Genomic DNA, 57,671 nt, shown 5'->3' with positions numbered 1-57,671 from the left:
TAAGAAGGTAGAATAATCCATCTTCTGCGATGACGAAGAAGAGGGGGAGTAACCCTGAAACACTGACATCAGCACAACGGCGATGACAACCCAGAGTATTAGATTTTTTGCCATGTCACTCAAATTACTAGACCTCATTAAGTCTTGCGATTATTAACGCTAGGTTACTACAACTTGTACCCAGTCGCCACAAGATAGACTTCGCGGGAACGAGCCCGTGAAGAGTCTGGTTTACGTGTTTTAACGACTTTAAACACTGCTTTTACCGCTTTCATGTATTCGTCAAAGCCCTCCCCCTGAAAGACTTTTACCGCAAAACAGCCATTAGGAGCCAATACTTGATGGCACATATCTAACGCCAATTCCACTAAATACATGGCACGGGGCTGATCAACACTATCTGAACCACTCATGTTGGGTGCCATATCAGACAACACAACGTCAACTTTAGCATCACCGACGCGAGTAAGTAATGCTTGAAGGACTTTATCTTCACGAAAATCCCCTTGCAAAAAATCGACGCCGACGATGGGATCCATAGGCAAAATGTCACAGGCGATGACTTTACCTCTATCTCCCGCTAATTTAACTGCTACTTGAGACCAACCTCCCGGAGCAGCACCGAGATCAACCACAGTCATGCCTGGGCGAATTAGTTGATCCTTTTGCTGGATCTCCTCAAGCTTAAACGCAGCGCGAGATCGCAAGCCCATTTTTTGGGCGAGTTTGACATAGTGATCATCAAAGTGTTCTAGCATCCAGCGATTAGAACTGGCCGTACGTTTTATACCTGACATTTAAAATCCGCAACAATTGAGAGTTACACAAAGGCTATATAAGGGTAGAATAGCCGTTTTTCAACAGTAACTCAGCAAAAGTTGGTAGAAATGAACTTAACAACCAAACAAAAACAGCATTTAAAAGGTCTAGCGCATCCGCTAAAGCCAGTGGTGCTGCTTGGTGCCAATGGATTGACTGAAGGTGTACTCGCTGAAATTGAAAGCGCACTCGCTTATCATGAACTGATTAAAGTGAAAGTAGCCTCTGCCGACAGAGAGCTAAAAAATGCCATCGTTGATGCCATAGTACGTGAAACTCAATCCGCAAAAGTGCAACTTATTGGTCATATTCTGGTGATTTATCGTCAATCACCAGAAATGAAAATTGCTTTGCCAAAGGCAAAATAATTTTCTTGATTTTATCGTGTTAACAAAAAGGCCATTCAATCGAGTGGCCTTTTTGTTTTCGCTGTTAATTTAAGCGATTAGCATAGCCCTAAGGTGTTTCAGAAATCACTTGTTCCTTATAATGCTCAGGCGTTAAGCCTAATAACTCAGGCAATGAGGTACCAACCGAAATCGAAGAGAATGTGCCGGTTAATATACCGATAAACATTGCAATCGAAAATCCTTCCAGCGGCCCACCGCCCATGATCCACAGCGCACCGACCGTCATTAAGGTTGTCCCTGAGGTCACCATAGTGCGAGAAAACGTCGCTACAATTGCTTGGTTGTTAATGTCTTGAATCGCAAGCTTTGGCTTAGCAATCAATAATTCACGAATACGGTCAGCGATAATGATCGAATCATTTAAGGAATAACCTAAAATCGCCAGTACAGCCGCAAGTATCGTTAAATTAAACTCCATCTGAGTCAAGGCGAAAAATGCCAGCACGAACACTACGTCATGCACTAAAGCGAATAGGGCACCCGATGCGAGTCGCCATTCGAAGCGATAACTTAAATAACCTAATATCGCCAGCATAGCGACTAACAGCGCCAAACCGCCCTGCTCTGCCAATTCTTGACCAATCTGCGGCCCGACAACACTGCTGTTAAGCACTTGCACTTCAGAGTTAAGCGGCGCTAATACCTGCTGAATATCGATATTACCTTGCTCTGTATCGGCACTCTTTATATCGGAATAGCGCAACACCCAACGTCCCGGCTCACTGGCGGAGACTACACTCACCTCTTGCTGATAAGCGGCATTAAGTAAAGGTTGCAATTCACTGCTGGTAATTTTTCTATCGATCTGCACTTCGGTGACGACACCGCCAGTAAAATCTAAGCCCCAGTTAAAACCTTTCACGCCTATTATGGTTAATGACACTAGCATCAACAAAATTGAGATAGCACTCGAAACATAACGCCATTTAGTTAGATTGATATTTTTCATAGTTATACCTTTACATGACGGCTAGCATCACGCCCATAAACTAAGTTGATCAAGGCCCTTGAAGCAAAGATACCGGTAAACATGCTGGTCAACAGACCTAGACCTAAGGTCAAGGCAAAACCTTGAATTGGACCATTACCTATGGAGTAAAGCACCACTGCAGTGATCATAGTGGTGAAGTTGGCGTCAAAAATAGTAGAAAACGCGCTATCAAACCCCGTATCAATTGCCAGCGCAAAACTGCGACCTTCCTTTAACTTGTCTTTTATTCGCTCGAAAATCAGTACGTTGGTATCAACCGCCATACCGACTGTTAACACCAAACCCGCAATACCAGGTAAGGTCAACACAGCGCCAGGGATAAGCGCCAGTAAACCAAACAGGATCACCATATTGGAGATCAGCGCTATATTCGCCACCCAACCGAGACGGCGATACCAAAGCGCCATAAACAGCAAGGTAATCCCCATCCCTAAACCAAGGGCAGCAAAACCGTTTTCAATGTTTTCAGCACCCAGCGTCGGGCCAATAGTGCGCTCTTCAACAATAGTCACTGGCGCCGTCATAGAGCCTGCTCGCAGTAACAAAGCTAATTGTTGTGCTTCTTGATAGGAGCCAGCACCCGTAATGCGAAAACGATCTCCAAGTTGGGATTGAATCGTCGCAACACTGATAATCTCTTGTGTTTGCTTTGCCTTACCTTGCTCATCACGGCTGTATTCGCTGTAAGACGTCGCCATAGGTTTGCCGATATTGGTACGGGAAAACTCAGACATTTTCTGCCCACCCACACGGTCAAGGTTAATGTTCACCTCCGCCATGCCCATCTCGCCTAAACTCGCCCTCGCATCGACAATATGATCGCCACCCAGCACTGGTGTGCGGCTCACATAAATAGGCTTACCAGACTTGTCATTGAGTACCATAGCATTAACGGAGCCAGACTCTTTAACCTCGAAAAAGGCCAAACTCGCCGTAGCACCGATAACATTCTTGGCAGCGGCAGGATCTTGGACTCCAGGCAATTCAATCCGAATTCGATGCTCCCCTTGACGCTGCACTAAAGCTTCAGTGATACCGAGTTCTTCAATACGGCTGCGCATCACTTGTAAGTTTTGCTGCACTGTCAAATTACGCAGTTTCGTTTGCTCTTCTTGGCTCAACTTAATCAGTAAACCCGCGCCATCTGCATTGGATAGCTGCCAATTAGGATAGGACTCTTTCATCATTTGACGCACGGCAGCACGGGCATCATTATCGGGCAACGTCATGTTTAACTGATGACTTTGGTCCAAATGCACGCTGGCACCACGAATTTTCTGCTCACGGATGAATTGACGTAGCGAATCAACAAGCGTCTCGGCCTGAGTTTGATAAACAGGATCAATATCAACATCGAGTAAGAACTGTACGCCACCGCGCAAGTCGAGCCCGAGTTTAATCGGCTGAAAGCCTAAGTTTTGTAACCAACTTGGCGCCGCACTGGCAAGGGATAAAGTCAATTCTTTTGGCTCTGCGACCATAGAAGAGACTAAAGTTTTGACTAAGGTTTGTTGGTTATCCGCATCGAGGACAATTAAGGTTTCACCATTTTTTTGGTCGATACGTTTTATCGTCACGCCTTCAGCTTGTAGCTTATCTCGAAGGGCAATAGGTGTGAGCGTTAACCCCGCCTTCGCGCCCACCTGCACCGCCGCATCCTCACCGTAAAATGTCGGCAAGGCACTGAATAGCATCACGATAATAGTGACGATAAGCACTAAGTATTTCCAAGCTGAATAGTGATTAAGCAGCCGTTGATTGAGTTTTCTTTCCATGGGATTAACTCGCTATTTAACGCTCAGCATTTGAATCAAATCACTAAGCGAACATATTGATATCAGTCCGAAACACGTGATTGAGTACCAGCGGCTAAGCTCGTAAGGCTCAAAACATCACTGCCTACTTAAGCAGCTATAAAAAGTTTCGGTGAGTACAAAAAGACAACAGCATGAAAAATCGATAAGAGTAGGCTCCTATCAACGTCATGCCTAAATAGGCGAGTTAAGCGGCTTGTTGGCTAAATCGATATTGAAGATTTGAGACTTTCCAACCCGAAATTCGGGCGGGGGAAGAAACAGCAGAAAGCGTCCAATCTGATGTGATATCAAGATCGGTGGGTTCAACGACATTGGATGTCGGTTCGGCAGTAAAGTCTACAGCGAGTACATATACTGGCTTGACCTCACGCACATCGTGCTGGGCAAGACTGATAAATCGCGGCGAATTTATCGGGGCAAAATCTAAGTTATCAGAATGACTTACATAGTCAGAGCTCGGACAAGGTGCTGGCTGTGATTCTGAGTCTGCACTGACGCGATTGGTATCATGACTATTCGGTGAGACGCAGCTTTCAACGGTTTGCGCATCAGACTGTGCATTGAGCTGTGCATTGTCTTGGGCGATAACATCGGCATCGGGCAAGCTTTGAGGCTCAGCGCTTAGCTTTGTATGGGGAATCGAGCTATCAAGACTCACAGTATGCATCTGAGCATAATGGCGAGTTGCATCACTGCGCTGTACTGAGGGTTTTGGCGCATAGCTAGCCGAGTGCGCAATCAACATGATCGCCACGCAAACTAACATCAATCCTGTACGCCAATGTTTGACCAAAGCGTGCCCTCTTATAAAACGTTATTAAACTAAAGATGAACCTATTCACTGTTCGCTTTTGATGCTTAACTGTGGGTCCATAAAGTGAAACTCGCGCAAAAAAACAACATACACATTTCACCAATGTTGATTTTGCTAGGATGGCAGCTTAGGTAAAAACCTACAAAGAGACAAATTAAACTTTGTCCATCTTACGCCGAATTCAACGCTGAAGCGCGATCGATATCCTTAGATAAAGCCCTAAATTCGAACCCTAAGCTCAAGCCGTAAACAAACTTAATTCGCGGATAACAAAAAACCGCCCTAGGACGGTTTTAGCGATATCGCATGAGTCACGCTCACAACACTATAAGCAAAGTAATATAAGCAGATTATAAATACTGTACTGAGATGATTTCGTAATCTGTCATACCACCTGGCGTAGTAATAGACACTTCATCACCTTCATTTTTGCCGACTAAGCCGCGGGCTATTGGTGAATTAACTGAAATCAGGTTTTCTTTAATATTCGCTTCGTCATCGCCGACTATGCGATAAGTCACTTCGACATCGGTATCAAGATTTAAAATAGTCACAGTAGCGCCAAAAATGATACGACCGTTATTCACCATCTTAGTGACGTCGATAATTTGCGCGTTAGATAACTTACCCTCAATATCACGGATACGTGCTTCACAAATACCTTGTTCCTCACGAGCCGCATGGTATTCCGCGTTTTCTTTCAAGTCGCCTAACTCTCTCGCTGAAGCAATTGCTTCAGTGATTTTAGGGCGACGGTCAAACTTGAGAATATCTAACTCTTTACGCAGCTGCTCTGCACCGACAACTGTCATAGGAACCTTAGTCATAACTTCTTTCGTCTCCTTTAAAACAAAAGCAACCCGTGCCAACGCTAAGGTCAACACAGTCAAATGAGGGTGGAATTGCGCTATTCTAATCGTTATGCGCTTTTGATGCACCAAGAACAATGCATTAACGCAGCTTACCCAACCTTAAGCAGAGTTACCAGTAATCAAATTCAAATCTGTATACCTAAGGAAATTTCGCACACGTTTTAGTACGAAATGAATACAAAAATACCCACTCGCCATTTAGACCGTGGGCATTAAGACTCAAAGCAAAAACCTCAAATAGAGGTTAACTCATTTATTCAAGCCCAGCCTCAAAGGTCAAAAAGATTTCACTAACCGTTTTATCAGCAAGGGATTTATCTGCATTAGGGCGCTCAATTGCCGCATGTAAGAGATAACGTCCTGCTGAAGGTAAGATCATTGAAACTTTACCGTCTTTATCTGAGGTAAATTCGATTTCCTCTGGTTTGTTTCGATATAAGCTACCGTCTTTCATAATGGCGACTTTAACGCCTTCAACGGGCTTACCATCGAAAACAAATTGCAGGGTAGCAGCTTCATTCTCAATAATATCTGCAGGATGAGTCACAGGCACTAGTTCTAAATATTCCCCCTTAGGCTTTAACACTTCCTCAGTTGGCTTATTACGTGTGACATAGGTTTCAACCCGCGACACATTTAAAGAACTTTCAAGTTCATAGGCTCCCTTTGGCATAGCAGCAGTTGTGGCTTTTTTATCCATACGGCTGCGTACAACCCCTTCTTTTCCTTTAACTTTATACTGAGAAAAATAACGAGGTGAAACTTCTTTTTCAAACTTATAAGTGCCATCTTGCATCAGTTGCACATCAAACACCGACTTACGTCCGCCCGTGTAACTTGAGCTTGGAGACGTTGGTTTTCCATTTGGCTGTAACACACGCACATCACTGGCACTAAAAGGTTTATCCATCATAAACACTTGATTGCTGGCAGACACATCTGAAGTAATCCACACAATTTCTTCACTTTCAGCCGAAACGTTGAAGTGGCTAGGTAAAATCCATCTGTCGTGGCTACTTGCCAATGGGCTAATGCAAAGTGTGCCAAGTAATGCAATAAGACGTAATTTCATGTCTTTTCCTTAAGTTTAACAATTAATATACGGGCTAAATATTTAATGGATTGACTCAACGAGCCATGCCGCTTAAGCGTATGTCGATAACGCCAGTTTCTGTCGTGGCGGGCAACTGCACAGAGAAATCTCCTGCAGCTAAATCGATATTTTGTCGTACAAGATCACGACCACCGTGTTCACGCACCACTTCAATAAATACAGTGTAAGTGGCAGGTTCAAGCACTTTTCCCGCCTCATCTTTTAAATCCCAATCGATTTTGTAATGACCAGCGGGACGTGTCGCAGATGCAATACCGTCAACAAAGCTCATATCTTCGCGTCCGGCTTTACGCCACCAACGACGGATATCTTTCAGCCATTTATGGCCTTCATCCCATACCCAAAGGCTTAAGGTTTTAACCGTTTGCCCCTTGGCATCCTCAACCCATACGGCCACATAAGGTCTGTGATATTGCCCTTCGGTAATTTCAGGCAAGGTTAAATCGACTGTCATTTTAGGCGTCGCAAACGCCACAGAACTGACAAACAAAGCACTCACCGCAATGGTGCGAATAAGATGACGCATACTCGGCCTATACTCCTTATGGAACAAAATAAACATACACAAGCCCGCAACTACTGCTGACGAGTACCATGTATAACAATGACTTTTTGAGGCGCTTGGTTTGAGGCAACAACAAATAAGCCCCAGTGAGCGAAAATAAAATGATAAGCACAGCGCTGAGATCGAGTATCCAAGCCCAAGCTGTGCCTGTGTTACGGCCCTTATGCAAATCATTCACTACGGCAACGACACCGTAATCTAAGGTTTCGACATAGGCTTGCCCGTCGAGTAAGTCCAATGTCATGCTGCGGTAAGTGCCGGGCCCTTTGCTGACTAAACTAATTTCATCTTCATCGATATCGGCACTCGCCATATCCATAGCCCATTCACTTTTCAACCAATGACCCGCAGCCAGACGCCATTGTGAGTCTTGGGCATTAACGGGTAACAAATAGGCAGGGATTGGCACTTGTTCCCGCTTAGGTTCCTGATCAGTTTGAGAAAACCAATTAGGATGATTTAACGTTATACCTGTCACCGCAAAAAACAGCATCAGCAACAATAAAGCCATAGACACATAAACATGAATAATGCGGGCAAAGGACAAAGACGACTTACTGACTCTTAATTTCAATGATGCACTCTCAAAAACAAACCGAAGAGAAATACCTCCAGAGTCTGCTTTCCCTATGCAGCTAAAGAGAGAAATGAGCTGCATTAAACTAATTTAATGCGCCGAGATTAAATGAGATCGATTATCAAACAGAACAAAGTTTACAAACTTTACATATTCAATACTGAAAAAGAAGTTAAAAAGTAAGAAGAAAAATAAGTGCTAAAAATAAAGCACTTAGGGGTAAATCTGTTTTTAGCACTCAAAAACCATTACCTTCGATTAAATTAGCAGCAAATAATTTATTGTATCACCTGTAAATACCTTTAAAATTCAGAAGGATAAAATCCAACATGTGGGCTAATTTTTTTGCTTAAAATTTACTTTACCACCCTCTCGTTTACCTTACGCCAATCAGCTACAATCCGCCGCCGGCGACTTGCTGGTACTTCCAAGGAAATATCATCTTGAGTACATCTCTGCTCAAAAAAATGCGCTGCCTGCATATTGTGTGGCTCGCATTAATGCTCAACGCCTGTGTTGCACCACTATTATTAATGTCACCTCAAGGCCAGCTCATGTGGGCCCTGCTTAAACCCCTTGTCGGTTTAGATCCGAACGATGTCGGATTATTTGAACAACCGCTCATCAAAAACCGTATGCAGGAATTGCTGGGTAAAAATTACGATACGACCCTGTCCCTGCTCAAAACGGCCGACAAGATCCAACAGGAAGGTCCACTCATCTACTTAGTGTCAACTTACACCCCGGTCCCCGAAATGGCCGAAAAAGCGGGTCTTGTTTGGAACTCAGACACCAACCAAATGGCAGTCATGCTGATGAAAGGCGGTGCACCCTTAGTGATTTCTGAGCAATTCAGTAATCAGGTAGAAAAACGGGTCCCAAGTTGGCCGAAGGAATTAGCCGACTATACCGATCCACAGAAGTTACAACAAAAAGCCTTAGAAGCGGGCGCAAATCAAGTACAGCAACAATTAGCAATACCTGATGCTGTCAAAGCCGTTGCAACAGGTGATGTTAAAGCGGCCCAAGGTGCCGTTATTGATAGTGCGGTCACAGAGAATGCCGTCATTAAGAATGCTGCAATGCCAATCACTATCATTGAAGCAGCTGCAAAAGTCGCCGTTCCAGCGGCTCCAGCAGAAATAAAATCGCCACCCGTTGCTCCTGAAGTCAAAAAGCAATAAAACGGATCACCACAGTGTCAGCTCAAATGGCACTGTGGATTAACTTTGAAAATAGCTGAATTGCCACAACCAACGGGAATTATAGAAACAAGGGAAAGGCTGGACGGGCTAATTGAAGGGAAACTCAAAGCAAAATAGCGCTAAGCTGAAATTAGTTAAAAGTTAAAAAGCAAAAAGCCTGTCCGAAGACAGGCTTTTTAACTTTTTGGCTGGGGTACAAGGATTCGAACCTTGGGATGCCGAGATCAAAACCCGGTGCCTTACCACTTGGCGATACCCCAATAAACTTGTTTAATCTTCTATAGAAGATTGCATTTTGATGGTACGGGAAGAGAGACTTGAACTCTCACACCTCGCGGCACCAGAACCTAAATCTGGCGTGTCTACCAATTTCACCATTCCCGCATCAAAATGTACCAAAATTGTCTATTCAACAGTTTTGGATTTTTCTCTGAAAAATCACTTTAACAGAGCTAAATATGGTAGCAATGGCGGGACTTGAACCTGCGACCCCAGCATTATGAGTGCTGTGCTCTAACCAGCTGAGCTACATTGCCAATGGCTGGGGTACAAGGATTCGAACCTTGGAATGCCGAGATCAAAACCCGGTGCCTTACCACTTGGCGATACCCCAATCAACTTGGAAACTGAGAAAAAATGGCTGGGGTACAAGGATTCGAACCTTGGAATGCCGAGATCAAAACCCGGTGCCTTACCACTTGGCGATACCCCAACTAACTCTGTTTCAAACATCCGCTATCGCCGATGTTTCTAAATTCATATATCTAAAAAATGGTACGGGAAGAGAGACTTGAACTCTCACACCTTGCGGCACCAGAACCTAAATCTGGCGTGTCTACCAATTTCACCATTCCCGCACAGCTTCATGTTTACATCGTGAAGAGATGCTAGCAATCAATGCTAGAGTAAAATCGTGATTCATTTTATATAAGAAATTTATCTTAAATAAAATGGTAGCAATGGCGGGACTTGAACCTGCGACCCCAGCATTATGAGTGCTGTGCTCTAACCAGCTGAGCTACATTGCCACATCGATATTACGCGCCTCTCTCAGCGAGGAACGGGGCGTATTATGCTTATTCGAGGTATCTAGGTCAACAGCTTTTTTTCGCTATTTCCCTTAGGTTAAGCTGTTCGGCTATTACTTCACCAAACTGAGCAACAGATGTGCTAAATAACACCTTGTTGCTCATACTTAGCTTAATTTATCGAGACTTACAGCGTGAATAAGCTTTGTTATACGTTAAACAGGAAATGCATCACATCGCCATCTTTAACGATATAGGTTTTACCTTCCACGCGTAACTTACCGGCTTCTTTCGCGCCAGCTTCACCTTTGTGGGCAATAAAGTCGTCAAATGCCATCACTTGGGCACGGATAAAACCGCGTTCAAAATCGGTATGGATAACGCCCGCCGCTTGCGGAGCACTCGCCCCCACAGGCACAGTCCAAGCACGCACTTCTTTCACGCCTGCGGTGAAATAGGTTTGCAGATTCAGTAATTCATAACCTGCGCGGATCACACGATCTAAACCTGGTTCTTCGATACCCAGATCCGCCATAAACTCATCGCGCTCCTCGATTTCCATCTCGGCCAGTTCAGATTCAATCGCCGCACATACGGCAACAACGATAGCGTTTTCTGTCGCAGCAATGGCGCGAACGGCATCTAAGTGCGGGTTATTTTCAAAACCATCTTCCGCAACGTTAGCAATATACATGGTCGGTTTTAAGGTTAAGAAGTTCAGGTAAGCCACTGCTTCCAGCTCTTCTTTCGATAAATCCATTGAACGCAACATTTTAGCTTCGTCTAAAATGGGGCGCATTTTTTCTAATACTTCCACTTCAAACTTAGCGTCTTTATCGCCACCTTTAGCACGTTTCTGCTGACGCTGAACCGCACGCTCTAAACTGTCTAAGTCAGCTAACGCTAATTCAGTGTTGATGACTTCAATATCGCCAGCTGGGTCAACCTTGTTAGCAACGTGAACAATGTTGTCATCATCAAAACAACGTACTACATGACCAATAGCATCGGTTTCACGAATGTTAGCGAGGAACTTGTTACCTAAGCCCTCGCCTTTAGATGCGCCAGCCACAAGACCCGCAATATCCACGAATTCCATGGTAGTAGGTAACACACGTTGTGGATTCACAATCGCAGCTAACGCATCCAGACGTGGATCCGGCACAGGTACAACACCAGTGTTAGGTTCAATGGTACAAAACGGGAAGTTAGCCGCTTCGATGCCAGCCTTAGTTAACGCATTAAAAAGCGTTGATTTACCTACGTTAGGAAGACCAACAATGCCGCATTTAAAACCCATATGCTTACCTTTCTCTCGATTATTGGCTGACAAGTCACACTCATCAGCGAGGTTTAGTCGTCCTGCCCTATGGCAGCACATTACTGAATAATTAAATCACTTAACACTTGAGTCTCGCCAAAGGCAAAACCTACTCCGCTTTAAAGGAGTGTAATCTGTTCATGGCTTTCACCATGTCTTGTTTAAACAAAATTTCGGTAGAACGCACAGCTTCATCTATCGCCGCCTCGATAAGTTCTTGCTCTTTAGCAGGTGCTTTTCCCAGTACGTAACCACTCACTTGGTTTTTATCACCAGGATGACCGATACCTAAGCGTAAACGGTAGAAGTTTTTATCGTTAGCCAGTTTAGCAATAATATCTTTCAGACCATTGTGGCCGCCATGACCGCCACCGAGCTTAAACTTAGCCACACCGGGCGGCAGATCGAGTTCATCGTGAGCGACCAGAATCTCTTCCGGCGTGATACGAAAAAAATTCGCCAAAGCGCCAACCGCTTTACCGCTTAAATTCATATAAGTCGTTGGGATCAATAAGCGGACATCTTTACCGTGCAATAAGGCTCTGGCAGTCAAGCCAAAATACTTACTGTCGGCCACTAAAGTCACGCCGCAAATTCTCGCTAACTCAAGAACGTACCAAGCCCCCGCATTATGGCGAGTGTGTGCATATTCAGCACCTGGATTAGCCAGACCAACTATTAATTTTATTTCGCTCATGACACTCAATATCGTTATTTCGTCGATGACAGCCGCGCAAAGCGCCGACTGAACTGACCATACCAGCTAAAAACGCGGCATTTTAGCACTCAAACCCCAAGTCAACAAATGCCACGTCATCGGACAGGAGCAGAACATAAGGTCAGAACACAGAACAACAAAGCGTTAATTAAGCCCCATAGCATATTTAAGGACAGTCTTTTTGAGCGGGGAATTGATGTTTGCTAACTTTAACGCGCCATTACGCAGCAGCTTTAGCGGCAGAATATCGTTGCTAAAACCGGCGTAAAACAAATCCATCGCCGTCATCATCAATTGATTATCGCGATAACGCTTGCGCTGATATTGGGCAAGCACCTCATTCGACCACCAGATATTATCTTGAGCTAATGCATCCTTGATGACCGCCAAAAACGCTTCGACATCCTTAAACCCAAGGTTCACCCCTTGGCCAGCGAGGGGATTAATGGTGTGGGCGGCATCGCCTAAAATCACCACGTTCTGACTATAGTAGCGCTGGGCATGCCGACGAGTGAGGCCAAAACTGCCTTTATTCTCAACGGTGAAATCGGCATCTAAGCGCGCAGGGAAATGCAAACGTATCTGCTCGGCCAACTGTTTATGATTAAGCTGCATTAACTGCTTAATTCGATTGGCATCGTCGTACCACACCAGCGAAGCGTTATTGCCTGGTAAAGGTAATAATGAACGCGGTCCTTTGGGCGTAAACTGCTGCCAAGTCACATCCTGTTGCCCCTGTGCGGTGTTGATATTAATCAACATGGCCGATTGAGCGTAATCCCAACCCGAAATGCCAATTCCCGCCCATTGACGTACCTGCGAGTGAGCACCATCGGCGCCAACCAACAACTTAGCGGTCAGTTTACTATTTGACTGTAAGTGCACGCTCACACCGTCGCTATCGCGGGTAAATGCCACCACTTTATCGGGACAATATAAGGTGATGCCTGCCAATTGTGTCATCTGTTGCCACAGGGCAAGTTGGATTAAACGGTTTTCGACTATATGGCCTAAATGGCTGGCGCCAATTTGTGAACAGTGGAATTGGGTGATGCAGCCATCGAGCTCCCAAGTTTCTAAGCCCAAATAAGGCACATTACGCATCTTGAGCAATGAGTCCAAGGCGCCAAGACGTTCAAGCAGCGTTTCAGAAGCCACACTGATGGCCGAGACTCGCACATCTAATGGCTGTTCGGCTTGATAAGCTTCTGGCGCAAAAGATTCAATCACCGCCACTTGCAAACCCTGTTGGGCTAATCCAATTGCCGTCGCCGCACCAACCATGCCGCCGCCGACAAGAATGACATCGAATCGAGTGCCTTCTGCATGAGTGACGTCAGAATGAGTCACGTTAGAATCTGTGGTGTCGGATATCATCTGTGCATGTGTCTCTTCAATCTGGCTCATCCTACTTACCACCTTAGTTACTACCTTAGTTAGCACCTTTAAGCCCTTCTGTATTTCTGCCTAAGCGACTTTTCACAAACCCGCTCGATTATGCCTTATATCAAGATACCACGGAAATGTTGAGCGCATTTCGATTCGAAATCCGTGAAGACATAGGCATTCAAGCCCGAATAGTTTGCTGGAAATAACGAAAGCTCAACCTGTTAACAATATTAATCTTGCCCAAATGCAGCCGAACAATAAAAACCTAGCATTTGTGAGGGTATCGCCCTTGGCAAAAGCCAACAGCTAAAAGTGTGGACAAAGCTGGTCAGCAGCCGTAACAGCAGGTAAAATGTCGCGCTATTTTTATTGGTCATCTTAGGGCGACACAACTGATGAGTAAGAAACTCCATATCAAGACTTGGGGCTGTCAAATGAATGAGTATGACTCATCCAAGATGGCTGATCTGTTAGGCGAATACCAAGGTTATACCTTGACTGAAGAAGCGTCTGAGGCAGACATTCTCCTGCTCAACACTTGTTCTATCCGCGAAAAAGCGCAAGAAAAAGTGTTCCATCAGCTAGGACGCTGGAAGACGCTTAAAGATAAAAATCCCAATTTGATTATTGGCGTGGGCGGCTGCGTTGCCTCACAAGAAGGCAAAGCCATTAAAGACAGAGCCCAATGTGTCGACATTATTTTCGGACCACAAACCTTGCACCGTCTGCCCGAGATGATCGAGCAAGTGCGCCGTGGCGACAAAGCGGTTATCGATATCAGCTTCCCTGAAATCGAAAAATTCGACCGTCTGCCAGAGCCACGCGCCGAAGGCCCAACCGCGTTTGTGTCTATCATGGAAGGTTGCAGCAAATACTGCTCGTTCTGTGTCGTACCTTATACTCGCGGCGAAGAAGTCAGCCGTCCATCGGACGATATTATCCTTGAAATCGCCCAATTGGCAGAGCAAGGTGTGCGCGAAGTAAACTTGCTCGGCCAAAACGTGAATGCCTATCGCGGCGCAACTCACGATGGCGCTATCTGTACCTTTGCGGAATTACTGCGTTTCGTGGCAGCCATCGACGGTATTGACCGCATCCGCTTCACGACCAGTCATCCGATTGAATTTACACAAGATATCATCGACGTTTACGAAGATACCCCTGAGCTTGTAAGCTTCTTGCACTTGCCAGTGCAATCGGGTTCTGACCGTATTCTCACGGCGATGAAACGCGGCCATATGGCGATTGAATATAAGTCAATCATCCGCCGCCTGCGTAAAGCCCGTGAAGGGATTCAAATCAGCTCGGACTTTATCATTGGCTTCCCTGGCGAAACCAAAGAAGACTTTGCCGATACCATGAAGTTGATTGAAGACATAGGTTTCGACCACAGCTTCAGCTTTATCTATAGCGCACGTCCGGGCACGCCAGCGGCGGATTTACCCGATAACGTCGATATGGAAGAGAAAAAACAACGTCTGGCGATTCTGCAAGACCGCATCACCCAGCAAGCCATGCGCTACAGCCGCCACATGATGGGCACAGTGCAACGTATTCTGGTTGAAGGGCCATCGGTGAAAAATCCTATGGAACTGCGCGGCCGTACTGAGAACAACCGAGTGGTGAACTTCGAAGGTCAACCAAAACACATTGGTACTTTCGTGGATGTCGAAATTGTCGACGTTTACACTAACTCACTGCGCGGTGTCTTTATCCGCGGCGAAGATGAAATGGATCTACGTCGTAGCCTGCGTCCTGCTGAAATTCTGGCCAAGCGCAAGCAAGATGATGAACTGGGTGTGACTCAATTTAAGCCATAAGCGCTAAATCGGCTTAACTTAAAAAATACCTATATAAAGAAGGGCGACTTAGTCGCCCTTTTGCTTTCACGCACTTTTGTTTAAGTCTACCGAGGCAATTGTTATTTTCCGTTAGCAATTATCGGCTATGGCTCGTAAACTAAAATTATCTTGCGATGGTTAACCAACCTCGTACCTTGCTTTCTTATTCGCTATTGGGAGTGCTATTTGTCCAGTAAATTAACTACCATGAATCTGTATCTCGAACCCGCAGAAACACGCCGTTTGGCTTCACTGTGCGGTCCATTCGATGACAATATCAAGCAGATAGAACGTCGCGTTGGCGTCGAAATCGTCCGTAAGAACAATCATTTCCAGATCACCGGACTGCCACGCAATTGTTTAAGCGCCAACAACTTACTCAAAGAACTCTACATCGAGACCCAAACGGTTAAAGGCAGCACGCCCGATCTTGAGCCTGAGCAAGTCCATATCGCTATTCAAGCGGCCATTGCCCTAGAGCAAGCAGACGCTAACGACGACAGCGGTATTAATATCAAAACCCGCCGCGGTGTCATTAAGCCACGCAATCCGAATCAAAGCTTATATGTGGCCAATATTACGCGTCACGATATTACCTTCGGTATTGGTCCTGCAGGAACGGGCAAAACCTACCTTGCCGTAGCAGCGGCAGTAGATGCGTTAGAGCGCCAAGAAGTGCGCCGCATTCTGCTGACTCGCCCTGCGGTGGAGGCGGGTGAAAAACTCGGTTTCTTACCTGGTGATCTCAGCCAAAAGGTCGACCCCTATTTGCGTCCGCTCTACGATGCGTTATTCGAAATGCTTGGCTTTGAAAAAGTGGAACGCCTCATCGAGAAAAATGTAATAGAAGTGGCGCCGCTTGCCTATATGCGCGGTCGTACCTTGAACGATGCCTTTATTATTCTCGATGAAAGCCAAAACACCACAATCGAGCAGATGAAGATGTTCCTTACCCGTATCGGTTTCAATTCCCGTGCGGTGATCACAGGCGACATCACTCAAACCGACTTACCTAAACATCAAAAGTCAGGACTACGTCACGCGATTGAAGTGTTAAGCCAAGTCGAAGAAATCAGCTTTAACTTTTTTGTCTCCCAAGATGTAGTCCGCCATCCTGTGGTTGCCCGTATCGTTGAAGCCTATGAAGCCTTCGAGTTAAAAGAGCAAACATTAAAAGCCAAAAAAGAAAGCCAGTACCAAAAGCAACAGCAGGAAGCCGCAACACATGAGTCTTGAGTTAGCCTTAGATATTCAACATGCCAGCACCAGTGAGTGGCTACCAACGGACGAACAATTCGCCCTTTGGGTCACTACCGCAATTGGCAATAGCATGGATGAAGCTGAATTAACCATACGTATCGTCGATAGCCGCGAGAGCCAAATGCTCAACAATACCTATCGCGGTAAAGACAAACCGACCAATGTGCTGTCATTTCCCTTTGAAGCACCACCAGAAATTGAACTTCCTTTACTCGGAGATCTTGTCATTTGCGCGGCAGTCGTTGAAAATGAAGCCCGTGAACAACAAAAACCACTAGAAGCGCACTGGGCACACATGGTTGTACATGGTTGCTTGCATCTGCTAGGGTATGATCACATCGACGATGAAGAAGCCGAAGAGATGGAGTCATTAGAGACTCAACTCATTGAAAGCTTAGGTTTTACTGACCCATATAAGGAACAATAATTAGCTAAGATAATCCCTATCAAAAGCTAATGAGAAAACTATGAGTGACGATATCCCCCCTAGTACGAACGCCCACAAGAAAGGTTGGTTTGATAGAGTAAGTCAGCTATTTCAGGGCGAACCTCAAAATCGCGAAGATCTAGTCGATGTGATTGATGGTGCCGAGCAGCGCGATTTGATCACCCAAGACACCCGCGAGATGATAAAAGGTGTATTAGACGTTTCTGATATGCGTGTTCGGGATATCATGATCCCAAGAGCTCAAATTGTCGCCCTCCAGATAGACAACTCGGTCGAAGAGTTACTTGCGACTGTGATTGGTTCAGGTCACTCGCGCTTCCCCGTTGTTAACGAAGATAAAGACCATATCGAAGGCATATTGCTTGCCAAAGATTTGATCCCTTACGGTTTCTCCAACAGTGATGAGCCCTTCTCACTGGATCGCGTGATCCGTCCCGCCGTGGTTGTGCCCGAAAGCAAACGCGTCGATGTTCTGCTAAAAGAATTCCGCTCTCAACGCTACCATATGGCGATTGTGGTTGATGAGTACGGCGGTGTATCGGGACTCGTGACTATCGAAGATATTCTTGAAGAAATTGTCGGCGAAATTGAAGACGAATTCGACCACGATAGTACTGAAGAAACCGAGATCCGCAAAGTTGGTAACACGGTTTATATGGTTAAAGCTTTGACGCCAATCGAAGATTTCAACGAAGAATTCAACACTGAATTCAGCGATGAAGAGTTTGATACCGTCGGTGGCTTAGTCTCACACGCCTTTGGCCATCTGCCAGAACGTAACGAGAGCATCATCATTGAAGGCATTGAATTTAAAGTCATCAATGCTGACACTAGGCGTTTAATCCAACTCAGAGTTAAACTCCCCGATCCTAATACTGGCGAAGACGTAGAATAATCACTCGTGCTAAAAAAAATCCGGGCATTTGCCCAACAACAGTCCCAACCTAGTGCTGTGAGACTCGTGCTGGCATTTGCCCTTGGCGCCAGTACGGCGCTTTCATTTGCGCCCTATTCCATTTGGATAATCTATCCGTTTGCCATAGCTATTGCCCTCTGGCACAGCCGAACGCTGAGCGCTAAGGCAAGCTTTTACTATTGGTTAAGCTTTGGATTTGGCTGTTTTGCCGTAGGGATCAGCTGGGTTCACGTGAGCATGGATACCTTTGGTGGTATGCCGCTCATTGCCTCCGTTGGGTTAATGGCCTTGTTAGCCTTGTATTTAGCCTTGTATCCCGCGCTAACTGGTTTGGCGCTGGTTTGGTTAACTAAAACGCTGAGCCATGATGGTGAAACTCGATTTGGTCTTTGGCGTAATCTCGCCCTATTCCCCGCGTTATGGACCTTGACCGAATGGGCTCGTGGCTGGGTAATGACAGGCTTCCCTTGGTTATGGGCGGGTTACTCGCAAACTCAAGGGCCGTTAAAACCCCTTGCCAGTATCATAGGCACACTGGGAATAAGTTTTGTATTGACCATGCTCGCTGGTGCATTAGCGCTTTGTTTTACTAAGCGTTATAAGAGTTTACTGCTTTTACTGCCGCTCAGTATTCTGGCAGTGTGGGCTGCGCCTAAACTTTGGGACATTCATCCTACGGGTGAAAATGTTAAAGTGGCACTGGTGCAAGGCAATATTCCCCAAAGCATGAAGTGGGAACCCGATGCCCTGTGGCCGACGCTGTTAAAATACATGGATTTATCCCGCGAACATCTGGATGCCGATATCATTATTTGGCCAGAAGCGGCAATTCCAGCGCCAGAATCTATGGTGCAGGACTTTTTAGATAACGCCAATAAAGTCGCCAATCTAAACCATACCTCAATTATCACTGGCATTATTAGCCATCAAAACAATGAGTTCTATAATTCATTGATTGTGCTTGGTAATCATAATCAGAAACAACAAGCAGGCCCAGACTATGAGGGCGATGGTAGCAATCAATTTAAGAAACACCATCTGTTGCCAATTGGCGAGTTTGTCCCCTTTGAAGCGCTGCTGCGCCCGATAGCACCTTTCTTTAATTTGCCCATGTCGTCCTTTACACGAGGCGAATATCAACAGCCGAACCTCAGCGCCCTAGGCCATAAAATCGCGCCAGCAATTTGTTATGAAATAGCCTTTCCTGAACAGTTGCGCGACAACGTTAATCAAGGGACAGATATACTATTAACTGTCTCTAATGATGCTTGGTTTGGTAGTTCAAACGGGCCATTACAGCATATGGAGATCGCTCAAATGCGCGCGGTTGAATTGGGTCGGCCTCTATTACGCGCAACCAATAATGGCGTGACAGCCATAGTCGATGAGCGTGGCAATATCACAGCGTCATTACCACAGTTTGAAATAGGCGTGCTAAGTGCAACTATTCCATTAGTCACAGGACAAACTTGGTTTGCAAAATTAGGCCAAATACCCCTACTGATACTCTGTGGTTTAATCGTTCTGCTCGGTCTTGCCCGACGTTTTAAAGCGCAATAGGATTTAGGCCGTGCATTACCAAGTTAATAAACAAGATGTGGCAGGTTTTACCTTAATTGAACTTGTCGTTGTGATTATTGTGCTTGGGATCTTGGCTGTGATCGCCGCGCCTAGATTTATCGGTTTAAGTAAAGAAGCGCGGGTACAAACCTTAAACCAAGTACAGGCCAGCGTTAAAACAGCCAATATGCTTGCTTACTCAAAAACCCAAATGCCTAGCCTACTAAGCCAAGCAGTAGCTGGGCGCGATGATATTATTGATATCGACTTCAATGGTGATGGCACTCCAGATACACGATTAAAATGGGGTTACCTCGATAATACTGATGTGGAAAAATGGATCACCTCAGATGATAAACTTATCATCCAATATCAAGGCATTGATATCACTTATATAGGCTACGATCTTAACAACAATTCCTTAGTGAATGATGACCAATGCTATTTCCGCTACACCCAAGCCAGCGATGCCAGCACTGCGCCGCAATATGATATCAACACCCAAGGTTGTTAGGCTGACACTCAGTTAACCTGTGTTATCCCGCAATTGTCTGCGAATACATTAGGCTGATTGCGCGTTCCACGTTAAGGTGAACGATTAGACGTGGCCTTATACCAATCACAGTGACTGTGTCTGCATAGCCAATATGATTGGTACCATTACCTCGTTCCTTACCAAGGTACACAGTCAAGGCAACTCTATGGCACAGCTTCGCGTGCGCTACCAAACCCACGAATTTGGGGATCTCGACATTCATGTCAGAACCCTAAGAAATAACCAAGAATTTGAAGACCTAGATGGCAAAGCTGAAAAGCTCGGTATTTCCTCCGCAACTTGGCCGTTATTTGGCATAGTCTGGCCATCGAGCCAAGTGCTCTCGCACCACATGGCAGACTACAAAATTGACAATAAACGCATTCTTGAGGTTGGCTGCGGTATAGGGCTGGCAAGTCTAGTGCTAAACCACAGACATGCCGACATCACAGCAACCGACTATCACCCCGAGTCGGAAAATTTCCTTAAGCAGAATGTCGATTTAAATCATGGTCGTGCGATTCCGTTTGTTCGAACAGGATGGGCAGATGCACAAACTAATTTAGGTTTATTTGATCTCATTATCGGCAGCGATCTCTTGTACGAACAAGAACATGCCGATCTCTTATCACAATTTATTGAGCAGCATGCTAAACCAATTTGTGATGTAGTCTTAGTCGATCCCGGTCGTGGTAATCATGCAAAATTCAGCAAACGTATGGTGACCTTAGGTTACGAACATACACAACATAAACCCATTCACACTGAATTTTTATTAGCGCCCTTTGGCGGTCAAATCCTCAGCTATTCTCGTACCAACAGTTGATACAACACTAATTAGTGCATGTTTTCATGCCGCGACATAATGCAGATATGAGCCATTTAGGTCTAATAGAACTCAAAAAAAAACGACGCTGAGGCGTCGTTTTAGCTGCATAACATCATCACCTTGATTAAGGCGTTAGCGGCTCGCGGGTAAATTCTTCATGATCACACTCTGGACAATCTGGGATCGGACTTGGAAACTCAATACTCATTTCATTACCACAGTTAGTGCACACCATGATGCCCTGATTCACTATGTCACCACTCTTGTAGTAGCCTTGGTGCTTAAAATCTTGCGTTAACTCATGCCATTCTACTTGGCTGCGGTCGGTAATTTCACTGAGCCAATGCCAAAGCGTATTCTCTAAAGTAATCACGGTTGGGCTATGACTCAAACTATCCGCGTTCTGCTCACGGAGAAAACTCGTAATATCACGCTTTAAGAATTGTTCGACTAAAGCGAGTTCATCTTCCCCAGCTTGTTCTTTAAGACGTAAATACTCCTTACCTTGAGTGACAGAATTGAATAAGTTCTTTACAGTCATAGTGTTATCTTCTGCAAATTGAGATTTCACTTCGGTAATTAAGGCTTGATACAGTCCTAGTAACGCGTTACTTCTATCATTCATAACCAATACTCCTTCATACGAACCTTTTTAATGCATCGCTTCTAGTTTATTCTATGCAGATCTTACTCGCGCTGATATGGCGTTAGATCCAATAATAGGCGGCACTGCCGGAAATAGAGTGATGCAAGAGCAATATAATCCCTCAGAAATTGAAGCCTTAGTGCAAAAGCACTGGCATGACAACAAAACCTTCGAAGTCACTGAAGACGCAAACAAAGAAAAGTTTTATTGCCTTTCGATGTTTCCGTACCCTTCTGGCAGACTCCACATGGGACACGTACGCAACTATACCATAGGTGACGTAGTTGCACGCTTTCAACGTCTTCAAGGCAAAAACGTGCTCCAGCCTATTGGTTGGGACTCATTTGGTTTACCCGCAGAAAATGCCGCGATTAACAACAAGACTGCGCCTGCGCCATGGACCTATGAAAACATAGAATACATGAAGAACCAGCTGAAATTGCTGGGTTTTGGTTACGATTGGAGCCGTGAAATCGCCACTTGTACCCCTGAATATTATCGCTGGGAACAATGGTTCTTCACTAAGTTGTACGAGAAGGGCCTAGTCTATAAAAAGACAGCTTCAGTCAACTGGTGTCCAAACGATGAAACCGTACTGGCGAACGAGCAAGTTCAAGACGGTTGCTGCTGGCGCTGTGATACCCCTGTGGAACAAAAAGAAATCCCACAGTGGTTTATTAAGATCACTGCCTATGCAGAAGAATTATTAAACGATATCGATACCTTAGATGGCTGGCCTGAACAGGTTAAGACCATGCAGCGCAACTGGATTGGTCGCAGCGAAGGTGTAGAAATGACCTTCGGCGTCGCAGGTCACGATAAAAGCTTCGATATCTATACCACGCGTCCAGATACCTTAATGGGCGTGACCTATGTGGCGATTGCCGCAGGTCATCCATTAGCTGAAATCGCCGCGCAAACCAATCCTGAGCTTGCCGCCTTTATCGATGAGTGCAAAAACAGCACAACATCTGAAGCCGAACTCGCGACCATGGAAAAACGCGGTGTCGCTACAGGGCTTTTCGCCATTCATCCGATCACTGGTAAGCAAGTGCCGATTTGGGCAGCTAACTTTGTGTTGATGAACTATGGCACAGGTGCCGTAATGTCAGTTCCTGGGCACGACCAACGTGACTTTGAATTTGCAAAAAAATACGGTCTAGCAATTGAGGCTGTGATCAAGCCTGTTGATGGCGAAGTGGACATTAGCGAAGCCGCTTATACCGAAAAAGGCGTACTGTTTAACTCGGGTGAGTTCGACGGTTTAGACTTTGAAGCAGGCTTTAATGCCATCGCTAATAAGTTAGTTGCCGAAGGTAAAGGCAAGCGCCAAGTCAACTATCGTCTGCGCGATTGGGGTGTTTCACGTCAGCGTTACTGGGGCGCACCTATTCCTATGGTGACCTTAGCCGACGGCACTGTGATCCCAACGCCAGCAGAACAACTGCCAGTATTGCTGCCAGAAGATGTAGTAATGGACGGTATTCAAAGCCCAATCAAGGCCGATAAAGAATGGGCGAAAACCCAAGTTAATGGCCAAGATGCGCTGCGCGAAACCGATACCTTCGATACCTTTATGGAATCCTCTTGGTATTACGCCCGTTACTGCAGCCCGCATGCAGACGAAATGTTAGATCCCGCTAAAGCCAACTACTGGCTACCTGTGGATCAATACATTGGCGGTATCGAACACGCTTGTATGCATTTGTTATATTTCCGCTTCTTCCACAAGTTGCTGCGTGATGCAGGTCTGGTTAACTCTAACGAGCCAGCCAAACAATTGCTGACCCAAGGCATGGTGTTGGCTGATGCTTTCTACTACATCAACGAAAAAGGCGCCCGTGTATGGGTTTCGCCTTTAGATGTAGCGACTACAGAAAAAGACGACAAGGGCCGTATTACTAAGGCTATCGACAAGGACGGCAACGAGCTGGTTTATACCGGCATGTGCAAGATGTCTAAGTCGAAAAACAATGGTATCGATCCTCAAGTCATGGTCGAAAAATACGGCGCCGATACGGTTCGCCTATTTATGATGTTCGCCTCACCACCAGAATTAACTCTGGAATGGCAAGAGTCTGGCGTTGAAGGCGCACACCGCTTCATTAAACGTCTGTGGAAGCTTGCAAACGAGCATATCACCCAAGACAATAGCGAAGCCTTAGATGTCAGCAAGTTAACTGCCGATCAAAAAGCGCTGCGCCGTGAGGTCCACAAGACTATCGCGAAAGTGACCGACGATATCGGCCGCCGTCAGATGTTCAACACTGCGGTTGCCGCCGTGATGGAACTGATGAACCATCTGCAAAAAGCACCACAAACGACAGGTCAAGACAACGCCATTATCGGCGAAGCCTTATCCGCCATAGTGCGTTTGCTGTACCCTATCATTCCGCATGTGAGCTTTAACCTGTGGAACGAGTTAGGTAATGCAAGCAACATCGAAGACAGCCAATGGCCAGTCGTTGATGAAGCTGCGCTAGTTGAAGACAGCAAGCTCATCGTTGTGCAAGTTAACGGTAAAGTTCGCGCAAAAATCACAGTAGCCGCCGACGCTGATAAAGAATCAGTAGAAGCCTTAGGCATGAGTGATGAACACGTGATCAAATACCTAGACGGCCTGACAGTACGTAAAGTGATCTATGTGCCGGGCAAACTGCTCAGCATAGTGGCCAATTAACGGCTGCTAATAACTCGCTATACTCAAAGCCAATGAAGTTGCAGCATAGCTGCAACTTCAAGTCAGCAGGGTATACCACGAATAGGAAACCGCGAAATCTATGCTAATCAAACGCATATGCTTCGCAATCATGGCACTGGTTATTATGACCAGCGCTGGTTGCGGTTTTAAGCTTCAACGCAGTTATCAGATCCCTGATGCCCTCAATCATTTGAGTTTGAGCAGTGTGGATGAATACAGTGAACTCACCCGTCTGGTACGTGAACGCCTGCGCTTGAACAATATCCAAGTTGTCGACGCCGCAGATAATGTTCCAGTATTAAGATTAATCACCGACTCCCTTGAACGCTCGACCTTATCTTTGTATCCCACAGGTAACGTCGCCGAGTATGAGCTGATTTATTTAGTCGAATTTGCTGTGGCACTGCCAGGTAAAGAAGCGCAGCCTTTCAAGGTTGAAATTCGCCGCGACTACTTAGACGATCCACGTACCGCATTGGCAAAGAGCCGTGAAATGGAATTGCTGACGAAGGAAATGCGTATCCAAGCTGCCGATCGTATTCTGCAAGCAATGGCCAGTACTGAGGTGAATTAATGCGGGGCTATCATTAAATGAGAGTCTATCCAGACCAACTCTCCCGCCACCTTAACCAGTTATTTCCTTGTTATCTGATTTTTGGGGATGATCCTTGGTTGATTGAAACCACCAAAGATCAGATCCGCCAATTCGCCAAGCGTCAGGGATTCGATGAAAAAGTCCAACTCATTCAAGAGACGGGCTTTAATTGGAACGATCTGACTCAGGAATGGCAGGCCATGAGTCTGTTTTCCAGTAAACGCTTGATTGAGCTAACCCTTCCCCAAGCTAAGCCCGGTGCCGAAGGCTCAAGCACATTGCAAGCGCTATTGCAGACGCCCAATCCCGATATGCTGTTGATTATCGAAGGGCCAAAGCTCGCCACAGAGCAAACCAACAGTAAATGGTTTAAGACCTTAGATGCCCATGGCATGTATCTGCCCTGCGCTACGCCAGAGGGCGAGCAGTTTATGCGCTGGCTCGATGGCCGCATCAAGCACTTTAAGCTCAATCTGCAGCCTGATGCCCGTGCTATGCTGCATTCTCTGTATGAAGGGAATTTACTGGCTGCCGATCAAGCCATGCAGTTGCTGCAACTCCTGAGCCCAACAAAACCCGTCAGTGCCGACGAACTGGGCCACTATTTTGAAGATCAGTCGCGCTTCACCGTATTCCAACTCACGGATGCATTGCTGAATAATAAACAGGATAGCGCGCAGCACATGCTAGCCCAGCTCAATGGCGAAGGCACTGCCTTACCTATCCTGCTGTGGGCCTTGTTTAAAGAACTCGGTTTGTTATTCAATTTGAAATGCGAGCAAGCCCAAGGCGTTGCGCTCAGTGCACTCTGGGGTAAACATCGAATTTGGGATAAACGTAAACCACTGTATCAAGCGGCGCTGCAACGACTCAGCCTTGAACAACTCGAACATATGCTCGCCCTCGCCTCGAAACTTGAGCTCAACTTAAAGCAACAGGGGAAAGAGGATTGGACTGGTCTGAGCCACCTGTGTCTGTTATTTGATCCTAGAGCCCATCGGCACCTAGCACATATAGCCATAGACTAATCATTGATTAACCAAAGAGTTGATATGCGTATTGGTATTTTAGGCGGCACCTTTGACCCGATACACTATGGTCATATCCGTCCTGCGATTGAAGTGAAGCAAGCATTAGCCTTGGATAAAATCCTGCTGATGCCGAACCATATTCCGCCCCATAAACAGCAGCCGAACTTAACCACAACACAGCGCCTCAAAATGGTAGCCGATGTCTGTCAGCAACTCGACGGATTTGCACTGTGCGACATCGAAGCTAAACGCGACACGCCTTCCTACACAGTTATCACGCTTGAGCAACTGAAAAGCTTACATCCTGAGGATAAGCTGTTTTTTATCATGGGGATGGACTCTTTCCTCCAATTAAAAAGCTGGTATGAGTGGCAACGCCTATTCGACTTTGCCCATCTAGTTGTCTGTCAGCGCCCGGGTTGGCAGCTCGATGCAGAGCATCCTATGCAGCAGATATTGACGGCCCGCAGTCAAGCGCCCCAAGGGACAGACGAAGGTCGTGCTAGCAGTCTCCATAAAAACTGTGGGCAGATTTTCCCTGTGACAATTACACCACAAGATATTTCCTCAACTCAAATCCGTGAACAACTGGCAAAAGGCGAAATTCCCGCCGACTTACTCATGCCAGTCACGCTAGATTACATCAAAAATCAACGACTTTACTTACCTTAGCTCGAACCGTAAGCAGATATCGCCAACTCAACTGCCAATGACAATGTATTCCCAGCAGCAACACTGGTATACTACCGCGCTATTTAAAATTAATGAGGTACGCCAGCGTGCAGAGCGCGGAATTAAAACAGTTTGTTGTCGACAAGATCGACGACTTGAAAGCCAGAGACGTTGTTGTTCTGGATGTCAGCAAGCAATCTAACATCACTGACTACATGGTCATATGTTCAGGTACATCAAAGACTCACGTTAAAGCTATCGCCGAAAACCTTGTGGTTGAAGCGAAAAAAGCCGGTATTCCACCTTTAGGTGTTGAAGGCCGCGAAAGCAGCGAATGGGTTCTTGTGGACATGGGCGATGTGATCCTGCACGTTATGCAAGATCAAACCCGTGATTTCTACCAGCTTGAAAAGCTCTGGTCAGAAAAGCAAGACTGATGAAGTTACAGCTCATCGCAGTAGGAACACGGATGCCCGATTGGGTTACCCGTGGTTTCGAAGAATACCAGCGCCGTTTTCCCCGTGATATGGCGCTGGAGCTTATCGAAATACCCGCTGGAAAGCGGGGGAAAAATGCCGACATTGTCCGGATACTTCAAAAAGAAGGCGAACAAATGTTGGCGGCCATTCCCAAAGGCAATCATATTGTTAGCTTAGATCTCCCCGGCAAAAACTGGACGACCCCCGAGCTAGCAACCGCACTGACTAAATGGCAACTCGATGGTCGCGACGTCAGTTTACTGATTGGTGGACCTGAAGGATTAGCACCAGCTTGCAAAGAAGCGGCAAACCAAAGTTGGTGTCTATCGGCATTAACCTTACCTCACCCACTCGTACGGGTGGTGGTTGCCGAAAGTTTGTACCGCGCGTGGAGCGTGAACACGAATCACCCCTACCATAGAGAATAGCGGGATCTTGATGTTAACGAGTGTCAACCACCCGTCATGGGATCAGCCGGAGATAGCATAAGTGTCGCCAAAAAAGCGGATAACAATGCATGATCACGCCGCCGAGGCGTCTCTTTTTAAGCGCAGGGCGCTTTTCACTTTTTTTTGCGTTTTCGCTCTATTTTGCGTATTAGTCACCAACCTTTATCATTTACAGGTTGAATCCTATAAAGATTATGCAACTCGCTCAAATGATAATCGCATCCGAGTTGTTCCAATTGCCCCTAGTCGTGGTCTCATTTACGATCGCAACGGCATACTTTTAGCTGAAAATTTACCCTTTTATTCCCTCGATCTCGTACCCGAAAAAATCAGTAACATGTCAGAGACCTTAGATGAACTCGGCAAGTTAATTGAGATCAGCGATGACGAGCGCGAAACCTTTACTGACGCCCTGAAATTTCATCGCCGTTTCAAACCGCTAACACTCAAAAACCAGCTCACCGAAGAACAAGTGGCCATTTTCAGTGTTAACCAACACAGATTTCCGGGTATTTCGGTCGAAGCGGGTCTTAAACGTAACTATCCCTACGGCGCGCAAATCACCCATGTGCTGGGCTATGTAGGCAAAATTAACACCCGAGATCGTGCCCAACTTGAACGCAGCGATCTGTGGAAAAACTATGCGGCAACCAAAGACATTGGTAAGCAAGGCATTGAAAAATTTTATGAATCTTTGCTGCATGGTAAACCCGGACACTTAGAAGAAGAAGTGAACAACCGCGGCCGCGCCATTCGCACCTTAAAAATTGTTCCGCCAGAGCCGGGGCAAGATATTTACCTCACCTTAGATCTCAAGCTGCAACAAAAAGCGGTGGAACTACTCACAGGTCTGCGTGGTTCTATTGTTGCCATCGATCCCCGTGACGGTGGAGTATTAGCTATGGTATCGAGCCCAAGCTATGATCCAAACCAGTTTGTACAAGGCATTAATAGCAAAGATTACAGTGCCTTACTCAATGATAAATCTCGCCCTTTGATTAACCGCGCGACTCAAGGTCAGTATGCTCCTGCGTCTACCATCAAGCCTCACCTCGCACTGTTAGGCCTTGATGAGAAAGCCATTAGCGAGAGTACCCGAGTGTGGGATCCCGGTTTTTGGCAAATACCTGGTGTTGAACGTAAATACCGCGACTGGAAACGCTGGGGACATGGCTGGGTCAACGTTTATAGCGCGATTGTAGAATCCTGCGATACCTTTTTCTATGAGTTAGCCTATAAGGTCGGTGTCGATCATATCGCCCGCTTTATGGAACAATTTGGCTTTGGCCAAAATACAGGGATTGATATCTTTGAAGAATCGGCTGGCAACATGCCATCCAAGGAATGGAAACGCTTAAAGTACAATCAAGCTTGGTATATAGGCGACACCATTTCCGTCGGTATTGGCCAAGGTTATTGGACGGCAACGCCATTACAACTCGCTAATGCCGTTGGGATTATGGCCAACAAAGGCCGCCGTCTCCCGCCACATCTGCTGAGATCAATTAAAGACAATACTGCCAAAATTGACTCACCGATTAATGAGTTACCGCCAATTGAACTTAAAAATCCCCGTAACTGGAACATCATCAACGAAGCTATGCGCCAAACTGCAAATAAGTCACGCTTTACCGATGCCACTTACACTGCCGCAATGAAAACCGGTACTGCACAGGTCATCGGCGTGGCGGAAAATACTAAATACGATGCCAGTAAAATTGCCGAACATTTCCGCGATAATGCCTTAGTTGTGGCCTATGCGCCCTTCGAGGATCCTAAAATCGTCCTCGCCGTCGTGATGGAAAACGCAGGTTGGGGCGGCGCAAATGCTGGCCCAGTCGCTCGAGCTATGCTCGATGAATATATGCTTAGAGATACTTGGAAACCCATACCATGAGTACCCATAGCCAATATCAAAACATCTGGCAACGCTTGCACATAGACTTGCCTTTATTGCTCGGACTATTAGCTGTGATGGGCTTTGGCCTGTTTGTCATCTATTCTGCCAGCGGTGCAGATTTAGAGATGATGGAACGACAACTATTCCGTATGGTGTTGTCGCTAGGCATCATGTTTACCATGGCACAAATCAATCCTGAAGCGCTTAAACGTTGGGCATTACCCATTTATCTTGCGGGGGTTGTCTTGCTGCTTGGGGTACACTTTTTCGGTGAAATCAATAAAGGCGCGCAGCGCTGGTTGAACTTAGGCTTTATGGAGTTCCAACCCTCAGAGCTTATTAAACTCGCCTTCCCCATCACAATGGCTTGGTATATCAGTAAGTTCCCTCTTCCCCCCAAGAAACGTTACCTCGCTGGCGCAGGAGTGATTTTACTCGTACCAACCCTATTGATCGCTAAACAACCCGACTTAGGCACCTCAATTTTGGTGGCTGCATCGGGGATTTTCGTGCTGTTTTTATCGGGCATGAGCTGGATTATTGTTGGCAGCTTTATCGCAGCAGTACTCGCCTTCCTGCCGATCCTTTGGTATTTCTTGATGCACGATTACCAAAGAACGCGGGTATTAACCTTGCTCGATCCAGAGCAAGATCCCCTCGGCGCGGGTTATCACATTATCCAGTCGAAAATCGCCATCGGCTCAGGTGGGCTTTGGGGCAAAGGTTGGCTCGAAGGCACTCAATCACAGCTTGAGTTTATTCCCGAGCGCCATACCGATTTTATCTTTGCGGTGATCGGTGAAGAATTTGGTTTAATTGGCAGTATCTTACTGTTAATTATGTACCTTTACATCATAGGCCGTGGGTTAGTCATCGCCTCCCGCGCACAAACCAGTTTCGCTCGTCTACTGGCTGGCAGTATCACGCTGACGTTTTTCGTTTATGTTTTTGTGAATATTGGCATGGTTTCAGGTATCCTGCCCGTGGTAGGTGTACCACTGCCCCTTGTCAGTTATGGTGGAACCTCCATGCTGACATTGATGACAGGGTTTGGCATTCTTATGAGCATTCATACCCATAGACGTTTCGTAGATAGATAATTTTAGGGACTTTTTTATGCCTACTCTCCGAGCTTATTTGGCTCCACTCGGTTTACTGTGTTTAAGTTCATGCTTAGTCGCATGCACTACGGCAAATGAACCGACACCCGCGCAGGCCCCCGCTTCAAGCACCCCAGTGGCTCCCGCAGTGGATAAAGTACTAGTACCCGCAACTCCCGCTGAGCTCAAAGAAGAGTTTATCCAAGCTCAAGTAAAACAAGGTTTTACTCGGACAGAAGTGCTCGCTTTTCTAGACAAAGCAAAATACAACCAAGGGGTTATCGATGCGATGACCCGTCCATGGGAAGCAAAACCTTGGCATGTGTATTACCCGATTTTTTTAACAGAAAAACGTCTTGATGCTGGGCTCGCTTTTTGGAAAAAACACGAGAAAACCATTGCTAAAGCGGCGGCTAAGTACCAAGTCGACCCACAGATTATCGTCGCCATTATTGGGATTGAAACCTTCTACGGTCAGTTCACAGGTAATTACCCCGTAATTGATTCCCTCTATACCTTAGGTTTTCACTATCCGCCTCGCGCCACCTTTTTTCGCAAGGAATTTGGTGAGTTGATGAAATTAGTCAAAGAAGAACACTTAGATATCAATACCCTCAAAGGCTCCTATGCGGGTGCCATGGGTTATGGGCAGTTTATTCCCTCAAGTTACCGCCATTACGCCGTCGATTTCGATAACAGTGGTAACCGCGATTTATTGCAAAGCCCAGAGGATGCGATTGGCAGTGTCGCCAATTATTTCCATGAACACGGTTGGCAAGCCAATGCACCCGTTGCTTTGCCGCTGGTCAATAGCAGCCAAACAGCGCCAAAAGCGAAAGTATGGGCAGGCGAAAAGCTCAATTATAAAGTCGCCAATATTCTAACGCCAACCTTGTCATTGGCTGATGCGAGGGACTTGGATGTCTCGCAAAAAGCCTTACTCATTAAACTGGAACAAGCCGATCACGATGATTATTGGCTTGGCTTAAACAATTTTTATGTAATCACTCGCTATAATCGCAGTCCTTTGTATTCAATGGCCGTTTATCAATTTAGCCAACAATTAAAGGAACAGCATGCCGCTAAGAAATAATCTTTTACAGCTTGTCGCTTTGGTTGCGTGCTTCACACTTGTTGCGTGTTCTTCGAGCCCAAACCAAGCTAGCTCCAGCACAAACAAAAAAAATATGGACCCCAACAAGGGGCGCTATTCGCTAAAGAATGACAAGCTGCCACTCAATCCACCCAATGTGGACCATGTGCCAAATGCCACGCCTAAGTACGAGCCCTATAGTCGCCGCGGTAACAAGCCCTATACAGTTTACGGCGAGTCTTACACTGTGATGAACACAGGCCAAGGTTTTAGTGAAACGGGCCGTGCCTCATGGTACGGTGAAAAATTTCATGGCTATGAGACATCTAATGGCGAACCCTATGACATGTATTCCATGTCAGGTGCCCATAAAACGCTACCACTGCCAAGTTATGCTCGGATCACTAACTTAGATAACAATAAGCAAGTGATCATTCGTATCAACGATCGCGGGCCATTCCACTCAGACCGTATTCTCGACGTCTCCTACGCCGCCGCCTATAAACTCGGCATGCTCGGCAAAGGAACCGCGCGGATCAAACTCGATGTGGTGTATGTCGGCAGTGTCGCGGCCACTAATTCGGCTATTGCCAGCGCGCAAGATACAGGTAATCATTACATTCAGTTAGTCGCATCGAAAGATAAAGCCAAACTCAATACCATGGCGAAAAATCTGGAGCGAAAATATCAGGTAAAGACCCGTGTACAAGCCGCAAACAATATGTTTAGACTACAGCTCGGCCCCATAGGCCAACCTGAATTAGCAGACAAACTGCTCAATAACGTCCAGCAAAATGGGTTTCCTGAGGGCTATATAGTCCATGAGTAATGACTGTTTGCTCGGACCAGAATTGATTTAAAAATAGAGATGAAGGAACCTTCACTAAAACCCACAGTCAGAAAGTGGTACACTGTTGGAGATCTTCTCGAATCCTTTCCATTTAATACAACCAAAAGACGTGCCAAGTTAATGATGAATTTTGTAAAAAGTCCCATTAAAACATTGCTGCTAATTTCCAGTGTGTCTCTCCCCGTTTATGCTGCGCAGCCTATTATTACACCTGATGCACCAGCAGTGGCCGCCAAGGCTTTCGTCTTGATGGATTATAATTCGGGCCAGATTATCGCTGAGAGTAACGCTTATGAAAGCCTTAACCCAGCCAGCCTAACTAAAATGATGACCAGCTATGTCATAGGTCAAGAAATCAAAGCGGGCAATGTCTCGGTCGATGATGATGTGACTATCAGTAAAAATGCCTGGTCTAAAAACTTCTCTGACTCCTCGAAGATGTTCATTGAAGTCGGTACTACCGTTAAAGTTGGGGATTTAAACCGCGGTATCATCATCCAATCGGGTAACGATGCGTGTGTGGCTATGGCAGAGCATATCGCTGGCACCGAAGGTGCCTTCGTTGACATGATGAACTCATGGACAAAACAGCTGGGTATGCGTGACAGTTACTTCGAAAACTCCCATGGATTAGACTCAGAAAACCACAAAACAACCGCCTATGATATGGCATTGTTAGGTGCAGCCTTAATCCGCGACGTTCCAGAAGAATACCGCATCTATAGCGAAAAATTTTATACCTTCAACGGTATCAAACAATATAACCGTAATGGTTTGTTGTGGGATAACAGCATGAGCGTGGACGGTATCAAGACAGGCCACACCTCTGGTGCAGGTTATAACTTAGTGGCATCTGCAACCAAAGATGGCATGCGTTTGATTTCTGTGGTTCTAGGTACTCAAAGTGAATCAGCCCGTAAAGCTGAAAGTAAAAAGTTACTGACCTATGGCTTCCGTTTCTTTGAAACTGTCACGCCTTACAAAGCGGGTGATAGCTTCACAACCCAACAAATATGGTACGGTGATAAGAGCACAGTTGATTTAGGCGTCGCAACTGATACACCTATTACAATCAGCCGTGGCCGCGGTAAAGACTTGAAAGCAAACTTCGAGTTGACTAAGCCATTAGATGCACCGTTGAAAAAAGGTGAAACTGTAGGCCGTCTATTCTTCCAACTTGATGGTAAAGACATTGCCCAATTCCCACTGGTGACGTTGCAAGAAGTCAACGAAGGTAGCTGGTTTAGTAAATTAGTCGATTACTTTAAGCAGATGTTTTCTGGATGGTTTAGCTAAGCTAAGTCCCATAAATAAAGCCACCTTAGGGTGGCTTTATTTTTTTGGGGAGTGCATCGCCCTTGAATCGGGTATAATCGCCACCATATATATCCCAATATAGCCGCTAAGAGTACTGAGTATGTTAGACACTAAATTTGATGAACTGATGGATTTCCCTTGCGCATTTCCTTTTAAGGTCGTCGGTGAAGCCCACGAAACGCTAACTGACAAAGTCGTGGCTGTGGTACAAAAACATGCACCGGGTGATTATTCACCTTCGACAAAAACGTCGAGCAAAGGTAGCTATCACTCCATTACTATCCGCGTGACAGTGACAAGCAAAGACCATATCGAAATTTTGTACACTGAACTTGCCGCTATCGAAGGCGTACGCCGCGTACTATAAATATTCCTCAAGGCCATGAAATGTGATCTGTCTTACATTTATGGCCAAGAGGCGTATAATAGCGCCACTCAATTCTAAGGGGAGAGGTTGCCCTTGCAAGACACGACTTTGCACATTCGGCATCTTGGAAAACAAGATTACGAATCAGTGTGGCATGCCATGCAGCACTACACTGACACGCGTAATAGTGAGAGCCCAGATGAGCTGTGGATAGTAGAACACCCACCCGTGTTTACCCAAGGCCAAGCTGGTAAAAGCGAGCATATTTTGAATGCTGGCGATATTCCTGTGATCCAAGTGGACCGTGGTGGCCAAGTCACTTACCACGGCCCTGGACAACTAGTGGTATATCCTCTTCTCGACATAAAACGTAGTAAAGTCGGCGTGCGTCAACTCGTTACTCATATAGAGCAAAGCATTGTCGATATGCTCGCCAAGTACGACATTAACGCTTATGCCAAGGCCGATGCGCCGGGCGTATATGTGGATGAACGTAAAATTGCCTCCCTCGGATTACGCATTCGTAAAGGCTGTTCATTCCATGGATTAGCCCTTAATGTCGATATGGATTTAGCACCATTTCGCCGCATCAACCCTTGTGGTTATGCCGGTCTTGAAATGGTGCAATGCAAAGCACTTGGCGGACCACAAACCGTGATTGAAGCGGGCGAGCAACTTACTATTACTTTTAGCCAATTACTGGGCTATCAACACCTAGTTCATCATCAAGGATTAGCAGCGTCATGAATAGGCCTGAACGTTTACAACCCGGAGTAAAACTAAGAGATGCCGATAAAGTGTCTCGTATTCCGGTCAAAATCGTCCCATCAGAGCGCGACACTATGTTGCGTAAACCCGATTGGTTACGGGTTAAACTGCCGGCATCGAATCAACGCATTTTAGACATCAAGCAAGCGCTGCGTAAAAATGGCCTGCACTCTGTCTGTGAAGAAGCCTCTTGCCCTAACCTCGCGGAATGCTTCAACCACGGCACAGCAACCTTTATGATTTTGGGTGCGATTTGTACTCGTCGTTGCCCATTCTGCGACGTGGCCCATGGTCGTCCGCTTAAGCCTGATGCTGAAGAGCCAGTTAAATTGGCGCAAACTATCCGCGATATGAAGCTGAAATATGTGGTGATTACCTCTGTAGATCGTGACGATTTACGTGATGGTGGCGCCCAGCATTTTGCCGATTGTATTCGTGAGATCCGCAAACTAAATCCTGACATCAAGATCGAAACCTTAGTGCCTGATTTCCGTGGTCGTATCGATGCTGCCTTAGATATTTTATCGACTGAGCCGCCTGATGTGTTTAACCACAACTTAGAAACGGCGCCCATGCATTATCGTAAAGCGCGCCCAGGTGCGAATTACCAATGGTCGCTCGATCTGCTAAAACGCTTTAAAGAACGTCATCCAAATGTGCCAACTAAATCAGGCCTGATGATGGGACTGGGTGAAACCAACGAAGAGATCGCTCAAGTGCTGCGTGATCTGCGAGAACATAAGGTTGAAATGCTGACCTTAGGCCAATACCTACAGCCATCTAAGTTCCATTTGCCGGTTGAACGTTATGTGCCACCAGCCGAGTTTGATGAGCTTAAAGCCTTAGCCGATGAGTTAGGTTTTACCCATGCAGCCTGTGGCCCATTAGTGCGCTCAAGCTACCATGCGGACCTGCAAGCCCAAGGTAAAGAAGTGAAATAACCTTCTTGCTTAGATGCGGATAACCTTGATGCAAACTTCAGATGATGCTGAGTTTTAGTGATATAGAGTTCAGGGTTATTAAAATAGAAAAACAGCGCCTTAGGCGCTGTTTTTTATTGGCTGTTTTTATGGCAGTTGTTTATGAAGAGTGGTTCGTATAGCTGTCGTTTTACGACATGAATGCTAATGCTCAGCTTATTCTTGGGTTATCGCTAAATCCATCAAGATAGCATCTTCTTTACCGCCCTCTATCGGGTAGTAACCTTTACGTCGTCCCGATTCAATAAAGCCAGCCTGTTGATATAAAGCACGGGCGGCAAGATTAGACTCTCGCACTTCTAACATAAGCACCACAGCGCCCGATACCTTGGCCGATATCATCACAGCCTTAAGTAATAACTTGCCGTAACCTTTGCCCTGCTGACTCGGTAATAGGCAAATATCCAATAAAGTCACTTCATCGATAATTTGCTGCACTATCGCAAACCCTAAGAGTCCTTCGACGTGATAAGTATCTGAATCCGAAACGACGTCAATATTTGCCTCAGTATTTACATCTACCTCTAAGTTAACACTCAGCTTTAAACCTAGGACACGGTACAAGTGACCAAAACAATCGGCAAGATTCCCCTCACTCATGGGATGGCTATGGGCCAAGGATTCAAGCTGCGCCATTTGGGGAACATCTTCAAGCGTGAGAGCCACAAGCTCAACAGGCAAACCTGCTGTCAATTGTGCTGCAAATTGTGTTGTGAATAGACTATCTACTGGTGGGATGTTCAACGCCGGTATTCCAAAGTATTGGTTATTAATGTATTTACGAGTAGAGCTTAAGACTTGCTTGGCGCTTGGCCGCTAACTTGGTCGCGCCATTGGTAAATCTGCTGCCAGAGCGCGCTTTTAGCCTGCCAACCCACCAATAAATCGGCCAACGGCTCAGACACTAACCATGCGGTACGTGGCCTGACTTTGTGACGTCGCAGATCCCAAACGATCTGTTTACCCGTATGGGGCTCACAGTCAAAATCACATTCGTCACGCTTTATGTCGATAAGCGTTAGCACAGCGTCAATAAGCGGCTCTGCTTCTGGTAACTCACCGTTTTCATCCCAAATCACTAAATAAGGTTTCACCTTAGTGTCGCGCACTCGCCAAGTTGTCACATTCATGGCGGTTAAATAGGCTGATTTATTCATTAGGGTCAGTTTTATTCAATTAAAGTATCGACTCACAATATGCCGCTAGGATAGCAGTTCTGCCATGGCATTGTTACTGCGGCACGGCGAAAGGAGATGATATCTGGCTTTATCGCTTACGAGATTTAACACTCGAAAGTTCAATCGGATTTATAGATTTACAAAATCTAATTTACTCATTTTACATTTAATATCAGAAGATTAGACTAAACACACTCAGTAAGACAATAGAAGGAAAACGCCATGATTAACATAGGTATCAATCAAGCTCACAGAGAAGAAATCGCCGCAGGGCTAAACCAACTATTGGCTGACAGCTACAGTCTTTACCTTAAGACCCATAGCTTTCACTGGAACGTTACTGGCCCAATGTTCACTAGCTTACACTTGCTATTTGAACAGCAGTATACCGAACTTGCCCTTGCGGTCGACCTTATCGCAGAGCGTGTACGTGCATTAGGCGCCAGAGCACTCGGTTCATATTCAGCTTATGCTGCGCTGACCGAGATAAAAGAAGATCAAGGTGTCACTCAAGCCGAAACCATGATCCGCGAACTATTAAGCGATCAGGAGCTAGTGATCCGCAATGCCAGAGCCTTGTATCCGCTGGTGAATCAAGCGAATGATGAAGCGACTGCGGACTTGCTCACCCAGCGCATCCAACTGCATGAAAAAAATGCCTGGATGCTACGCAGCTTACTCGCAGAATAATCGCTAAATAGATTATTGCTCTGACCAAAGCAAAAAAGTCGCCAAGTAAACACTTGGCGACTTTTGCCTTTAAAGCTTGATCAAACAGAATAGATTAGAGGTACTTAATCCAAGCCTGAGTGCTGTGCTTTTTATATTCGCTAAATCGCTTAACGGGATAATACAATGCGATGGCTAACACGCCCGCGATAAACCAAACCCATCCTATATTGCTCACGCCAAAGTACTCACCATGGTTTGCGCCAAAGATGAATTTCGCTAAAGTATAAAGCAGTAACAGCACGTACAAATGTAAGATATAGAAGAACATAGGGACTGAGCCAAACACAGACAACCCATGGCCCACTCGCGCCAATCCCCCTCCCACTTTCCCACTTGATGCAAAATACCGCTCAAAGGCCACTAAGCAAAAGAACATGCCGCCTAAGGTCACCAGTAAAAAGCTTAATGATGGCGGGTATTTCGTTAAATTGAATACCGACATCAAGGTTTCACCTAAATGTGCCCCCGACTGCCAAGGCAAGGTTTCGCCATAAAGGTTAAACCCACGTAGCACCGCAAAAAGTACCCAACAGCTGATCCCTAAAAACAACAGCTTTTGCTGGCGAGCCGATGCATCAAGATGGCTTCCGTTCGGCTTATTACTAAAAAGTGGCCCTGCAACATAACCCAGTAAGATCACCCCAATCCAAGGCAGCACGGGATAACTCACCTTAACCCTAAGCGCACCTTCGCTGACGAGATAACCGCGGTCGTGCAATATAGTCCACAGACCGTAAGCCCCCTCATTGGGCTGAAAACCAATTGGCGTCAACAGATTATGGCCAAAAACAATCGCAAATCCTAAAAGGGCCATCCAAGGTCTAGGTAGGTTTATCAGCGCAGCGAGCGCTAACATACTCAGACCAATCACCCAAATCACCTGTAACCAAAGGGTGTAATAGCTGACCATCCAAGAGAGGTTAGAGAAGTTAATCACTAAAATTTCCAGTGCGATTAAAAACAGCCCGCGTTTAATCAAAAACATACGTGCTGAACGTGGCTCGCCATGGCTACGATTGGCATAAAGCCATGCAGAAACCCCGGTTAAGAACACAAAGACCGGCGCACAAAAATGGGCGGCAAAGCGACTCACAAAAAGCCCCCAAGAGGTCGAACTCAAATCCATAGGATCGCTCACCTGCATGTGAAAGAAAAACCGCTCCCGCACATGGTCGAGTAACATGATAAGCATCACGGCGCCGCGCATCATATCGATACTATTAATCCGGGTGCGGCCAACAGAACGACCCAGTTCTTGCTCGGCAAAACCTGAAGATAACGCTGGGTTAGCACTGATATTAGAACTCATAGCTGACACTCACTTTAATGCTACGTGGCTCACCCGGCACGGCCCAAAGAGCGGAATAGCTACTTGCGATGTAATGTTCATCCAGTAAGTTATCCAGATTCACTCCAAGGCTTAAGTTGTCGCTTAAGTGGGTGCTCATAAACAACCCAAGTAACTGATAAGAAGGCAATTGAAAACTCGGATCGGCAGAATCACCGAGGCGCGAATCCACATAACGCCAGCTAAGCCCTAGATGACCATCAATAGAAAGCCTATTCAAATCCTGTTTCAGAATCACACTCGCGGTATACTTTGGCACATTCACCAGTGGACTGCCTGCAGGAATGAGCACGCCCCAATCAGGATTCAAGCTGTCATTGGCGGTACGGGTATTAAGATAGGCATAGGATAATTTTGCTTGTAAATCCTCCGTCAGTTCGGCGGCTAAATCGAGTTCAACCCCGCTACTTTTAGCTTTACCTAAGGTGGCAGAAAAACCAACATTGATAGGATCTGAGGTCAAGATATTGCTCTTTTGAGCATCGAACACGGCTAAACTACCGTTTATAGGAAGATCGTTTAACCAAGTACCATTAAACTTCATCCCCAGTTCAACCGACTGACTCTCTTCCGCTTCGAAGGGCTGACCCGCAAAGTCAGTTCCAGAAAGCGGTAAAAAGCCTTCAGAATAAGAGCTATAGAAACTTAAGACATCGGACCATAAATACACCAGACCCACCTTGGGGCTGACTCGACTATCGGTTTGTTCTGACAGAGTATCTTTCGCGACTTCACTGATATCTTGCTGATAACTATCGAACCTTAGCCCAAGGTGCAACTTCCACTTTTCAGTTAAATCCATTTGATCTTGCAGATAGGTCCCCCACGCCTTTTGAGTCTCGTTATTCTCATACAACAAACTCACCTCTGGCTGAGGCCCACCGTATTGAGGGGTATAGATATCGATGGCGTATTCACCTTTTTTGCCCCGATAACGATACAGTCCCGTCTTCAAATTGTAGTGATAGGCATCGGCACCAAGCAGCAAATTATGACGAATAAAACCCGTATCCACATGACCACTTAACTCTAGACGCAGTGAATTATCCTCAGAGGCGTAGTCACGATATCTGTGCTGCCTAGTCAGCGTGCGACCATCATCAAATAGCGATTGTCGCCCCTTTGCTAACTCGGCATCAGACGAATACCCCTTCAAGCTAGAGTCTCGGTAGTTATAGCCAGCAGTTAATGACCAATCATCATTTAATTCATAGTCATAGGTCAGCTGATGCCCTGTGGCATTCACCTCCGTTGCGCCATCATTAGGTTCACCTAAATAACGCGAGCGGGGTACGGTATTAATATCGTTATTGAGCACAATAATGCCGCGATCGAATAGCTGTTCCTGCTTGAGATATTCCATTTCATACAGCAAGGAAGCTTTTTCGGAAATCTGCCAACGCACAGACGGCGTAACGATTTTTTTATCGCTAAACACATAATCACGAAAACTATCGTGTTCCTGCCAAGCGCCATTAATCCGAAATGCCAAGTTATCGGTTAAACCTGAGGTCACATCACCTTCTAACCGATATTGGTCGAAACTCCCAGCCGATGCTTTTAAATAACCACTGGTTTCATATTGGGGTTTCTTAGTGACGATATTAACTGTGCCACCGGGTTCCGAGCGGCCATAAAGTGCCGAACCTGGGCCTTTTAAAATCTCGACATAGGCAACGTTTGATAAATCTCTATGACCACTAAAACCTCGGCCACCATTAAAGCCATTGATTAAATACCCCGATGGCATGTTTTCGTTGCCCGGAAAGCCGCGTAGGGAAAAACTATCCCATAAACCACCGCCATTGTTTTGCCGCGCCACACTCGCGGAATAGTCCAGTACATCTTGAAACCGCGTCAGCCCCGCGTCTTTTATCAATTGCTCGTCTAACACACTGATCGCTTGGGGAAGTTCAGTTGAGGACACATTGCCACGATAGGCTTGGCGATAGTGGATACTTAAACGTTCAATATCAGTGTCAAGCACTGCGTCACTCACAGTATCAATAGCTTGTGAACTCGATTGACTGCTTTCTGCGGCCAACAGCATTGAAATAGGATTGAGCACAAACAAGGCACCCAGCAACAGCGCAGTGCGCTTAGGGACATAAAAAGAAGTCATTTTCACTCCGAAAATAAACAGCATCGGCGCCTTAGCTAAGCCAAGGCGCTCAAAGTTAATTAAGATAAATTGAATAAACAGTAACTTATGCTGTTATGGGCGGAGCACGACTATTGAAGAAACGACTAAAAGGTCGCTTAAAGGAAACGGCCTGAAACTCAACCGAGATATAACCCTGCTGAGCGAGTTGAAAATGAAAGGGTGTACTGGTTAGCGCATGTTGCAACTGGTGCTGATGTAAGCACAGCGAACAATTGGCCTTAGAGTCTTCACTAGCATGAGAAACACTGTGAACAGCAATGGCAACAGACAATAGCACCAATATGGCAGCAAGCCATATCGCTAGGGTGCGTCTTGTTTGTATCACACTATTCAAACCCTACTTCCTCAGATAATTTGGCAGGCGATTGTATGTTAAGCACTACTAAAGTTGCAAACCGATTTACCTAAGCCGTAGGGCTTAAATGTTACAAGAGGTAACTTATCTCATGAGTCATTAGCTATGCCGTCCATAGACTATTTGCAGTCTGCTACTTTACATAACCCTTTAACACATCATCAATCATGATATTAAGGGATGTTATTCCGGCCCCTGTTATATACCAAGCCTCTGGATCTACAAAGATGACATTCCCCGTCTTCCAAGCATTAGTCTCGCGCAATATAGGGTTATCTATAGACTGTTTATCCAATACAGGGCTTCGCTCCATCACTGCGGTTCTGTCGACGACATAAATAATGTCGGGATTGTTTTCAAGAATAAACTCGCTTGATACAGGTTGACCGTGCAATCCCATCTGCTCTGATAAGCTAGCGGGTTTAACCCCTAGTGCACTGTAAATGAAACCATAGCGAGAACGAATACCTAAAAATCGAAAAGCGCCATTATTATGTAGCACCACCAAGGCTTTTTCTGGCCTGTCCTTAATGACCATTCTGGCGGCTTGGATCTTAGTTTCCAGTTCATCCACTTTATGTTTTGCTAAGGTTTGCTTATCGAATAATTTACCCAGCATCAATAAGTGTTTTGTGACTATATCAAAGTAATCGCTGTTGCTGTCTTGATAATCAATATCCAAATGAATGGTTGGTGCCAAATTGGAAAGCGCTTGATAATGACTAGCTTGAACGGATGACATCAGCACCAAATCGGGTTTAAGTGCATAAATACGTTCCATATTGGGTTGAACGATAGCACCTAAATCAACGATATCACTATTGTTGCTGTAGTCTTTCAGGTAGTAAGGAACAAAATCCTTTGGCATACCGACAATGGGAATACCCAACTGTTCGAGATAGTCGACTTCATTCATATCTAGGGCCGCAACACGTACTGGCCGTTTTGTAATAACAGTAGTGCCCAGCTTATGCTCTACCTCTATCGGGGCAAACTCCAACTCAGCCGTTGAAGCACTCGTATCCGATGATGCAAGCTGTACTGATTCGGTTTTATTGTCGCAGGCCAGCAAAAAAGCCGAGCTAAATAACAGAATCGCTATCACTTTAGTCCCACTTCTACATTTCGACGTCACTTGTATTCTCCTTGTAAGTTGAAGTTGAAATAGTTACATACTGTTCCTTGACTCGTTTTCAGCACCTCAAGATCCAGTTCGTACAGTGCTTTTAACCTTTGTGCTGTGACGACCTCTTCAACGGGTCCAGCGCAGTGCACAACGCCTTGCTTCATACCGACAATATAGTCGGAGTAGTTAGCCGCAAAATTGATATCGTGAACCACTAACACTACCGTTCGTTTGTAATCGTCACACAGATGGCGAAGTGCCCGCATTATGCTAACGGCATGTTTCATATCCAGATTGTTGAGCGGTTCATCTAACAATAAATAATCCGTTTGCTGCGCAATCGCCATTGCCAGAAAAGCCATTTGGCGTTGTCCGCCGCTAAGTTCATCAATAAATACATTGGCTAATGACTGTAAAGCTAAAAACGACAGCGCTTCATCAATGGCGCGATGATCTTCCTTTGTGAGTGCCCCTTGGCTATAGGGAAAACGACCAAATGCCACTAACTCCCTGACCGTCAGGCGTAAATTGAGGCTGTTAAACTGACGCATGGTTGCCACTTGCTTGGCATAATCCTTCAAGGGAATATTGTGGATAGCAGTACCTTTGAGTAATACCTCGCCCTGCTGGATATTCAGTAACCGACCAATCGACATCAGTAAGGTACTTTTGCCGGCACCGTTGGGGCCGATAAGAGAAGTCATCTGATGTTCGGGAAATTGTGCAGTGACATTTTTTAGCACAGGTTTCGCGCCATAAGACTGATATAAGTTATTGACGGTTATCACACTGCGCTCCGAGGTTTAAGAATTAAGACAAAGAAATAGGCGCCACAAAATAGATTAATTAACAGCCCAACACTGGTTTGATAATTAAACAGATGCTCAACGAGCATTTGCGCGATCAGAAAAACCGAGATAGCAACGGCGCATCCTGTTATCAAAGTAAATGAGTGCGACGGATGCCTTGCCAGCGCATAGGCCATGTTCGCGACAAATATCCCCATAAAGGCAGTCGGCCCCACTAAACTGGTTGATATTGCGACCAATACCGCGATAAGACCCAATAGCAGGCGCACCACTTTTTGATAATCAATACCAAGAGAGATAGCTTGCTCCCGCCCCATCAGTAATACATCAAGTACAGCACGCACTCTCCAAGCGGCAATACACACGGCACTGACAAGTACTAGAGAGATAAGCAATTGCTCTGGTTGAGCGCGGTTGAACGACGCTAAGCTGTAGCTCTGGAAAATAGAAAACTCACCGGGACTGATAGAATATTGGATTAACTGAGTAAAACTGCCTAACACCACACTGAGCACTAAGCCCACAAGCAGTAGGAAGAACACATCATGTCGATCTCCACTAAATAGCCAGCGGTGAATCACCATTGAGTAAAGCGACATCACCACGACTGAGACAAAGAAATTGCTGTTAGCGGTGATCAGAATACTGCTGCCCGTCCCTAAGATAAGGATCAACAGAGCCTGCAAAATCAAGTAAACCCCTTCATACCCCATGATAGATGGCGTTAAAATGCGATTTCCGGCTAAGGTCTGAAACAGTATCGAAGAAAACGCAATACAGACACCACCAAGGCAAATAGTGCCCAAACGCACCAATCGATTCGGTATGACATAGTCAAAATCAAAGCCTGAGCCCATCAATAAAAATGTGACTGCCAACATAATAGGCTGCCCCCAGCTCAAAAAACGCCATGCACTGTCTTTCATTTGATTTTCCAAACGATAACTAAAAATATGAGTCCACCTAAACAGCTTGCCGTTAGACCTATAGGAATTTCAAAGGGATACAAAACAAGCCGACCAAGCAAGTCACAGATAATCAGTAGCGTTGCGCCAGCAAAGGCGATAATAGGCAAGGTGCGTTTTAAATTATCGCCATAGCGCATAGCGACAAGATTAGGAATAATCAAACCAATAAATGGAATGCTCCCGACTGTGATAACTGTGGTCGCTATAGTCAGGGAAACCAACACTAACCCTAAGATAACTAGGTTGAAATAACTCAGGCCTAGTGTGGTAGCCAAGCCTTCGCCCATTCCTACAATGGTAAAGCGCTGTGCATAAAGGTAGGTCAGTATGACTACGGGAAGGATCAGATAGATGATTTCGTAGTTACCCTGCACGATTTTTGAAAAATCACCCAGCATCCATCCCTGCATACTCTGCATCATATTGTTTTGATAAGCATAAAGTTCCGCTATCGCACTGAGTACACTGCCAAACATAATCCCAATAATTGGAATGAGCACCGGACTCTTATACCGAATACCACGAATAATCAGAATAAAGGCTAAGCTCGCAAGCAGGCAAAAAACCAAAGCCCCCAACATTCTGGCGGTGACCCCCATACTCGGGGTATGAATGATTGAAATTAATATGCCTAGTTTGGCGGCATCAAGCCCGCCACAAGTAGCAGGTTCAACAAACTTGTTTTGCACAATCTGCTGCAATATCACACCACAGACAGCGAGCCCTACACCTGAGCAAATCAAGGCAAAGAGCCGCGGCAAGCGACTCGCAGATAACACCAACCAGACATCATCCGAGAACGTCAGCATCTGCGTCACAGAAGCATACTTTGCGCCTAGCAGCAATGAGGCAAAACAAAGCACAAAAAAGCACGTCAGTGCATAAACCACCTTCACAAACTGATACTTCCTATACGCAATAAATCTTGTACTAATCTGCAGCCGCTATGAGGTTTTCATATCGGCGCGCTATGTTTGAGCCTTATCGGATCCCCCTGCCTTTTGGGCATGGGTAACGGCAATACCCGCTAACACTAAGTCACGTTTTCGCTCCCACCATTTGCGGGCGCCCACCTTCATGATGTCTACCATCGCATTTATCTGCTCAGCTTTATCAGGGAGCTTGGAGGCTTCATCTTCCCAAATTGCGATAATTCGCTCTTTACGTGTCCGACCATCGGCCTCTGGTTTAGTGGTTGACCACCATCCCAAAAAGCACTCCCCCACCATGTCAACTAAGATATCAACGGCAAGCACTGCCTCATCGAGGGAGAAGCCTTTGCGTTGCAGCTTTTCGACCGATTCAGCAAAAGAACGTATACCCGATGACGGCGTAACACTGGCCTGATGGATAGACTCAGCGAGGCCAGGATGACGCTCATACAGTGCCCAAATGGCATCGGTCAATATGATCAATTCGCTCCGCCAATCGGTGGCTGCTGGCGCTCGCCAGTCCAGCTCATTAATTGCAAGCTCAGCGGCAATGGAGATAACGTCATTTCGACCTGCTACGTGATGGTAGAGGGACGAATGATCGACCTTTAAATGCGCCGCTATAGCTGGGATAGTCGCTTGATCAACCCCAATCTCCAACGCAGCTCTGGCGATAGCCTCACGGGAAATACGGCTAGGTCTGCCACGCTGGCGTTTTTGAGTGGGTTGATCCGGTACTTGTGTCATATCGATAAGGTTTCCAAGGCAAAAATGCCATTCTAACCGCTCTTGCTACCCGCTGCATGGCAATACCCAATACAGCGGGTAGAAGCTAGCCGCTAAAACTTCGCCCTAACGCCCACGCCTATTTCTCGTGGTTCAAGTAAATATGCATCCACGCCTCCGGTACTTCTGTCAGCCATTTTTGCCACGGGTGCACGTTCATCCAGCAAATTGCGTGCATAAACAAAGGCTTCAAAATATTGGTTGATTTGATAGGAAGAATTCAGGTTTACCGTAGTGTAAGACCCCACTCTTAACTCAGGCTCATTGGTATCCGTTGAAAAGTATCCATCCGTATGGCGCACATCACCGCTCACTTTGATAGTGTCTGTGATTGAATAGTCAAACCCAACATTGAACATATATCCTGGCGCTTTACTAAACTCGTTGCCGACAAACTCCTCGCCACGGTAGTCATTAAATTCACTTATCTCTGTTTCAAGTAAACCCAGCCCACCATATAGGCTAAAACTATCGACCACTTTAAAGTTCCAATCTAATTCAATCCCATAGCTTTGCGCTTCATCGGCATTAATAATGACAGAACCAAAGGGACGTCCATCGAGGTAATCAGTAACAGAACGTTGTGAATCTTTAAAGCAGGTGTAAAAGAGATTGCTATTTATGATCAAGCGTTGTTCAAGCAGATCGATACGAGTAAAAAGTTCATAGTTCCATGCCGACTCGGCATCGAATGTATAATATTCGCCGCCGCGGAAGTTAATGCCTGTGCCCCCAGGAATATTGCCTTCACTGATCATCGCGCCGATTAAGACGTTATCTGTCAGATCATAGGACAGGGCAACTTTAGGTAATAACGCCGTAAACGTCTCTTCATATTGATGGCGCACATCTGGGATGTAGCTGGCAATACCATCGTGGCTAATTTCATCAGACTGATAACGGAGAGCGCTGGTGAATGCCCACTTAGGTGAGAAGCGCCATATGACTTCACCGTAGGGGGCAAAACTGGTATGTCTCAGGTCGGCGTCGGCATTACCAAATACGTTGTTCAGCTTGTTGTTGGTTTTATCATCCCAGTAGAAGACACCGGCAACCCCACTAAACTCTGAACTCTTGTCACCAAAGTTCAGCCTTATATCATTCGAAAAGTTTTCATTATCTCGTTTTGCGATCCCTTGATAAGGTGCTGCAAATCGATAATCAAACTGCCCTTCTGAATACTGCAGTTGGTTTTGCAACTTCATCCCATTGTCGAACACATATTCAAGATCAAAAATTCCGACATGATTGCTGACTTCTTGATTGTCCTGAAAAATTGAACGATTTTCTAAGTCATCATAGGGTTCTGATACCACCTCGTTTCTGGGACGTTTAGCCTCAGTGGAGGAATAAGTCAGCATGGCAGAAAAGTTGCTGTATTTTTCGGGTTCCCATAGCAACTTCGCCCGTAGATTTTGGTTTTTAAACTCAAAATCCAAATCATGGGCAGTAAACTCTGGGTTAACGTAATCAACAAAGGTATCTCTAGCACTGTAATCTGCGCTAATTCTTGCGGCAAAGTCATTACTGAGCGCACCGGACGCCATGACCGAAAAGCGCTGCTTATTTCGACTGCCATAAAGTGCTTGCGCTGCAAATTCTGACGTATAAGTGGGGTTATGGGTATGGATGACTACAGCGCCAGCAATACTGTTGGCTCCTTGACTGGTCGTTTGCGGACCACGGTAAACTTCAATAGACGACACATCCCACACGCCAGCGGCACCTAAATCCAGTTCTGCGGGGCTCAGATATTTACCATCAACACTGATAGTTGCCCCGGGTACAGGCTTAGATAAATAGGCATTACCCGCTGCAACAGGCCCTTTAGTATCTGTTCCGCGGATAATGGGCGCATCGGTATTTCCGGCATAAATTAAGTTTGGCGTACCGCCGAGAATTTCAGAGATCGTTGATTGGTCCGCATTTTTCCTCAACTGTTCTTCAGTGATCACTGTCACTGAGCTCGCCGTTTCCTTCAGCGTGCGCTCGATTTTCTGACCGTAAACTGTGATGACTTCAATATTTCCCGCTGCATCTTGTTGCTTGGATTGCTTATCTGGAGCAGTTCCACTGTCAGCAATAGTTGAGCCTGAAATAGCGCTAAGCCCCAGCGCAAGAGAACCGATAACCCACTTTGATTGTGGGTAAAACTTACCAAATCGGGGCATGTTTAATAACTCCCTATACGAAAGATTTATTGCCAATGAGAATAGTTATCAATTATATTATCGCCGTTCAAAACATTTATCAACACTGTGTTTATAAATAAAAATGACCGCTTAATATGGTCGCCATCTCATGGCGGTTCAATTTTTATGAAACAAGGAATTTGGCTCGTGGATGTTCATTTGCCCATAAACTCTGGCACTCAGACTATTTTTTACTCTGCAATATCAAGACTTCATCGCTTCATTGGCCTTGTGTTAATCACACTTTCCAGACCGAAGCCCAGCCTGTTCCACTTCGATTTTTTAGGTGAACATTAAAATGCAGCGACTTTTCAGTCCCACTTCAACATTAGCCTTCGCCCTACGTCCGGCTATTCCCGCACTCACTTTCGGAATGCTGCTAGCGGTAGGTGCTGGCGTGACGACACTAGGTGCACTCTGGTGCATGATTCAACTTATTGCTGGTCATCATTCACTATGGTTAGCGGGGGCGCTCATATTTGGGGTCGTGTCAGCGTTGCTATCAGCTGGCGCATCTTGGGTTAACCACAATGCTGAGGCGCAATTTTCTGGAAGATTAAGGCGTCATGTTGCAGCGCATCTTGTCAGGTTGCCACCAAGCACCTTGGCAAAATATAAGGGCGAAAAGTTAAAGCGATTAATGGTCGATGACATAGCGTCATTGCATCATATGATCGCGCATTTACCCTCAGAATTAGCGACCTTTATCATTGCCCCTGCCATCACTATTGGTTTGCTGATCTTAAGTGCGGGCTTAGTGGCATTACTTGCCCTTATACCAGGCCTAGTCGCAGCGCTTTTCTATTTGGTGGTGATCCCAAGGCTTGCTGCAAAACAGGGTGAAGCACGAGTCAATGTGATGGGAAATATCACTGCCGCGGTGGATGACTACGCCCGTGGTGCGCCTGTATTTCGCATTTATGGCGCACAAACTGGTGCCATGGCCGATTACCAAAAGGCAACTAAGCATTTTATTGAGGAGATCATTGAGCGGGTAAGCAAAGTATCAACTTCAGTCGCCGTGGCCACATCACTACTGCAGGCAGTTTGTACTTTTGCCATTGTCTATTCCATCGGGTATGAATGGCCGCCAGAAAACCTTGCTGCCGCCTTGTTCTTCAGTCTGGCCTTAGTCACACCAGCCCTAAAGCTCGGGCATGGGCTCGATTATCTCGCCACGGGCCGCGCTGCCGCTCAGCGGCTAACGGATTTTCTTGAGCAATCGAGAGTTCCTGTTGGTAACGGCAATATTGAGCTTAATACACCTATGCCGCTCACCCTCACGAATGTTGTGCCTTCACTGTCTACAAGCAATCAATCTGTGCCCATTAACTATCAATTTAGATCTGACAGAGTGACGGCAGTTACAGGGATCAGTGGTGTTGGCAAATCCACATTACTGCGCTTATTAGCTGGCATGGAGCAGCTAAATGCCGGAGATATTCGACTCGCTGGTATGGCACTCAAAGAGATGGATGAAGCCTCAATTAATCGCGCGATCATGCTATTACCGCAAAGTGCGGGACTACTGGCAACCTCCATCGCCGACAATCTCGCGCTCACCGCACCTTGTGCCACGGATGACGATTACTTAGCAGCATTACACTGCGCGCAATTGGATAAATCCTTAAATACTCATGCAAGCACACTGTCTGGCGGTGAAATACAACGCGTTAATCTTGCCCGTGTGTTTCTTTCACCCGCTAGGGTGATATTGCTTGATGAACCCACATCGGCCCTAGACAGCGAAACGGCGTTTAACGTGTTTACAGCACTACGCCATCACGCAAAAACAAACCACAAAACCATTGTGATGGTCACCCATGACTTAACGCTTGCCGAGCTGGCGGATGACAAGCTCGCACTCAAGCATCACAGGGAAGGAGAAAGCCAATGATAAATCGTCCCCAAGATTACGCAGCCATAAAGCACTTAATACCTGTTGCCTGCGGTTGGGCTGTGGCGGCCATATTGGAAGCCGCATGCTACATTCAACTGGCTTTAGCCATTATTGAGCAGCAATCACCGCAAAAAGTGCTATCGATTGCCGCAATAACCATACTCACTACAATACTGGCTTCGCGTTCAGGTTTTTGGGCTGGCGCAAGGCTGGCCAATGCGCTCTACAGTGCATTAGGCACGACCATGCAACAAGCTAAACTATCTTGGTTTACACCGAGTGTCAGGACACTACTCATAGAAACTGTCTCTCGAAGTATCCCTGGCTTTATGAGTATTCCGGCACATCAATTTCAGGTATTTATTCATGCACCGCTTATTCCGCTCTGCATTACCTTTGGCATAGGATTGATCGGTGGCATGCCACTGGTACTGATGTTGGCTAGCTTGTTGCTCGTATCATTTGTGATTCAGAGTATGGCGCAACGAGCCCTTGCCCGCGCAGATATGGACCGAAACAACACTGAATTGGCAGCAGATCAGTCAACCCTTGAACTGATCGACCACTTAGAGTTACTGCGCACAGCAGCAGGATATAGCGGCGCAACAACACGGTTGGAGCAAAACTGGCAAACACAAGAAATTGCATTAGAACGAACTAATCGCGCCGCTGCTATAGCAACATTACTGTCGACTATCGCCAGCTTTTTACCTATTGCAGGCATGGCACTCTATCTGGTGTTATCCGGTATAAACAATACAACAATGTTGCTCGCAGTCTTGATGTTGACCATGCGCGCGGCGGCGCCACTTGAGACTCTCGCCGTGGCGGCAATAGGCATTAATGATCAGTTAGCGGCTATTAAACACTATCGACAAGCGACTCATGCGCCAACGCTCAAAGAGCCAAGCCAAGCGCAACAAAAGACACCGCACAATCATACAATCGAATTGAATAACGTAACATTTCCCCCTGCGGTGCAAAATATCAATGCCACTATCGAATCAGGTGAACGCGTGCTGATTTGTGGCCCTAGTGGTTCAGGTAAAACCAGCTTACTTAAGTTATTGATGCGCTTTGATGATCCCACCCTAGGCCTGATCACTTTGGGCAAGGTGCCGCTCACTTCAATCCCTGCTGCTGAACTTGCCCGCTTTTTCGCCTATGTGCCGCAGGATCCACTCATCTTTACAGGCACCATTGCCAGTAACATTCGTATTGGTAACCCTGATGCCGACGATCAAGCCGTAGATAAAGCGGCACGCCAAGTGGCGCTGGATGAAGTATTAGATAGATCAAAACTGGGCATTTACCAAGAAGTCAGCCTGCAAGGCGCAGGGTTATCGGGAGGAGAACGCCAAAGGCTTGCCTTAGCACGCGCGCTTATCAAAAATGCGCCGATTCTGATAATGGATGAGGCCACCTCGGCATTGGATGAAGAGACAGAAAAGCGTGTAGCCAAGGCTATTTGCGAACAGAGTTGTACATTGGTTTTAGTTTCGCATCGAAACCAATCACTTTGGCAGCCAACCAAGATAATAGAATTTCATCAATCAGTTACCTCAAAGTAAGATCGGCTTTCTACGCATTCAAAAACTGAATTACAGATATCTGACACAGATTACAGTGATTAATTTGTCGTTACAGACCAACATCTCAATGAGTTATGTACTGCAGCCGAAATGACATGAATCATTTCGGCTGCAGTTATTGCTCGTGCAAAGGAAGATGAGCATCGCTGTAGAACCGACCAAGCCTTGTTGGCATAACGCTCACTGAATCAAAGCATAAATACTCGAACTTCCTCTCGCTTTTGAGCTTTAAAATCCCTCAAATTATCAGCCACCCGCTAATAAACTAATAACCATATTTTGCGGCAGGGTGCCAATTTTTATTAACATCATCTTCAATAAACTTTTGTTTTTCTTTGATTAAATCCGATTCAATTAACCCTATCGCTTGATGGGCTTTTTCCTTAGTACTGATATCTGGATAGCTAACTTGAGTCACGTTAAGTTGCTTCAATATTCCAGCGAGCAGATGACGTGCTTCGTTCGCTTGTTCGATGGCTTTATCTAAAAGCTGCTTACCTTCTTGTGGATTATGTGCATATAAACCATGTGAAGACATGGCAAAGTCCCAGCGCCACTGACTGTGTCGTATCGCCATAATGGGCTCATTCATATTCTCCCATTTAGCACCTGCATCCCATGCCGCTTTAGCTTCATAGTGGGCTTTGACGAGCAAAGCTTCAACTTCGCGGGCTTTGGTCTCAATCGCTAATTTATTGGCCGCAAGCTTGGTTTCAATTTTGGCTTTACTGCTATGGCAGCCACTGCAACTGTTATCAAAATGCGGTAAGGCTTTATCAACTTTATGGCTAGTAAATTCAACACCTTTTGCATCCTGCTGGGTTGGCATATGACAGGTAATGCAAGTGACACCGACTTCGGCATGTTTACTGCGACTCCAGTGTTCAAACTCAGGATGACGTGCTTTGAGTATGGGCGTTTTCGAAAGAGGATGGATCCATTCGAAGAAGCGGCGAGTGTCATAATATTTTTCAATATCGTCGGCTGTGCTGCCAAAAATCCAGGGAATATTAACAACATTACTTTTTTCCGGACGGAAATAGTAAGTAACATGACACTGACCACATACCTGCGCACCTTGCATATTGGTATCTTGTTTATCGAATGGCAGGTGAATTTTAGCCATAGCCTCTTGGGCATGAGGACGAGGTAAAGTTAACTTATTAGTGCCAGATTCATGGCAATCACTGCAATACACTACGCTTTGGATCTCTTTGCCCAGATCGGTAAAGTTTTTAGCGGAGTATCCTTCAAATCCCAGTTGTTCAATCAATCTAGGGGCATCCGGTGTCTTGCAGGTCCAACAACTGGCGGATAATCCTTTCTCTCCTGCTTTAGGGGGGGGACACCCGTACGTAAAGTATGCGTCACATCAGCAACGGCAAAATGGTGTCCACGTGGGCTATGGTACTCTTTGGCATAGGAAGATCCTGCCCAGAGTATGATGCTGGCGGGATAATTGGCGAGCATATCCTCGCGTTCAACTTGTTCAGAGGTGGCTTGCCAAGATTGATATTGGTTAGGATATTTTTGTTGATTGCTAGTATCGGAAGCCGCTACAGATGTACATGTAGTGATGGCGAGCAAGCAAATCATTTTTAGCAATGTAACTGTTTTCAAATAAGTTTTCACTTTATATCCTTTTGTCCTAACATCAATATTAACCTGGGCGCCCATCGATACGGGGGCGAGAGAGTATCGGCAAGTAGTGCCATACAAACAGTGCAAATGCGATAAACCACCAACTGCCAGCCAACCATAACCAAACTTGGGTGTGGGCCGGAAACCAGATGGGCATTAGCGCCCTGAGCAGTGCCGCTAATGGTAGGCAAATAAATGCCAAGATCATCTTAGGGCCCTCATAAATATTTCGACTTGTGTGCCCGAGTGACACTCTGGAAATCATCGAAAGACACAAGGTAGCCATACAACCAATAGCAAATAGGTGAAGCAAACTGCGATAGGCATATTCATTATCGAGATACCAACTCATGGCAAAGAGGCAAAGAGGCAACATTAAATAGGCAAGATGCAAGGACCACAGCATAGGTTCTTTCAGTGTTTTATGGGGTAACCAGCGTGCAAATCGGACCAGCTGCAAAAGCCCCGCAATGAGCAGTAAGCCTCGCTCGACTTCCAGAGGTATAAGGTGGATGAGTGATTGAATGACGAGCAAGATCATCGTCAGGATCAGCGGGTATTCAATCCAAGTTAAGGGATCTGCTTTAGTGGCCTTAATGCGCATCGCGGTAAAGAATGGAATGACACGCCCACCGACTATGGTGATAAGTAAGGCTAACCACCATAACATCGCCTGCCAGATCTGGTTGGCAAGAATAAAGTCGCGCTCAAAAAGGGCGTAATAGCTGACATTGTTAATCACGAGTGCAGCAAACAACATGATCGGAAAACCAATATTGCGCCATTGCTTCACCTTATAAATACAGCGCCATAGAGTAAGGCTTGCCATACCAAGGAACAAGGAATCAAACAAGGCGGGCAAAATGAGCGGAACTTGCATTGGGAGTAAGAGTAATAATCGTGCCAGTAACCAGCAGCTAAAGGTCAATGCGAGTGGCCATCCCTTTAATGTGGGTTGGTTGGTCCAATTTTGAACGGCAGTCAGCAAAAATCCACACACAATTGCCATAGCGAAACCGAACAGCATTTCATGTGGATGCCACCATAGCGGCAGTATCTTGCTCCAAAAAGATGAAGGGAAAAAGCTATATTGGGGAGTAAACCAAGTTAATAGCCACAAAGGGATATATAGCGCAGCTAATATTGCTCCCCCGAGGAAAAAAGGTCTAAAGCCTAAGCGCCATAACGCATGAGTACGTTCGGTTTGTGTAGGATCATCAATATTTAGCATAGTTGTTAGCCGAGTAGCAGAACGATGATGAACACACTTAAGATGCATTCAATATGACCCTTATATTGTACTGTTATGACCTTCAATTCAAACTAAATCTTAGATTTTGGAACTAAGATCCCAAAGATGAACAAAAAATAAAGTGTCGTGGAATACTCATTTCTGACGGCTAATAGGCTTGATCAATGTACTACGGGCTCATGACGGACAAAGGTTCAATGCAGACTTTTACACAGGTAACGGCACAAACAGTCACACGTTGGTAAATTTTAGATGGGAGAAATACCGTTTTGATTTAAATAACCGTGGCTTTGATTGGCCTATCTTATTTCGAACACAGCCAAGACTTTGATAGCACAGGCAGCTCAATTTATAACGGCGATAACAGTTGCAGATGATTATGTGGTAACTCGCTTTAGCGTCGATTATCAGTCTAAAAACTGGCGGATTAGTCGCTTCGCCAACAACCTATTTGATGAACAAGCATTGACAGTAAATGAGCCTACAAGCCGCAGTTATGTTGAGGGTTACGACAGAAAAATGGAAATAGTACCGGCAATGGGTAGCGTTAAAAAATGGCGAGTTATTCAATCCAAGCAAAATCATTTTTTACGCTTTATTCAACGCAAAAGAAAACGGCTCGCATATTTCTATGCAAGCCGTTGTTTTATTTGGCAGGGGTGGCAGGACTCGAACCCGCAACCATCGGTTTTGGAGGGGGAGATTAAAAACTGTAAAAACAACTTGTTATGTTGCTCTGTTGAAAAATATTTTTTCCAGTTTACTTTATAACTATATGATTCTATTAAAGCTTAAAAAAGAAATTACAACAGTTTACGCAGTTAATTTGGCTTTAGATTCACCCACTGGTCGAAAGGATGTGCTAAACAAGCAGGCTTTAAATGCTACAGGGTAATAATTTTTACACCTAATTCATGTGCTTTCTGCATTTTACCAGTTATCCCATACTCGCCTGTGTTCCCCATAAATAAGTAAGCAGTATTGCGACTCACTGCCCCCATTACGACAGCCCCTTTACTTTCTAACAGAGACTTCATCTCAGCCCTTGGAATTGAAAGTTCACCAGTGATGACCACTTTTAGATTATCAACATTCAGAATATTTATGACCTCGTCAATAGATGCGAACTCTCGTTCAATTTCTTCGATTTTAACTTTCTCTAAAGCTGTCCTTTCTAACTCCTCGCGAGATTTCCATTCAAGCAATTTTTGCTTTATATAAGGAATATCTCCTAAAAGTGACATCGAATCACCTGACAACCGAATACGCCACTCTGCAGAGACGTAACAAATATCACCGTAACGGCAATCGATAGCTCTAATAGAAATTCCATTTTTCGATAAAGCGATAGGGATTACCTGTCGCTCTCCATAATCAGACCATGGGTTATCTACAAGAATCGCATCACCTTGCTTGATACCGAGAAGTTCGAATACCGTCATTTACCACCTCACCAAAAGAGTCTGCAATTAACATTTCGACAATTCATGTCACATAGAAATAGATCTTCAAGTAAATTGCAAGGGTTAATTATAAACTCTCATAATTCCGATGTAGTTTATCCATTTATTTCTGAATAGTTATTAACGCAGGCTTTCTATATTAAACTTACACAAAACTAGCATTCTGACTGGTTTAGAGCTTTTTGGATTGTAAAACAAAACTCTCGCCAATACATTTGCAACAACGCATCATTTGATAGCATATCCCTAGAGCAAACCTCTATAATATCGCTCAATTGCAACACACCCAACTGGTCGTTTTTTAAATCATTCACAAACAACTCTGCTCTTAGTCTCCCTAAGGAGACTGCATTGCGAAGATCTTCATGTCTGTAGGTATATCTTGCTAAGAGTTCTGTGACAGGCATAACGTTAGAGTCATGATTAGACATAACTATTCTCAATAGTGTTATTAATTTTTGCACAGGCTAACAGCCACAAATAATATTGTAAATATATATTGTAATAATTTTTACGTATAACAATCATGTTCTACACACATCAAGTATTTTAGATATTTAAAATATCAGAAATACAAAAACACATCCTAACAAGACAATTAAAAGTCACTTTAAATATTTCACTAAGTAATAAGTTACTTATTTAATAGTTAATAAGTAACTTATTACTCACCTAGAAATATAATATTAATTTATCCTTTTATTTTGACGGTTGTGTGGCCACGACTGAACAACGATAACCACCTTTGCTATCACCCCGGGCAGTGACTTTATCAATGGACCAATCACCGGCCATTTCTGGCGGGAACGAGTCATTAAGAGTCAGCAGGCCCTCGGCAACCAAGTAAGGATCTCCTGGTAAGTCTAGCCTGACACTGGAACCTTGCCGGTTAACCTTGGTTAGTTCGGCGCGGCATGCATGTTGCGCAGTATCAGCGCTTTCGTATGCCTGGCGTAGCCTCTTAAACGGTTCTGCGCCATCGAAGACTTCATGCTCTTGCCCCGTGGCGTTGTCCATCCATTTAGCTTTAACGCCGCTGAAATTAGTTCGGCTAGGTTTGTCCAACTGACAGTTGATAAATTTACCAGCATCATTGGGATCATTATTACCTGGGACACAAACCACTACGGGCGGGATAGTCTGCCCAGTGATGGTCTTAACCTGCCCACGCTTTGCCAACACATACAGCTCATTCACCGGCTTGGCCACGGCATCTCGCTCCTTAGCCAGCCGAGTTAAAAAAGCACTGTCTGTTT

The 57,671-nt window shown here is 45.6% G+C and carries 54 protein-coding genes, 7 tRNA genes and 1 pseudogene (2 of these 62 only partly in view); 27 read left to right on the top strand and 35 right to left on the bottom strand.

The genetic code is table 11. The features are described 5' to 3' along the window. Both ftsH and rlmE read right to left on the bottom strand, forming a co-directional pair. Positions 1 to 138, bottom strand: partial view of an ATP-dependent zinc metalloprotease FtsH gene (gene ftsH, locus AAA952_RS08050; RefSeq protein ID WP_168822810.1) — the 5' portion only. It extends 1,833 nt beyond the left edge of the window; 138 of the gene's 1,971 nt are visible here — the first part of the coding sequence; the start codon lies at positions 136 to 138; the stop codon falls past the left edge of the window. Positions 139 to 167: 29 nt separating this feature from the next. Continuing rightward, complete coding sequence (gene rlmE, locus AAA952_RS08045; RefSeq protein WP_006082724.1) at positions 168 to 797, bottom strand: 23S rRNA (uridine(2552)-2'-O)-methyltransferase RlmE; 630 nt, start codon at positions 795 to 797, stop codon at positions 168 to 170. Positions 798 to 887: 90 nt separating this feature from the next. On the opposite strand from rlmE, the gene yhbY reads away from it, so the two are divergent. Further along, positions 888 to 1,187: a ribosome assembly RNA-binding protein YhbY gene (gene yhbY, locus AAA952_RS08040; protein WP_006082725.1), complete on the top strand. Its 300-nt coding sequence runs from the start codon at positions 888 to 890 to the stop codon at positions 1,185 to 1,187. Between the two features lie 88 nt (positions 1,188 to 1,275). On the opposite strand, the gene secF is transcribed toward yhbY, so the two are convergent. From secF to AAA952_RS08005, 7 genes are all read right to left on the bottom strand, one after another. Next, positions 1,276 to 2,178 carry a protein translocase subunit SecF gene (gene secF, locus AAA952_RS08035; RefSeq protein WP_028761458.1) on the bottom strand — a complete coding sequence of 301 codons (903 nt, stop codon included), beginning with the start codon at positions 2,176 to 2,178 and terminating at the stop codon, positions 1,276 to 1,278. 2 nt (positions 2,179 to 2,180) lie between these two features. Further along, positions 2,181 to 3,995, bottom strand: a complete 1,815-nt coding sequence (gene secD / locus AAA952_RS08030) for a protein translocase subunit SecD (RefSeq protein WP_338255914.1) — start codon at positions 3,993 to 3,995, stop codon at positions 2,181 to 2,183. A gap of 226 nt (positions 3,996 to 4,221) precedes the next feature. Next, positions 4,222 to 4,803: a hypothetical protein gene (locus AAA952_RS08025; protein WP_338255912.1), complete on the bottom strand. Its 582-nt coding sequence runs from the start codon at positions 4,801 to 4,803 to the stop codon at positions 4,222 to 4,224. 398 nt (positions 4,804 to 5,201) lie between these two features. Further along, positions 5,202 to 5,678, bottom strand: a complete 477-nt coding sequence (gene greA, locus AAA952_RS08020; protein ID WP_028761461.1) for a transcription elongation factor GreA — start codon at positions 5,676 to 5,678, stop codon at positions 5,202 to 5,204. A 298-nt stretch (positions 5,679 to 5,976) separates the two neighbouring features. Further along, a complete protein-coding gene (locus tag AAA952_RS08015) occupies positions 5,977 to 6,795 on the bottom strand; it encodes a DUF4198 domain-containing protein (protein WP_338255909.1) in 819 nt (272 codons plus the stop codon). Between the two features lie 55 nt (positions 6,796 to 6,850). Next, positions 6,851 to 7,363, bottom strand: coding sequence for a DUF2271 domain-containing protein (locus AAA952_RS08010; RefSeq protein ID WP_105251693.1), 513 nt, complete (start codon positions 7,361 to 7,363; stop codon positions 6,851 to 6,853). A gap of 16 nt (positions 7,364 to 7,379) precedes the next feature. After that, on the bottom strand, positions 7,380 to 7,976 hold the full coding sequence (locus AAA952_RS08005; protein WP_338255906.1) for a PepSY-associated TM helix domain-containing protein: 597 nt from the start codon (positions 7,974 to 7,976) through the stop codon (positions 7,380 to 7,382). A 470-nt stretch (positions 7,977 to 8,446) separates the two neighbouring features. Between AAA952_RS08005 and AAA952_RS08000 the strand changes: the two genes are divergently transcribed. Beyond that, positions 8,447 to 9,163, top strand: a complete 717-nt coding sequence (locus AAA952_RS08000) for a hypothetical protein (RefSeq protein WP_338255981.1) — start codon at positions 8,447 to 8,449, stop codon at positions 9,161 to 9,163. Between the two features lie 206 nt (positions 9,164 to 9,369). On the opposite strand, the gene AAA952_RS07995 is transcribed toward AAA952_RS08000, so the two are convergent. The 10 genes from AAA952_RS07995 to AAA952_RS07950 all read right to left on the bottom strand — a co-directional run bounded on the left by AAA952_RS07995 (position 9,370) and on the right by AAA952_RS07950 (position 13,658). Then, positions 9,370 to 9,444, bottom strand: a tRNA-Gln gene (locus AAA952_RS07995). Between the two features lie 39 nt (positions 9,445 to 9,483). Then, positions 9,484 to 9,568: transfer RNA gene (locus AAA952_RS07990), tRNA-Leu, on the bottom strand. Between the two features lie 75 nt (positions 9,569 to 9,643). Then, positions 9,644 to 9,720 (bottom strand) — tRNA-Met (locus tag AAA952_RS07985). Between the two features lie 2 nt (positions 9,721 to 9,722). Then, positions 9,723 to 9,797, bottom strand: a tRNA-Gln gene (locus tag AAA952_RS07980). A 24-nt stretch (positions 9,798 to 9,821) separates the two neighbouring features. Continuing rightward, positions 9,822 to 9,896 (bottom strand) — tRNA-Gln (locus AAA952_RS07975). A gap of 60 nt (positions 9,897 to 9,956) precedes the next feature. Continuing rightward, positions 9,957 to 10,041, bottom strand: a tRNA-Leu gene (locus tag AAA952_RS07970). A 94-nt stretch (positions 10,042 to 10,135) separates the two neighbouring features. Next, positions 10,136 to 10,212 (bottom strand) — tRNA-Met (locus AAA952_RS07965). Between the two features lie 208 nt (positions 10,213 to 10,420). Then, entirely contained in the window at positions 10,421 to 11,512 is a 1,092-nt protein-coding gene (gene ychF, locus AAA952_RS07960; protein ID WP_028761466.1) for a redox-regulated ATPase YchF, read from the bottom strand. Positions 11,513 to 11,642: 130 nt separating this feature from the next. After that, the gene (pth, locus tag AAA952_RS07955) at positions 11,643 to 12,230 is read right to left on the bottom strand and encodes an aminoacyl-tRNA hydrolase (protein ID WP_113939293.1); all 588 of its coding nucleotides are present in this window, start codon (positions 12,228 to 12,230) and stop codon (positions 11,643 to 11,645) included. 165 nt (positions 12,231 to 12,395) lie between these two features. Further along, on the bottom strand, positions 12,396 to 13,658 hold the full coding sequence (locus AAA952_RS07950) for an FAD-dependent monooxygenase (protein ID WP_338255901.1): 1,263 nt from the start codon (positions 13,656 to 13,658) through the stop codon (positions 12,396 to 12,398). Positions 13,659 to 14,035: 377 nt separating this feature from the next. On the opposite strand from AAA952_RS07950, the gene miaB reads away from it, so the two are divergent. From miaB to AAA952_RS07915, 7 genes are all read left to right on the top strand, one after another. Continuing rightward, positions 14,036 to 15,460: a tRNA (N6-isopentenyl adenosine(37)-C2)-methylthiotransferase MiaB gene (gene miaB / locus AAA952_RS07945; protein WP_006082739.1), complete on the top strand. Its 1,425-nt coding sequence runs from the start codon at positions 14,036 to 14,038 to the stop codon at positions 15,458 to 15,460. Positions 15,461 to 15,667: 207 nt separating this feature from the next. Further along, a complete protein-coding gene (locus tag AAA952_RS07940) occupies positions 15,668 to 16,717 on the top strand; it encodes a PhoH family protein (protein ID WP_028761469.1) in 1,050 nt (349 codons plus the stop codon). Next, positions 16,707 to 17,168 carry an rRNA maturation RNase YbeY gene (gene ybeY, locus AAA952_RS07935; RefSeq protein WP_105251690.1) on the top strand — a complete coding sequence of 154 codons (462 nt, stop codon included), beginning with the start codon at positions 16,707 to 16,709 and terminating at the stop codon, positions 17,166 to 17,168. Before AAA952_RS07940 ends, ybeY begins: the two co-directional genes overlap by 11 nt. 40 nt (positions 17,169 to 17,208) lie before the next feature. Beyond that, complete coding sequence (gene corC / locus AAA952_RS07930) at positions 17,209 to 18,084, top strand: CNNM family magnesium/cobalt transport protein CorC (protein ID WP_006082742.1); 876 nt, start codon at positions 17,209 to 17,211, stop codon at positions 18,082 to 18,084. 6 nt (positions 18,085 to 18,090) lie between these two features. Then, entirely contained in the window at positions 18,091 to 19,665 is a 1,575-nt protein-coding gene (gene lnt, locus AAA952_RS07925) for an apolipoprotein N-acyltransferase (RefSeq protein ID WP_338255893.1), read from the top strand. 10 nt (positions 19,666 to 19,675) lie between these two features. Next, positions 19,676 to 20,179 (top strand): type II secretion system protein, encoded by a 504-nt coding sequence (locus tag AAA952_RS07920; protein ID WP_338255891.1) that lies wholly within the window; start codon positions 19,676 to 19,678, stop codon positions 20,177 to 20,179. Positions 20,180 to 20,366: 187 nt separating this feature from the next. Further along, positions 20,367 to 21,026 (top strand): class I SAM-dependent methyltransferase, encoded by a 660-nt coding sequence (locus AAA952_RS07915; RefSeq protein WP_338255890.1) that lies wholly within the window; start codon positions 20,367 to 20,369, stop codon positions 21,024 to 21,026. A gap of 127 nt (positions 21,027 to 21,153) precedes the next feature. Here the strand turns inward: AAA952_RS07915 and AAA952_RS07910 are convergent, their stop codons facing one another. After that, complete coding sequence (locus AAA952_RS07910) at positions 21,154 to 21,654, bottom strand: zinc ribbon-containing protein (protein ID WP_028761474.1); 501 nt, start codon at positions 21,652 to 21,654, stop codon at positions 21,154 to 21,156. 121 nt (positions 21,655 to 21,775) lie between these two features. On the opposite strand from AAA952_RS07910, the gene leuS reads away from it, so the two are divergent. The 14 genes from leuS to lipA all read left to right on the top strand — a co-directional run bounded on the left by leuS (position 21,776) and on the right by lipA (position 35,938). Beyond that, on the top strand, positions 21,776 to 24,355 hold the full coding sequence (leuS, locus tag AAA952_RS07905) for a leucine--tRNA ligase (RefSeq protein WP_338255979.1): 2,580 nt from the start codon (positions 21,776 to 21,778) through the stop codon (positions 24,353 to 24,355). A 100-nt stretch (positions 24,356 to 24,455) separates the two neighbouring features. After that, positions 24,456 to 24,950 carry an LPS-assembly lipoprotein LptE gene (locus AAA952_RS07900; RefSeq protein WP_012089938.1) on the top strand — a complete coding sequence of 165 codons (495 nt, stop codon included), beginning with the start codon at positions 24,456 to 24,458 and terminating at the stop codon, positions 24,948 to 24,950. A 17-nt stretch (positions 24,951 to 24,967) separates the two neighbouring features. Further along, a complete protein-coding gene (gene holA, locus AAA952_RS07895) occupies positions 24,968 to 25,999 on the top strand; it encodes a DNA polymerase III subunit delta (protein ID WP_263166984.1) in 1,032 nt (343 codons plus the stop codon). A 24-nt stretch (positions 26,000 to 26,023) separates the two neighbouring features. Then, complete coding sequence (nadD, locus tag AAA952_RS07890) at positions 26,024 to 26,674, top strand: nicotinate-nucleotide adenylyltransferase (RefSeq protein WP_263176247.1); 651 nt, start codon at positions 26,024 to 26,026, stop codon at positions 26,672 to 26,674. Between the two features lie 107 nt (positions 26,675 to 26,781). Beyond that, entirely contained in the window at positions 26,782 to 27,111 is a 330-nt protein-coding gene (gene rsfS, locus AAA952_RS07885; protein WP_006082751.1) for a ribosome silencing factor, read from the top strand. Beyond that, positions 27,111 to 27,581, top strand: a complete 471-nt coding sequence (gene rlmH, locus AAA952_RS07880; RefSeq protein WP_006082752.1) for a 23S rRNA (pseudouridine(1915)-N(3))-methyltransferase RlmH — start codon at positions 27,111 to 27,113, stop codon at positions 27,579 to 27,581. Before rsfS ends, rlmH begins: the two co-directional genes overlap by 1 nt. A 61-nt stretch (positions 27,582 to 27,642) precedes the next feature. Then, positions 27,643 to 29,499: a penicillin-binding protein 2 gene (gene mrdA, locus AAA952_RS07875; protein ID WP_131523225.1), complete on the top strand. Its 1,857-nt coding sequence runs from the start codon at positions 27,643 to 27,645 to the stop codon at positions 29,497 to 29,499. Then, positions 29,496 to 30,602, top strand: coding sequence for a rod shape-determining protein RodA (gene rodA / locus AAA952_RS07870; protein ID WP_028761480.1), 1,107 nt, complete (start codon positions 29,496 to 29,498; stop codon positions 30,600 to 30,602). The genes mrdA and rodA overlap by 4 nt, the downstream gene beginning before the upstream one ends. Before the next feature lie 16 nt (positions 30,603 to 30,618). After that, positions 30,619 to 31,695, top strand: a complete 1,077-nt coding sequence (mltB, locus tag AAA952_RS07865; protein WP_105251681.1) for a lytic murein transglycosylase B — start codon at positions 30,619 to 30,621, stop codon at positions 31,693 to 31,695. After that, positions 31,679 to 32,524 carry a septal ring lytic transglycosylase RlpA family protein gene (locus AAA952_RS07860; protein WP_168822782.1) on the top strand — a complete coding sequence of 282 codons (846 nt, stop codon included), beginning with the start codon at positions 31,679 to 31,681 and terminating at the stop codon, positions 32,522 to 32,524. The genes mltB and AAA952_RS07860 overlap by 17 nt, the downstream gene beginning before the upstream one ends. A 141-nt stretch (positions 32,525 to 32,665) precedes the next feature. Next, positions 32,666 to 33,841: a serine hydrolase gene (locus tag AAA952_RS07855; RefSeq protein ID WP_028761483.1), complete on the top strand. Its 1,176-nt coding sequence runs from the start codon at positions 32,666 to 32,668 to the stop codon at positions 33,839 to 33,841. Positions 33,842 to 33,962: 121 nt separating this feature from the next. Beyond that, entirely contained in the window at positions 33,963 to 34,229 is a 267-nt protein-coding gene (gene ybeD, locus AAA952_RS07850) for a DUF493 family protein YbeD (protein WP_006082758.1), read from the top strand. A gap of 93 nt (positions 34,230 to 34,322) precedes the next feature. Next, complete coding sequence (lipB, locus tag AAA952_RS07845; RefSeq protein WP_028761484.1) at positions 34,323 to 34,976, top strand: lipoyl(octanoyl) transferase LipB; 654 nt, start codon at positions 34,323 to 34,325, stop codon at positions 34,974 to 34,976. Continuing rightward, positions 34,973 to 35,938 carry a lipoyl synthase gene (lipA, locus tag AAA952_RS07840; protein WP_028761485.1) on the top strand — a complete coding sequence of 322 codons (966 nt, stop codon included), beginning with the start codon at positions 34,973 to 34,975 and terminating at the stop codon, positions 35,936 to 35,938. The genes lipB and lipA overlap by 4 nt, the downstream gene beginning before the upstream one ends. A 195-nt stretch (positions 35,939 to 36,133) precedes the next feature. Here lipA and AAA952_RS07835 read toward each other — a convergent pair whose 3' ends face one another. Next, on the bottom strand, positions 36,134 to 36,721 hold the full coding sequence (locus AAA952_RS07835) for a GNAT family N-acetyltransferase (RefSeq protein ID WP_338255865.1): 588 nt from the start codon (positions 36,719 to 36,721) through the stop codon (positions 36,134 to 36,136). 47 nt (positions 36,722 to 36,768) lie between these two features. Then, entirely contained in the window at positions 36,769 to 37,134 is a 366-nt protein-coding gene (locus tag AAA952_RS07830) for a hypothetical protein (protein ID WP_028761487.1), read from the bottom strand. A gap of 243 nt (positions 37,135 to 37,377) precedes the next feature. Between AAA952_RS07830 and dpsA the strand changes: the two genes are divergently transcribed. Beyond that, positions 37,378 to 37,845, top strand: a complete 468-nt coding sequence (gene dpsA, locus AAA952_RS07825; RefSeq protein ID WP_028761488.1) for a DNA starvation/stationary phase protection protein DpsA — start codon at positions 37,378 to 37,380, stop codon at positions 37,843 to 37,845. A 94-nt stretch (positions 37,846 to 37,939) separates the two neighbouring features. On the opposite strand, the gene AAA952_RS07820 is transcribed toward dpsA, so the two are convergent. From AAA952_RS07820 to AAA952_RS07780, 9 genes are all read right to left on the bottom strand, one after another. After that, positions 37,940 to 39,196 carry a DUF1624 domain-containing protein gene (locus AAA952_RS07820; protein WP_338255862.1) on the bottom strand — a complete coding sequence of 419 codons (1,257 nt, stop codon included), beginning with the start codon at positions 39,194 to 39,196 and terminating at the stop codon, positions 37,940 to 37,942. Next, positions 39,186 to 41,357: a TonB-dependent siderophore receptor gene (locus AAA952_RS07815; RefSeq protein ID WP_338255860.1), complete on the bottom strand. Its 2,172-nt coding sequence runs from the start codon at positions 41,355 to 41,357 to the stop codon at positions 39,186 to 39,188. Before AAA952_RS07815 ends, AAA952_RS07820 begins: the two co-directional genes overlap by 11 nt. Positions 41,358 to 41,442: 85 nt before the next feature. Next, positions 41,443 to 41,733: a DUF2607 family protein gene (locus tag AAA952_RS07810; protein WP_028761491.1), complete on the bottom strand. Its 291-nt coding sequence runs from the start codon at positions 41,731 to 41,733 to the stop codon at positions 41,443 to 41,445. A 154-nt stretch (positions 41,734 to 41,887) separates the two neighbouring features. Further along, positions 41,888 to 42,889: a siderophore ABC transporter substrate-binding protein gene (locus AAA952_RS07805; RefSeq protein ID WP_212599342.1), complete on the bottom strand. Its 1,002-nt coding sequence runs from the start codon at positions 42,887 to 42,889 to the stop codon at positions 41,888 to 41,890. After that, positions 42,886 to 43,668: an iron ABC transporter ATP-binding protein gene (locus AAA952_RS07800; protein WP_113939275.1), complete on the bottom strand. Its 783-nt coding sequence runs from the start codon at positions 43,666 to 43,668 to the stop codon at positions 42,886 to 42,888. Before AAA952_RS07800 ends, AAA952_RS07805 begins: the two co-directional genes overlap by 4 nt. Further along, positions 43,665 to 44,615 (bottom strand): iron chelate uptake ABC transporter family permease subunit, encoded by a 951-nt coding sequence (locus AAA952_RS07795; RefSeq protein WP_338255853.1) that lies wholly within the window; start codon positions 44,613 to 44,615, stop codon positions 43,665 to 43,667. Before AAA952_RS07795 ends, AAA952_RS07800 begins: the two co-directional genes overlap by 4 nt. Next, complete coding sequence (locus AAA952_RS07790; protein WP_338255976.1) at positions 44,612 to 45,520, bottom strand: ABC transporter permease; 909 nt, start codon at positions 45,518 to 45,520, stop codon at positions 44,612 to 44,614. Before AAA952_RS07790 ends, AAA952_RS07795 begins: the two co-directional genes overlap by 4 nt. Before the next feature lie 105 nt (positions 45,521 to 45,625). After that, a complete protein-coding gene (locus AAA952_RS07785) occupies positions 45,626 to 46,336 on the bottom strand; it encodes a TetR/AcrR family transcriptional regulator (protein ID WP_338255852.1) in 711 nt (236 codons plus the stop codon). A gap of 92 nt (positions 46,337 to 46,428) precedes the next feature. Next, entirely contained in the window at positions 46,429 to 48,546 is a 2,118-nt protein-coding gene (locus tag AAA952_RS07780) for a TonB-dependent receptor (protein WP_338255849.1), read from the bottom strand. Between the two features lie 319 nt (positions 48,547 to 48,865). On the opposite strand from AAA952_RS07780, the gene AAA952_RS07775 reads away from it, so the two are divergent. Further along, on the top strand, positions 48,866 to 50,464 hold the full coding sequence (locus AAA952_RS07775) for an ABC transporter ATP-binding protein (protein ID WP_338255846.1): 1,599 nt from the start codon (positions 48,866 to 48,868) through the stop codon (positions 50,462 to 50,464). Next, the gene (locus tag AAA952_RS07770) at positions 50,461 to 52,038 is read left to right on the top strand and encodes an ABC transporter ATP-binding protein (protein ID WP_338255844.1); all 1,578 of its coding nucleotides are present in this window, start codon (positions 50,461 to 50,463) and stop codon (positions 52,036 to 52,038) included. Before AAA952_RS07775 ends, AAA952_RS07770 begins: the two co-directional genes overlap by 4 nt. Before the next feature lie 286 nt (positions 52,039 to 52,324). On the opposite strand, the pseudogene AAA952_RS07765 reads toward AAA952_RS07770, so the two are convergent. Then, positions 52,325 to 53,736, bottom strand: a pseudogene (locus AAA952_RS07765) (ammonia-forming cytochrome c nitrite reductase subunit c552). Beyond that, the gene (locus AAA952_RS07760) at positions 53,720 to 54,931 is read right to left on the bottom strand and encodes an NnrS family protein (RefSeq protein ID WP_338255842.1); all 1,212 of its coding nucleotides are present in this window, start codon (positions 54,929 to 54,931) and stop codon (positions 53,720 to 53,722) included. Before AAA952_RS07760 ends, AAA952_RS07765 begins: the two are co-directional and overlap by 17 nt. Positions 54,932 to 55,246: 315 nt before the next feature. On the opposite strand from AAA952_RS07760, the gene AAA952_RS07755 reads away from it, so the two are divergent. Continuing rightward, the gene (locus tag AAA952_RS07755; protein WP_338255983.1) at positions 55,247 to 55,723 is read left to right on the top strand and encodes a hypothetical protein; all 477 of its coding nucleotides are present in this window, start codon (positions 55,247 to 55,249) and stop codon (positions 55,721 to 55,723) included. Positions 55,724 to 55,836: 113 nt separating this feature from the next. On the opposite strand, the gene AAA952_RS07750 is transcribed toward AAA952_RS07755, so the two are convergent. Together AAA952_RS07750 and AAA952_RS07745 are read right to left on the bottom strand one after the other, a co-directional pair. Further along, complete coding sequence (locus AAA952_RS07750; RefSeq protein WP_338255841.1) at positions 55,837 to 56,394, bottom strand: BRCT domain-containing protein; 558 nt, start codon at positions 56,392 to 56,394, stop codon at positions 55,837 to 55,839. 720 nt (positions 56,395 to 57,114) lie between these two features. After that, a protein-coding gene (locus tag AAA952_RS07745) for a hypothetical protein (protein ID WP_338255839.1) crosses the window boundary here: on the bottom strand, positions 57,115 to 57,671 show its 3' portion. 454 nt of this gene lie beyond the right edge of the window; 557 of the gene's 1,011 nt are visible here — the last part of the coding sequence; the start codon falls outside the window, past its right edge; its stop codon occupies positions 57,115 to 57,117.

The organism is Shewanella sp. M-Br (assembly GCF_036245925.1).
Taxonomy (GTDB): Bacteria; Pseudomonadota; Gammaproteobacteria; order Enterobacterales; family Shewanellaceae; genus Shewanella; species Shewanella oncorhynchi.
Note: the sequence above shows the minus strand (reverse complement) of the source record. Positions and strands in the feature narration are given on the sequence as shown.

Bases quoted from the DNA above. Each gene is read 5' to 3' on its own strand.
- rlmE (WP_006082724.1), bottom strand. From the start codon at position 797: ATGTCAGGTATAAAACGTACGGCCAGTTCTAATCGCTGGATGCTAGAA.
- yhbY (WP_006082725.1), top strand. From the start codon at position 888: ATGAACTTAACAACCAAACAAAAACAGCATTTAAAAGGTCTAGCGCAT.
- secF (WP_028761458.1), bottom strand. From the start codon at position 2,178: ATGAAAAATATCAATCTAACTAAATGGCGTTATGTTTCGAGTGCTATC.
- secD (WP_338255914.1), bottom strand. From the start codon at position 3,995: ATGGAAAGAAAACTCAATCAACGGCTGCTTAATCACTATTCAGCTTGG.
- AAA952_RS08025 (WP_338255912.1), bottom strand. From the start codon at position 4,803: ATGTTAGTTTGCGTGGCGATCATGTTGATTGCGCACTCGGCTAGCTAT.
- greA (WP_028761461.1), bottom strand. From the start codon at position 5,678: ATGACTAAGGTTCCTATGACAGTTGTCGGTGCAGAGCAGCTGCGTAAA.
- AAA952_RS08015 (WP_338255909.1), bottom strand. From the start codon at position 6,795: ATGAAATTACGTCTTATTGCATTACTTGGCACACTTTGCATTAGCCCA.
- AAA952_RS08010 (WP_105251693.1), bottom strand. From the start codon at position 7,363: ATGCGTCATCTTATTCGCACCATTGCGGTGAGTGCTTTGTTTGTCAGT.
- AAA952_RS08000 (WP_338255981.1), top strand. From the start codon at position 8,447: ATGCGCTGCCTGCATATTGTGTGGCTCGCATTAATGCTCAACGCCTGT.
- ychF (WP_028761466.1), bottom strand. From the start codon at position 11,512: ATGGGTTTTAAATGCGGCATTGTTGGTCTTCCTAACGTAGGTAAATCA.
- pth (WP_113939293.1), bottom strand. From the start codon at position 12,230: ATGAGCGAAATAAAATTAATAGTTGGTCTGGCTAATCCAGGTGCTGAA.
- AAA952_RS07950 (WP_338255901.1), bottom strand. From the start codon at position 13,658: ATGAGCCAGATTGAAGAGACACATGCACAGATGATATCCGACACCACA.
- miaB (WP_006082739.1), top strand. From the start codon at position 14,036: ATGAGTAAGAAACTCCATATCAAGACTTGGGGCTGTCAAATGAATGAG.
- ybeY (WP_105251690.1), top strand. From the start codon at position 16,707: ATGAGTCTTGAGTTAGCCTTAGATATTCAACATGCCAGCACCAGTGAG.
- corC (WP_006082742.1), top strand. From the start codon at position 17,209: ATGAGTGACGATATCCCCCCTAGTACGAACGCCCACAAGAAAGGTTGG.
- AAA952_RS07915 (WP_338255890.1), top strand. From the start codon at position 20,367: ATGGCACAGCTTCGCGTGCGCTACCAAACCCACGAATTTGGGGATCTC.
- AAA952_RS07910 (WP_028761474.1), bottom strand. From the start codon at position 21,654: ATGAATGATAGAAGTAACGCGTTACTAGGACTGTATCAAGCCTTAATT.
- leuS (WP_338255979.1), top strand. From the start codon at position 21,776: ATGCAAGAGCAATATAATCCCTCAGAAATTGAAGCCTTAGTGCAAAAG.
- AAA952_RS07900 (WP_012089938.1), top strand. From the start codon at position 24,456: ATGCTAATCAAACGCATATGCTTCGCAATCATGGCACTGGTTATTATG.
- holA (WP_263166984.1), top strand. From the start codon at position 24,968: ATGAGAGTCTATCCAGACCAACTCTCCCGCCACCTTAACCAGTTATTT.
- nadD (WP_263176247.1), top strand. From the start codon at position 26,024: ATGCGTATTGGTATTTTAGGCGGCACCTTTGACCCGATACACTATGGT.
- rlmH (WP_006082752.1), top strand. From the start codon at position 27,111: ATGAAGTTACAGCTCATCGCAGTAGGAACACGGATGCCCGATTGGGTT.
- rodA (WP_028761480.1), top strand. From the start codon at position 29,496: ATGAGTACCCATAGCCAATATCAAAACATCTGGCAACGCTTGCACATA.
- mltB (WP_105251681.1), top strand. From the start codon at position 30,619: ATGCCTACTCTCCGAGCTTATTTGGCTCCACTCGGTTTACTGTGTTTA.
- AAA952_RS07860 (WP_168822782.1), top strand. From the start codon at position 31,679: ATGCCGCTAAGAAATAATCTTTTACAGCTTGTCGCTTTGGTTGCGTGC.
- AAA952_RS07855 (WP_028761483.1), top strand. From the start codon at position 32,666: ATGATGAATTTTGTAAAAAGTCCCATTAAAACATTGCTGCTAATTTCC.
- ybeD (WP_006082758.1), top strand. From the start codon at position 33,963: ATGTTAGACACTAAATTTGATGAACTGATGGATTTCCCTTGCGCATTT.
- lipA (WP_028761485.1), top strand. From the start codon at position 34,973: ATGAATAGGCCTGAACGTTTACAACCCGGAGTAAAACTAAGAGATGCC.
- AAA952_RS07830 (WP_028761487.1), bottom strand. From the start codon at position 37,134: ATGAATAAATCAGCCTATTTAACCGCCATGAATGTGACAACTTGGCGA.
- dpsA (WP_028761488.1), top strand. From the start codon at position 37,378: ATGATTAACATAGGTATCAATCAAGCTCACAGAGAAGAAATCGCCGCA.
- AAA952_RS07820 (WP_338255862.1), bottom strand. From the start codon at position 39,196: ATGAGTTCTAATATCAGTGCTAACCCAGCGTTATCTTCAGGTTTTGCC.
- AAA952_RS07815 (WP_338255860.1), bottom strand. From the start codon at position 41,357: ATGACTTCTTTTTATGTCCCTAAGCGCACTGCGCTGTTGCTGGGTGCC.
- AAA952_RS07795 (WP_338255853.1), bottom strand. From the start codon at position 44,615: ATGAAAGACAGTGCATGGCGTTTTTTGAGCTGGGGGCAGCCTATTATG.
- AAA952_RS07785 (WP_338255852.1), bottom strand. From the start codon at position 46,336: ATGACACAAGTACCGGATCAACCCACTCAAAAACGCCAGCGTGGCAGA.
- AAA952_RS07780 (WP_338255849.1), bottom strand. From the start codon at position 48,546: ATGCCCCGATTTGGTAAGTTTTACCCACAATCAAAGTGGGTTATCGGT.
- AAA952_RS07775 (WP_338255846.1), top strand. From the start codon at position 48,866: ATGCAGCGACTTTTCAGTCCCACTTCAACATTAGCCTTCGCCCTACGT.
- AAA952_RS07770 (WP_338255844.1), top strand. From the start codon at position 50,461: ATGATAAATCGTCCCCAAGATTACGCAGCCATAAAGCACTTAATACCT.
- AAA952_RS07760 (WP_338255842.1), bottom strand. From the start codon at position 54,931: ATGCTAAATATTGATGATCCTACACAAACCGAACGTACTCATGCGTTA.
- AAA952_RS07750 (WP_338255841.1), bottom strand. From the start codon at position 56,394: ATGACGGTATTCGAACTTCTCGGTATCAAGCAAGGTGATGCGATTCTT.